Annotated in this window: 60 protein-coding genes and 1 pseudogene; 29 read left to right on the top strand and 32 right to left on the bottom strand. The window is 62.8% G+C overall.

Annotated elements, in window-relative coordinates; all coding sequences use genetic code 11:
• Positions 1-227 precede the first annotated feature (227 nt).
• Entirely contained in the window at positions 228-1,016 is a 789-nt protein-coding gene (locus FZZ85_RS10265) for a response regulator transcription factor (RefSeq protein WP_226414850.1), read from the top strand.
• Positions 1,017-1,024: 8 nt separating this feature from the next.
• Here the strand turns inward: FZZ85_RS10265 and FZZ85_RS10260 are convergent, their stop codons facing one another.
• The 3 genes from FZZ85_RS10260 to FZZ85_RS10250 are packed head-to-tail and all read right to left on the bottom strand — an operon-like array spanning position 1,025 to position 4,925.
• A complete protein-coding gene (locus FZZ85_RS10260; RefSeq protein WP_226414848.1) occupies positions 1,025-1,978 on the bottom strand; it encodes a DNA polymerase III subunit delta' in 954 nt (317 codons plus the stop codon).
• Positions 1,975-2,604: a dTMP kinase gene (gene tmk / locus FZZ85_RS10255; protein ID WP_226414846.1), complete on the bottom strand. Its 630-nt coding sequence runs from the start codon at positions 2,602-2,604 to the stop codon at positions 1,975-1,977. Before tmk ends, FZZ85_RS10260 begins: the two co-directional genes overlap by 4 nt.
• Positions 2,601-4,925 (bottom strand): cation-translocating P-type ATPase, encoded by a 2,325-nt coding sequence (locus tag FZZ85_RS10250; RefSeq protein ID WP_226414844.1) that lies wholly within the window; start codon positions 4,923-4,925, stop codon positions 2,601-2,603. Before FZZ85_RS10250 ends, tmk begins: the two co-directional genes overlap by 4 nt.
• An 85-nt stretch (positions 4,926-5,010) precedes the next feature.
• On the opposite strand from FZZ85_RS10250, the gene FZZ85_RS10245 reads away from it, so the two are divergent.
• On the top strand, positions 5,011-5,532 hold the full coding sequence (locus tag FZZ85_RS10245; RefSeq protein ID WP_226414842.1) for a photosystem I assembly protein Ycf3: 522 nt from the start codon (positions 5,011-5,013) through the stop codon (positions 5,530-5,532).
• 1 nt (position 5,533) lies between these two features.
• On the opposite strand, the gene radA is transcribed toward FZZ85_RS10245, so the two are convergent.
• Complete coding sequence (gene radA, locus FZZ85_RS10240; RefSeq protein ID WP_226414839.1) at positions 5,534-6,931, bottom strand: DNA repair protein RadA; 1,398 nt, start codon at positions 6,929-6,931, stop codon at positions 5,534-5,536.
• 90 nt (positions 6,932-7,021) lie between these two features.
• Here radA and rpaB point away from each other — a divergent pair, with 90 nt between their 5' ends.
• From rpaB to FZZ85_RS10215, 5 genes are read left to right on the top strand one after another with little or no spacing between them, the layout of a single operon-like run.
• A complete protein-coding gene (gene rpaB, locus FZZ85_RS10235; RefSeq protein WP_226401136.1) occupies positions 7,022-7,768 on the top strand; it encodes a response regulator transcription factor RpaB in 747 nt (248 codons plus the stop codon).
• Positions 7,749-9,068 (top strand): phosphate acyltransferase PlsX, encoded by a 1,320-nt coding sequence (gene plsX / locus FZZ85_RS10230; RefSeq protein ID WP_226414836.1) that lies wholly within the window; start codon positions 7,749-7,751, stop codon positions 9,066-9,068. Before rpaB ends, plsX begins: the two co-directional genes overlap by 20 nt.
• 27 nt (positions 9,069-9,095) lie before the next feature.
• The gene (locus FZZ85_RS10225; protein ID WP_226414834.1) at positions 9,096-10,115 is read left to right on the top strand and encodes a beta-ketoacyl-ACP synthase III; all 1,020 of its coding nucleotides are present in this window, start codon (positions 9,096-9,098) and stop codon (positions 10,113-10,115) included.
• Positions 10,116-10,143: 28 nt separating this feature from the next.
• Complete coding sequence (gene fabD / locus FZZ85_RS10220; protein ID WP_226414832.1) at positions 10,144-11,040, top strand: ACP S-malonyltransferase; 897 nt, start codon at positions 10,144-10,146, stop codon at positions 11,038-11,040.
• Positions 11,037-11,690 (top strand): lysophospholipid acyltransferase family protein, encoded by a 654-nt coding sequence (locus FZZ85_RS10215; RefSeq protein ID WP_226414830.1) that lies wholly within the window; start codon positions 11,037-11,039, stop codon positions 11,688-11,690. Before fabD ends, FZZ85_RS10215 begins: the two co-directional genes overlap by 4 nt.
• On the opposite strand, the gene FZZ85_RS10210 is transcribed toward FZZ85_RS10215, so the two are convergent.
• From FZZ85_RS10210 to FZZ85_RS10200, 3 genes are read right to left on the bottom strand one after another with little or no spacing between them, the layout of a single operon-like run.
• Positions 11,653-12,228, bottom strand: coding sequence for a YdcF family protein (locus FZZ85_RS10210; RefSeq protein ID WP_226414828.1), 576 nt, complete (start codon positions 12,226-12,228; stop codon positions 11,653-11,655). The two genes, FZZ85_RS10215 and FZZ85_RS10210, sit on opposite strands and share 38 nt — an antisense overlap.
• Complete coding sequence (tsaB, locus tag FZZ85_RS10205) at positions 12,228-12,851, bottom strand: tRNA (adenosine(37)-N6)-threonylcarbamoyltransferase complex dimerization subunit type 1 TsaB (RefSeq protein WP_226414826.1); 624 nt, start codon at positions 12,849-12,851, stop codon at positions 12,228-12,230. The genes FZZ85_RS10210 and tsaB overlap by 1 nt, the downstream gene beginning before the upstream one ends.
• Positions 12,848-13,099 carry a Ycf34 family protein gene (locus tag FZZ85_RS10200; protein WP_226414824.1) on the bottom strand — a complete coding sequence of 84 codons (252 nt, stop codon included), beginning with the start codon at positions 13,097-13,099 and terminating at the stop codon, positions 12,848-12,850. The genes tsaB and FZZ85_RS10200 overlap by 4 nt, the downstream gene beginning before the upstream one ends.
• Before the next feature lie 32 nt (positions 13,100-13,131).
• Here FZZ85_RS10200 and FZZ85_RS10195 point away from each other — a divergent pair, with 32 nt between their 5' ends.
• Both FZZ85_RS10195 and FZZ85_RS10190 read left to right on the top strand, forming a co-directional pair.
• Positions 13,132-14,325, top strand: a complete 1,194-nt coding sequence (locus FZZ85_RS10195; RefSeq protein WP_226414822.1) for a CCA tRNA nucleotidyltransferase — start codon at positions 13,132-13,134, stop codon at positions 14,323-14,325.
• A gap of 61 nt (positions 14,326-14,386) precedes the next feature.
• Positions 14,387-14,818 (top strand): RNA-binding protein, encoded by a 432-nt coding sequence (locus FZZ85_RS10190; RefSeq protein WP_226401045.1) that lies wholly within the window; start codon positions 14,387-14,389, stop codon positions 14,816-14,818.
• 66 nt (positions 14,819-14,884) lie between these two features.
• Here FZZ85_RS10190 and FZZ85_RS10185 read toward each other — a convergent pair whose 3' ends face one another.
• Both FZZ85_RS10185 and pds read right to left on the bottom strand, forming a co-directional pair.
• Positions 14,885-15,793 (bottom strand): phytoene synthase, encoded by a 909-nt coding sequence (locus tag FZZ85_RS10185; protein WP_226414820.1) that lies wholly within the window; start codon positions 15,791-15,793, stop codon positions 14,885-14,887.
• A gap of 3 nt (positions 15,794-15,796) precedes the next feature.
• Positions 15,797-17,215 carry a 15-cis-phytoene desaturase gene (gene pds / locus FZZ85_RS10180; RefSeq protein ID WP_226414818.1) on the bottom strand — a complete coding sequence of 473 codons (1,419 nt, stop codon included), beginning with the start codon at positions 17,213-17,215 and terminating at the stop codon, positions 15,797-15,799.
• Between the two features lie 88 nt (positions 17,216-17,303).
• Here pds and FZZ85_RS10175 point away from each other — a divergent pair, with 88 nt between their 5' ends.
• A complete protein-coding gene (locus tag FZZ85_RS10175) occupies positions 17,304-17,651 on the top strand; it encodes an NAD(P)H-quinone oxidoreductase subunit M (protein ID WP_226414816.1) in 348 nt (115 codons plus the stop codon).
• Positions 17,648-18,283: a DUF3172 domain-containing protein gene (locus FZZ85_RS10170; protein ID WP_226414814.1), complete on the top strand. Its 636-nt coding sequence runs from the start codon at positions 17,648-17,650 to the stop codon at positions 18,281-18,283. Before FZZ85_RS10175 ends, FZZ85_RS10170 begins: the two co-directional genes overlap by 4 nt.
• Here FZZ85_RS10170 and FZZ85_RS10165 read toward each other — a convergent pair.
• On the bottom strand, positions 18,274-19,263 hold the full coding sequence (locus FZZ85_RS10165; RefSeq protein WP_226414812.1) for a LysR family transcriptional regulator: 990 nt from the start codon (positions 19,261-19,263) through the stop codon (positions 18,274-18,276). The two genes, FZZ85_RS10170 and FZZ85_RS10165, sit on opposite strands and share 10 nt — an antisense overlap.
• A gap of 81 nt (positions 19,264-19,344) precedes the next feature.
• Here FZZ85_RS10165 and FZZ85_RS10160 point away from each other — a divergent pair, with 81 nt between their 5' ends.
• The 6 genes from FZZ85_RS10160 to FZZ85_RS10135 all read left to right on the top strand — a co-directional run bounded on the left by FZZ85_RS10160 (position 19,345) and on the right by FZZ85_RS10135 (position 26,503).
• Complete coding sequence (locus tag FZZ85_RS10160) at positions 19,345-20,076, top strand: NnrU family protein (RefSeq protein WP_226414810.1); 732 nt, start codon at positions 19,345-19,347, stop codon at positions 20,074-20,076.
• 34 nt (positions 20,077-20,110) lie between these two features.
• Complete coding sequence (locus FZZ85_RS10155; RefSeq protein WP_226414806.1) at positions 20,111-22,120, top strand: NAD(P)H-quinone oxidoreductase subunit 5; 2,010 nt, start codon at positions 20,111-20,113, stop codon at positions 22,118-22,120.
• 90 nt (positions 22,121-22,210) lie between these two features.
• Entirely contained in the window at positions 22,211-23,848 is a 1,638-nt protein-coding gene (locus tag FZZ85_RS10150; RefSeq protein ID WP_226414803.1) for an NAD(P)H-quinone oxidoreductase subunit 4, read from the top strand.
• 67 nt (positions 23,849-23,915) lie between these two features.
• Positions 23,916-24,317: a lipopolysaccharide assembly protein LapA domain-containing protein gene (locus tag FZZ85_RS10145; protein WP_226414800.1), complete on the top strand. Its 402-nt coding sequence runs from the start codon at positions 23,916-23,918 to the stop codon at positions 24,315-24,317.
• A gap of 58 nt (positions 24,318-24,375) precedes the next feature.
• On the top strand, positions 24,376-25,278 hold the full coding sequence (locus FZZ85_RS10140; protein WP_226414797.1) for a segregation/condensation protein A: 903 nt from the start codon (positions 24,376-24,378) through the stop codon (positions 25,276-25,278).
• Positions 25,279-25,324: 46 nt separating this feature from the next.
• On the top strand, positions 25,325-26,503 hold the full coding sequence (locus FZZ85_RS10135) for an NDP-sugar synthase (RefSeq protein ID WP_226414794.1): 1,179 nt from the start codon (positions 25,325-25,327) through the stop codon (positions 26,501-26,503).
• Here the strand turns inward: FZZ85_RS10135 and FZZ85_RS10130 are convergent.
• Positions 26,484-27,389, bottom strand: a complete 906-nt coding sequence (locus FZZ85_RS10130) for a methylenetetrahydrofolate reductase (protein ID WP_226414792.1) — start codon at positions 27,387-27,389, stop codon at positions 26,484-26,486. The two genes, FZZ85_RS10135 and FZZ85_RS10130, sit on opposite strands and share 20 nt — an antisense overlap.
• Before the next feature lie 67 nt (positions 27,390-27,456).
• Here FZZ85_RS10130 and FZZ85_RS10125 point away from each other — a divergent pair, with 67 nt between their 5' ends.
• The gene (locus FZZ85_RS10125; RefSeq protein WP_226401023.1) at positions 27,457-27,735 is read left to right on the top strand and encodes a helix-turn-helix transcriptional regulator; all 279 of its coding nucleotides are present in this window, start codon (positions 27,457-27,459) and stop codon (positions 27,733-27,735) included.
• 207 nt (positions 27,736-27,942) lie between these two features.
• Here the strand turns inward: FZZ85_RS10125 and FZZ85_RS10120 are convergent, their stop codons facing one another.
• The 9 genes from FZZ85_RS10120 to FZZ85_RS10080 are packed head-to-tail and all read right to left on the bottom strand — an operon-like array spanning position 27,943 to position 35,450.
• Entirely contained in the window at positions 27,943-28,449 is a 507-nt protein-coding gene (locus tag FZZ85_RS10120; RefSeq protein WP_226414789.1) for a CYTH domain-containing protein, read from the bottom strand.
• Between the two features lie 3 nt (positions 28,450-28,452).
• A complete protein-coding gene (locus FZZ85_RS10115) occupies positions 28,453-29,403 on the bottom strand; it encodes an NAD(+) kinase (protein WP_226414786.1) in 951 nt (316 codons plus the stop codon).
• An 18-nt stretch (positions 29,404-29,421) separates the two neighbouring features.
• Positions 29,422-29,751, bottom strand: coding sequence for an NADH-quinone oxidoreductase subunit NuoK (gene nuoK, locus FZZ85_RS10110; RefSeq protein WP_038552705.1), 330 nt, complete (start codon positions 29,749-29,751; stop codon positions 29,422-29,424).
• Positions 29,751-30,350: an NADH-quinone oxidoreductase subunit J gene (locus tag FZZ85_RS10105; RefSeq protein WP_226414783.1), complete on the bottom strand. Its 600-nt coding sequence runs from the start codon at positions 30,348-30,350 to the stop codon at positions 29,751-29,753. The genes nuoK and FZZ85_RS10105 overlap by 1 nt, the downstream gene beginning before the upstream one ends.
• Positions 30,347-30,994 (bottom strand): NAD(P)H-quinone oxidoreductase subunit I, encoded by a 648-nt coding sequence (gene ndhI / locus FZZ85_RS10100; RefSeq protein WP_226414780.1) that lies wholly within the window; start codon positions 30,992-30,994, stop codon positions 30,347-30,349. Before ndhI ends, FZZ85_RS10105 begins: the two co-directional genes overlap by 4 nt.
• A 59-nt stretch (positions 30,995-31,053) precedes the next feature.
• Positions 31,054-32,172 carry an NADH-quinone oxidoreductase subunit NuoH gene (gene nuoH, locus FZZ85_RS10095; protein ID WP_226414856.1) on the bottom strand — a complete coding sequence of 373 codons (1,119 nt, stop codon included), beginning with the start codon at positions 32,170-32,172 and terminating at the stop codon, positions 31,054-31,056.
• Between the two features lie 27 nt (positions 32,173-32,199).
• Positions 32,200-33,390 (bottom strand): citrate synthase, encoded by a 1,191-nt coding sequence (locus FZZ85_RS10090; protein WP_226414777.1) that lies wholly within the window; start codon positions 33,388-33,390, stop codon positions 32,200-32,202.
• Positions 33,391-33,403: 13 nt separating this feature from the next.
• Entirely contained in the window at positions 33,404-33,877 is a 474-nt protein-coding gene (gene sixA, locus FZZ85_RS10085) for a phosphohistidine phosphatase SixA (RefSeq protein ID WP_226414774.1), read from the bottom strand.
• Positions 33,870-35,450 carry a DUF3352 domain-containing protein gene (locus FZZ85_RS10080; RefSeq protein ID WP_226414771.1) on the bottom strand — a complete coding sequence of 527 codons (1,581 nt, stop codon included), beginning with the start codon at positions 35,448-35,450 and terminating at the stop codon, positions 33,870-33,872. The genes sixA and FZZ85_RS10080 overlap by 8 nt, the downstream gene beginning before the upstream one ends.
• A 53-nt stretch (positions 35,451-35,503) precedes the next feature.
• Here FZZ85_RS10080 and FZZ85_RS10075 point away from each other — a divergent pair, with 53 nt between their 5' ends.
• Together FZZ85_RS10075 and hrcA are read left to right on the top strand one after the other, a co-directional pair.
• Positions 35,504-35,860, top strand: a complete 357-nt coding sequence (locus FZZ85_RS10075; protein WP_226414768.1) for a rhodanese-like domain-containing protein — start codon at positions 35,504-35,506, stop codon at positions 35,858-35,860.
• Positions 35,860-36,834 (top strand): heat-inducible transcriptional repressor HrcA, encoded by a 975-nt coding sequence (gene hrcA / locus FZZ85_RS10070; RefSeq protein ID WP_226414765.1) that lies wholly within the window; start codon positions 35,860-35,862, stop codon positions 36,832-36,834. Before FZZ85_RS10075 ends, hrcA begins: the two co-directional genes overlap by 1 nt.
• Positions 36,835-36,844: 10 nt before the next feature.
• On the opposite strand, the gene trpB is transcribed toward hrcA, so the two are convergent.
• Positions 36,845-38,101, bottom strand: coding sequence for a tryptophan synthase subunit beta (gene trpB, locus FZZ85_RS10065; protein WP_226414762.1), 1,257 nt, complete (start codon positions 38,099-38,101; stop codon positions 36,845-36,847).
• Positions 38,102-38,201: 100 nt separating this feature from the next.
• Here trpB and FZZ85_RS10060 point away from each other — a divergent pair, with 100 nt between their 5' ends.
• Positions 38,202-38,528: a translation initiation factor gene (locus FZZ85_RS10060; RefSeq protein WP_226414759.1), complete on the top strand. Its 327-nt coding sequence runs from the start codon at positions 38,202-38,204 to the stop codon at positions 38,526-38,528.
• A 31-nt stretch (positions 38,529-38,559) separates the two neighbouring features.
• Positions 38,560-39,204, top strand: coding sequence for an adenylyl-sulfate kinase (gene cysC, locus FZZ85_RS10055; protein ID WP_226414756.1), 645 nt, complete (start codon positions 38,560-38,562; stop codon positions 39,202-39,204).
• Here the strand turns inward: cysC and FZZ85_RS10050 are convergent.
• The 3 genes from FZZ85_RS10050 to purE are packed head-to-tail and all read right to left on the bottom strand — an operon-like array spanning position 39,164 to position 41,451.
• Positions 39,164-40,249, bottom strand: a complete 1,086-nt coding sequence (locus FZZ85_RS10050) for an AI-2E family transporter (RefSeq protein WP_226414753.1) — start codon at positions 40,247-40,249, stop codon at positions 39,164-39,166. The genes cysC and FZZ85_RS10050 overlap by 41 nt on opposite strands.
• A gap of 21 nt (positions 40,250-40,270) precedes the next feature.
• Complete coding sequence (locus FZZ85_RS10045; protein WP_226414750.1) at positions 40,271-40,900, bottom strand: oxidoreductase; 630 nt, start codon at positions 40,898-40,900, stop codon at positions 40,271-40,273.
• Positions 40,897-41,451: a 5-(carboxyamino)imidazole ribonucleotide mutase gene (gene purE, locus FZZ85_RS10040; protein WP_226414747.1), complete on the bottom strand. Its 555-nt coding sequence runs from the start codon at positions 41,449-41,451 to the stop codon at positions 40,897-40,899. The genes FZZ85_RS10045 and purE overlap by 4 nt, the downstream gene beginning before the upstream one ends.
• Positions 41,452-41,462: 11 nt before the next feature.
• Here purE and FZZ85_RS10035 point away from each other — a divergent pair, with 11 nt between their 5' ends.
• Both FZZ85_RS10035 and bchM read left to right on the top strand, forming a co-directional pair.
• A complete protein-coding gene (locus FZZ85_RS10035; protein WP_226414745.1) occupies positions 41,463-42,638 on the top strand; it encodes an N-acetylglucosamine-6-phosphate deacetylase in 1,176 nt (391 codons plus the stop codon).
• A 25-nt stretch (positions 42,639-42,663) separates the two neighbouring features.
• Entirely contained in the window at positions 42,664-43,377 is a 714-nt protein-coding gene (gene bchM, locus FZZ85_RS10030; protein ID WP_226414743.1) for a magnesium protoporphyrin IX methyltransferase, read from the top strand.
• Here the strand turns inward: bchM and FZZ85_RS10025 are convergent.
• Genes FZZ85_RS10025 through FZZ85_RS10015 form a run of 3 tightly spaced genes read right to left on the bottom strand, consistent with a single transcriptional unit; the run spans position 43,341 to position 45,574 of the window.
• Positions 43,341-44,288 carry an RNA pseudouridine synthase gene (locus tag FZZ85_RS10025; RefSeq protein WP_226414741.1) on the bottom strand — a complete coding sequence of 316 codons (948 nt, stop codon included), beginning with the start codon at positions 44,286-44,288 and terminating at the stop codon, positions 43,341-43,343. The two genes, bchM and FZZ85_RS10025, sit on opposite strands and share 37 nt — an antisense overlap.
• A complete protein-coding gene (locus tag FZZ85_RS10020) occupies positions 44,285-45,022 on the bottom strand; it encodes a response regulator transcription factor (RefSeq protein ID WP_226414739.1) in 738 nt (245 codons plus the stop codon). Before FZZ85_RS10020 ends, FZZ85_RS10025 begins: the two co-directional genes overlap by 4 nt.
• Positions 45,023-45,061: 39 nt before the next feature.
• Positions 45,062-45,574 (bottom strand): hypothetical protein, encoded by a 513-nt coding sequence (locus FZZ85_RS10015; protein WP_226414737.1) that lies wholly within the window; start codon positions 45,572-45,574, stop codon positions 45,062-45,064.
• 122 nt (positions 45,575-45,696) lie between these two features.
• On the opposite strand from FZZ85_RS10015, the gene FZZ85_RS10010 reads away from it, so the two are divergent.
• On the top strand, positions 45,697-46,773 hold the full coding sequence (locus FZZ85_RS10010; RefSeq protein ID WP_370631182.1) for a cysteine desulfurase family protein: 1,077 nt from the start codon (positions 45,697-45,699) through the stop codon (positions 46,771-46,773).
• On the opposite strand, the gene rsmH is transcribed toward FZZ85_RS10010, so the two are convergent.
• Positions 46,770-47,654, bottom strand: a complete 885-nt coding sequence (gene rsmH, locus FZZ85_RS10005; protein WP_370631181.1) for a 16S rRNA (cytosine(1402)-N(4))-methyltransferase RsmH — start codon at positions 47,652-47,654, stop codon at positions 46,770-46,772. The two genes, FZZ85_RS10010 and rsmH, sit on opposite strands and share 4 nt — an antisense overlap.
• Before the next feature lie 54 nt (positions 47,655-47,708).
• On the opposite strand from rsmH, the gene FZZ85_RS10000 reads away from it, so the two are divergent.
• Entirely contained in the window at positions 47,709-48,893 is a 1,185-nt protein-coding gene (locus FZZ85_RS10000; protein ID WP_226400976.1) for an NAD(P)H-quinone oxidoreductase subunit H, read from the top strand.
• Positions 48,894-48,917: 24 nt separating this feature from the next.
• Complete coding sequence (locus FZZ85_RS09995; RefSeq protein WP_226414735.1) at positions 48,918-49,280, top strand: DUF2752 domain-containing protein; 363 nt, start codon at positions 48,918-48,920, stop codon at positions 49,278-49,280.
• A gap of 6 nt (positions 49,281-49,286) precedes the next feature.
• On the opposite strand, the gene FZZ85_RS09990 is transcribed toward FZZ85_RS09995, so the two are convergent.
• A complete protein-coding gene (locus tag FZZ85_RS09990; protein ID WP_226414733.1) occupies positions 49,287-49,964 on the bottom strand; it encodes a hypothetical protein in 678 nt (225 codons plus the stop codon).
• A 59-nt stretch (positions 49,965-50,023) separates the two neighbouring features.
• Between FZZ85_RS09990 and FZZ85_RS09985 the strand changes: the two genes are divergently transcribed.
• Positions 50,024-50,473 carry a thioesterase family protein gene (locus tag FZZ85_RS09985; protein WP_226414731.1) on the top strand — a complete coding sequence of 150 codons (450 nt, stop codon included), beginning with the start codon at positions 50,024-50,026 and terminating at the stop codon, positions 50,471-50,473.
• Here FZZ85_RS09985 and FZZ85_RS09980 read toward each other — a convergent pair.
• From FZZ85_RS09980 to menA, 3 genes are read right to left on the bottom strand one after another with little or no spacing between them, the layout of a single operon-like run.
• On the bottom strand, positions 50,444-51,610 hold the full coding sequence (locus tag FZZ85_RS09980) for an AMP-binding protein (RefSeq protein WP_226414729.1): 1,167 nt from the start codon (positions 51,608-51,610) through the stop codon (positions 50,444-50,446). The two genes, FZZ85_RS09985 and FZZ85_RS09980, sit on opposite strands and share 30 nt — an antisense overlap.
• Positions 51,607-52,575, bottom strand: a complete 969-nt coding sequence (gene menC, locus FZZ85_RS09975) for an o-succinylbenzoate synthase (protein ID WP_226414727.1) — start codon at positions 52,573-52,575, stop codon at positions 51,607-51,609. The genes FZZ85_RS09980 and menC overlap by 4 nt, the downstream gene beginning before the upstream one ends.
• Positions 52,572-53,516: a 2-carboxy-1,4-naphthoquinone phytyltransferase gene (gene menA, locus FZZ85_RS09970; protein ID WP_226414724.1), complete on the bottom strand. Its 945-nt coding sequence runs from the start codon at positions 53,514-53,516 to the stop codon at positions 52,572-52,574. The genes menC and menA overlap by 4 nt, the downstream gene beginning before the upstream one ends.
• A 70-nt stretch (positions 53,517-53,586) precedes the next feature.
• Between menA and FZZ85_RS09965 the strand changes: the two are divergent.
• Positions 53,587-54,302, top strand: a pseudogene (locus tag FZZ85_RS09965) (isochorismate synthase); the annotation flags it as partial.

The following is a 54,302-nucleotide window of genomic DNA, read 5'->3' as shown; positions in this document are numbered from 1 at the left end:
GACGGGGGATTGCCCGAAGCGGAAGACTTCCTAAACAGGCACCGGCGAAAGATAACTGGAAAAAAGCTTCAGATCGCTTATCCTGCAAGCGATCTGAGACAACCAAGCCCACAATGGGCTCTTCACTGGAAATCTGCAAACACTTGAAAAGCTTGAGAGAATCCGTTCAGCGTTAATCCCTACAGACAAGCGCTCTTTATCTCTCCAGCCGAATTGCCGCCGAACCGATGAAGCCCTGCATCCTGCTAATCGAAGATGACCAGGACATGCGCGACCTGGTCAGCGGCCATTTGGAGCACAGTGGTTTCGATGTGCAGCGGGCCGACGATGGCATCAAAGGTCAGGCCCTTGCGCTCCAATACACCCCGGATCTGATCCTGCTCGATCTGATGCTGCCCAAAGTGGACGGCCTCACCCTGTGTCAGCGCCTGCGACGGGACGACCGCACAGCAGGGATTCCGATCCTGATGCTCACGGCTCTCGGCGGCACCAAAGACAAGGTAAGCGGTTTCAATTCAGGAGCCGACGACTACCTGACCAAACCCTTCGACCTGGAGGAGCTTCAGGTGAGGATCAAAGCACTGCTACGTCGTAGTGACAGAGCGCCCGTTGGATCCACTAACCACAACGAAATCCTCAGCTACGGGCCGCTCACCCTTGTGCCCGAGCGCTTTGAAGCTATTTGGTTCGATCAACCCGTGCGGCTCACGCACCTGGAGTTCGAACTGCTCCATTGCTTGCTGCAGCGTCACGGTCAGACCGTGGCTCCCTCACTGATCCTCAAAGAGGTGTGGGGCTACGAGCCCGACGACGACATCGAGACCATTCGCGTGCACGTAAGACACCTGCGCACCAAGCTGGAACCCGATCCGCGCAAGCCACGGTTCATCAAAACGGTGTATGGAGCGGGCTATTGCCTCGAGCTGCCCACCAGTGCGCAAATGGATGGTCTTGAGGACGTAGTGGCCATGGCCCGCGAGGAACGCAAGCAACAAAATGACCGGGCATCAGCCTGATCACCATTTCAGTTGGCCTTTGAGAAGGATGGCGTGAAGTCCAGCAGCGCCACCTCCCATGCCAATCGAGGCTGAACGAACGAAATCAGCTGGCCGCGAAGAGTATCCAAGCGCTTAAGCATGGCGGCGGAACTACCGGAGCGCCAGAGTCGGTGCTGCCACCAGTTGATTAACCACAGCTGCTGCTCACCGTCAAGGGCTTCGCAGAGATCGCGTGCCAACGCCAGCGCCTCCATCGGAGTGGCGGGAAGAGAATCAAAGCGCTGAACCAACCCTTCAGGCAGATCAGCCAGACTGCGGCGATGGTCGATCAGAGCGCCTGGAGACCCGGCGGCCAGGGCCAGAAGTTCGGGAGCATCCTGAGCTGTGGAACCGGTGCGCTCGAGCACCTGAGCCATGGTCTCGGGGTTGAGCCGGAGGAAACGGATCAACTGACAGCGAGAGCGAATCGTGCTGAGGAGCCGCTCGGGGGCTGACGTCAACAAAATCAGCACCCCATGGCCGGGCTCCTCAAGCGTTTTCAGTAGGGCATTGGCCGCCGCTTCCGGCATCGCCTCGGCGGCCTCAATCACGACCATGCCGCGCTTCGCCTCCACCGGCTGCCGGGCCAGACAGCGTCCAATGTCGCGGACCTGCTCCAACCGCAACTGGGGTGGGGTGCGGCGGCTGAGACCCGCTTCCTCGGCTTCGGCGCGGGTCAGCAAACGGCCCTGATGCTGATAGGTGGGTTCGACCCAAAGCAGGTCGGGGTGATTGCGCTCCAGCAGGCGTCGGCGATTCCGAGCCGAGGGCTGACCATCAGCCAGCAGTCCCTCCAGAAAGCGCACCGCCGCCAACTGTCGTCCCACCCCTTCAGGGCCGGCAAAGAGGTAGGCCGGGGCCACGCGTTCCTGGGCCAGGGCTGCCGCGAGCAGATCAACGGCGAGGGGCTGGCCGATCAGATCCTCAAACAGCGCGCTCAAGCCAGATGCTCCTGAAGCTGACGTTCCAGAGCAGCACGAACAGCACTGGCTGACTGATCTGCAGCGACGGCGCACCAAGAACGTTGCTGAGCCAACTGGGCAAAACCCTGCGCAACCCGCTCCAAGAATGCGGCTCCCTCAGCTTCGATTCGGTCTTCCTTATCGCCGAGACGGCGCTGCAGGCTCTCTTGAACAGAAAGGCGCAGCCAGAGGGTGAGATCCGGCTGCAGCCCCGAGGTGGCGATCTGTTCGAGCCGCTGAATCAAGTCCCGATCCAACCCACGGCCATAGCCTTGATACGCGAGGGTCGATCCCGCGAAACGATCGCTGATCACCCAATCACCACGTTCCAGAGCAGGACGGATCAACGTTTCAACATGCTGCGCCCGATCGGCGGCATACAGCAGCAGTTCAGCGGTGGGAGCTGGTGCCTCCTGGTCTCCTGTGTGAAGCAGGAGTTCACGGATCGAGCGCCCCAGGGGAGTGCCTCCCGGCTCACGGGTGCAGACCAGGGCAGCGCCGTTCGGCATCAGACCGCTGTTGGGCAACCACTCGACCAGATGTTGGATCTGCGTGGTCTTGCCACAGCCGTCGATGCCCTCCAGAACAATGAAGCGACCTTTCATGGCAAGCGAAGAGCCAGGGCATTGAGCACCACAGTGATCGAACTCATGGCCATCAGCAGCGCCGCCAGCGGGGGGGACAGCAGCAGCCCATGACTAGGAAGCAGGGCACCTGCGGCCACCGGGAGAACGATGAGGTTGTAACCGAAAGCCCAGAACAGGTTCTGCCGCACCTTCACCAGGGTGCGGCGCGCAAGGCTGAGGGCTTCAGGCAGATTGTCGAGCCGATCGCCGAGCAACACCAGACCAGCGGAGTCCTGAGCGATCTGGGTTCCGGTGCCAATGGCAATCCCAAGATCAGCCGCGGCCAGGGCCGGCGCATCGTTGATACCGTCGCCCACCATCGCCACCCGCTCCTCCTGCCGCAGCTGCTCGAGGCGCTGCAGCTTCTGCTCCGGCAGCATCTGCCAGCCCAGATTCTGTGCAGCAAAGCCCAACTGCTGACCAAGACGCTGCACGGCAGCCTGCCGATCACCGCTGAACACCGAAAGCGCCAGACCGTGAGAGCGCAGGCGTTGCAGCGCTGGAGCAACGTCCGGGCGCATCTGATCCTCGATCTGAACCAGCCCCACCAGGACATCTCCCACAGCCACCGCCACCACCGAGCCTTCAGCGGCGGCCAGCCAGTCCTGGGCTGCGGGGGCAATGGCAACACCCTGCTCCACCAACCAGTCGGGCTTGCCCACACGCACCCGAGCCGATGCACCGTCCACATGGCCCTCGAGACCCTGACCAGACAGGGTGCGAACGTCCTCGCACTCCAACAGAGCGAGCTCCTGGCCCTGGGCCTCCTGCAGCAGGGCATAGGCCAACGGATGCCGGCTGCTTTGCTCGAGGCTGGCCGCCAGCTGCAACAAGTGACCCGGGTCATCCCCGTACACATCAGTCACAAGTGGGCGACCCAAGGTGAGGGTGCCGGTCTTGTCGAAGACCACATGCTCCAAACCGGCGGCGGTTTCGATCACATCACCACCGCGAAACAGCCAGCCGCGTCGTGCTGCGAGGCCAGTGGCCACCGTGATCACGGTGGGGGTCGCCAGACCGAGGGCACAGGGGCAGGCGACCACCAGCACCGCGATCGACAGTTGCAGAGCCAGACCCATCGGGGTGCTGGCTCCACTGCCCAAGCCACCGTGATTCATGCCATGGCCATGGTCCATCCCATGGGACATCTCATGGGGCATGGGCATCCCAGGCGCTGAAGCCTGCAGGACCTCAGGCCAGTGAGCAGCACCGAACAACCACCAAAACAAAAATGTGGCGAGGGCCAAACCGATAACGCCATAGCAAAAGCGGCCTGCCACACGATCGGCCAGGCCTTGGATGGGGGCCCGACGGGCCTGGGCCTGCTCCACCAGACGAATGATCCGGGCCAGGGCGGTTTCAGCACCAACTCGGGTGACCTTCAGCACCAGGGTTGACTCCAAATTGAGGCTGCCGGAGGACAACTCCGTGCCGGGCTCCGCCTGCAGCGGCAAAGGTTCACCGGTGAGGCTGGACACATCAACGGCCGAGGCCCCGTCAAGCACCACCCCATCCACCGGAATGCGGTCACCGGCCAGCAACTGCACAGTTTCGCCGGGCCTGAGAGCGCCAACACGCACCTCACGAATCGCCCCGTCGGTCAACAGCAGACGCGCAGTTTCCGGCTGGAGCTCGGCCAATTGCTGTAGGGCCTGACCAGTCCGAAAACGAGCCCGTTCCTCCAGGAAACGTCCGAGCAGGACGAACCCCAGCAACATCACCGGTTCATTGAAAAAGCAGGGCCAACCCACCTGGGGCCAAACCAAGGCCACCAAGCTGGCCACATAGGCACTGCTCACCCCCAGTCCCACAAGGGAATCCATGCTGGGAGCCCCTGCTCGAGCCGCCGCAACACCACCCATCAGAATCGGACGGCCCGGTCCCAGCAGAGCCACCGTGGCCAGCGTGGCGTGAAAAGGCAGTGTGCCAATCAGGGGGAGCGAAAGATGACCTGCCTCGCTGAGATGCCCCAGCACCGACAGCAACAGCAGCACCAAGGCCACCATCAGCTGTCGCCATTGCTGCCACAAACCCGGCAGCGCTTGCCCAGCAGCAGCACCGATGGGGTCATCCAAGGCGCGCTCCTTGGCTGGAAAGCCCCTGTCCGCAAGGGCTTTCAAGACACGACCTACATCACTCTCACCGGCGGTGAGATCGAGCCAGGCCGAGCGGCTGACCAGATTCACATCGGCGCGCTGGACACCGGGCTGATCCAACAGGGTGGTTTCCACGGCGCGGACGCAACCGCCGCATTTCATCCCTTCCACATCCAGGACGACGGTCTGAACCGCAGGGCTCACAGGTGTTTACGCAACAGGGATCTTTACGGACAGGCTAGGTCGGGCTCCGGTCCCGTCAGGATGGGGGTCCGTCCGCCGGAGCGCCGTGCCCCGCAGCAACCGCAACGACAACTTCATTGACAAGAGCTTCACGGTGATGGCGGACCTGATCGTCAAGCTATTGCCGATCAATGCCCGATCCAAGGAGGCCTACGTCTACTACCGCGATGGCCTCTCCGCCCAGAACGATGGTGACTACGCCGAAGCGCTGGAGAACTACGAGGAGGCCCTGAAGCTTGAGGAGAACTCCACCGACCGGAGCGAAACCCTCAAGAACATGGCCATCATTTACATGTCCAACGGCGAAGAGGATCGGGCGATCGAGACCTACCGCAAGGCTCTCGAGGCAAACCCGAACCAGCCCTCATGCCTGAAGAACATGGGACTGATTTACGAGAAGCGAGGCCGCATCGCCGAGGAAGGCGGTGAACAGGACACAGCAGATCGCTGGTTTGACAAGGCCGCTGACGTCTGGACCCAGGCCGTACGCCTCAATCCCGGCGGTTATCTCGATATCGAGAACTGGCTGAAGTCCACGGGCCGCAGCAACGTCGACGTTTACTTCTGAATCAGTCCTGGTCGGGCTGCACGGCCTCACCGAGCGCCACCACCAAGGCCTCGGTGACGCTGTCGGCCTCCAGAAGAGCCAGATCCAAACCCGAGGCCAGATCGCCCAGGCCACTGCCCCGGGGAACGACAGCACGCTGGAACCCCAGCCGGGCCGCTTCCTGAAGCCGAAGCTCCAGCTGACCCACAGGGCGCAACTGCCCTCCCAAACCGAGCTCGCCGATCAACACCGTGCCCGCAGGCAGGGTGAGATCTCTGAAGCTGGCCACCACCGCTGCAGCAACTCCCAGATCAGCCGCCGGTTCCTCCACATCAAGGCCACCGGCAACGGCGAGATAGCAATCAAAGCGGGAGAGCGGCAGTCCCATGTGCTTCTCCAGCACCGCGAGAATCTGGTGCAGACGGTTGGTGCCGATCCCTGTGGCCGTGCGTCGCGGACTGGCGTAGCTGGTGACGTTCACCAAGGCCTGCAGATCCACCACTAACGAACGCGTGCCTTCACAGGCCACGATCGTGGCGACACCGGAGGCGCGAGCATCGCTGAGGAACAGCTCACTGGGGTTGCCCACCTCGGCCAGACCACCGCTTTGCATCTCAAACAAACCCAACTCATGGGTGGCACCGAAGCGGTTCTTGATGGCCCGCAACAGGCGATGACTGGCGAAGCGGTCCCCCTCAAAGGTGAGCACCGCATCCACGAGGTGTTCCAATACCTTCGGACCGGCCAACATGCCTTCCTTGGTGACGTGGCCCACCAACAACAAAGAAATGTTCTGGCGTTTGGCCAGCCGTTGCAGGGCGGCCGCACATTCACGCACCTGACCGACCGACCCCGGCGCAGTGGTGAGGTTGGCGTCATGCAACGCCTGAATGCTGTCGATGATCGCCACAGCGGGGCGCAGTGCCTCCAGCTCCTCCAGCACCAGCTCCAGATCGGTTTCGGCCAGCAACTGCAGCTCAGACGCCCCCCCGGCAAGCCGCTGCCAGCGCAGCTTCACCTGCTGAGCTGATTCCTCAGCACTCACGTAGAGCACTGATGCACCAGCTGCCATCGCTGAAGCGCTCTGCAGCAGCAATGTGCTCTTGCCAATTCCCGGATCGCCTCCCACGAGCACCAGCGAACCGGGAACCAGACCACCACCCAGGACCCGGTCAAATTCCGCCGACCCGGTCGCCAGACGCTGTAGCGGCTGATCCTCCAGCGAGGCAATGGCCATGGACCGTCGCGGGGCAGCGGCCAGCTCCGGATCCGGGGCACTGCGGCGGCGGCGTCCATCGTCGGCAGGCTGGGATTGCTCGACCAATGAATTCCAGCTGCCGCACTCCGGGCAACGACCAAAAAACTGTCGGGCACGGGCTCCACAGACCTGACAGATGAAAACAGCGGTGGATTTGGGCACTGCGAACTGTGAAGAAAGTTGCCGTTGAATGAACGAAGCAGGGGGCTGCCCTTTTATTTGTGGCGAGAAGTGACTAACGCCTCGGTGCCCATGACGGCCACGGCTCCCACCAAGGAAACGATCCTCGTGGTCGACGATGAGGCATCGATCCGAAGGATCTTGGAAACCCGTTTATCCATGATCGGGTACAACGTCGTGACTGCCTGCGACGGCACCGAAGCTCTGGAATTGTTCCCCACCTGCATGCCCGACCTGGTGGTGCTGGACGTGATGATGCCAAAGCTGGACGGATATGGCGTCTGCCAGGAGTTGCGCAAGGAATCCGACGTTCCCATCGTGATGCTTACGGCACTCGGCGACGTGGCCGACCGGATCACCGGGCTTGAGCTCGGCGCCGATGACTATGTGGTGAAGCCCTTCAGCCCGAAGGAGCTGGAAGCCCGCATCCGCTGCGTGCTGCGCCGGGTCGAGAAGGAGCAGGTGGCGGGCATTCCCAACTCCGGCGTCATCCAGGTGAGCGACCTGCGAATCGATACCAACAAACGCCAGGTATTCCGAGGCGATGAACGCATCCGCCTAACGGGGATGGAATTCAGCCTCTTGGAACTGCTAGTGAGCCGTTCCGGTGAACCGTTCAACCGCGGCGAGATCCTCAAGGAAGTGTGGGGTTACACCCCAGAGCGCCACGTGGATACCCGGGTCGTGGATGTTCATATCTCTCGCCTTCGCTCCAAATTGGAGGATGATCCTGCCAATCCCGAGTTGATCCTCACGGCTCGGGGCACCGGCTACCTGTTCCAGCGCATCGTCGATTCCGTTGCCTCCGAAGGTTCCTGACCCCACCCCGGCCCCTCAGCCGCGGCACAAGACCAACCGTCCTCGGGCGATCCGTCGCCTGGTGATTTGGTATCGGCGCAACGCCGCCGTCACAACCATCGTCGATGGCGCTGCCAGCTCCGCAACGGCAGCGGGTTCGATGGCAGGCAGCGTGGCGGGAACCGTTGTCTCCGGAGCCGGCACGGTGGCCAGCAGCGTGCTCCAACCGCTGGTGTTCGATCCACTGCGCTGGCTGCAGGGGGGAACCGATACCGATGAGATTGACGATGCAGAGCGTCTCTGGGTGGCCGTCGATGGCATGGGCGGTGACCATGCACCGGGACCCATCCTGGAAGGATGCCTGGACGCCATTGACCGGCTGCCTCTGAAGATCCGCTTTGTGGGGGAAGTCGAACAGGTCATGGCCGCCGCCAACAGCCTCGGCCTGCGCGAAGCCTTGGAAAGTGCGCGTGCAGCAGGACATCTGGACCTGGTGGCCAGTGGCCCCTCCATCGGCATGGGTGACGAGGCCACGGCGGTGCGGCGCAAACGGGACGCCAGCATCAATGTGGCCATGGACCTTGTAAGGAGGGGCCAGGCCACGGCGGTGTACTCCGCCGGCAATTCCGGTGCAGTGATGGCCTCGGCCATTTTTCGGCTGGGACGGCTGAAGGGCATCGACCGACCCGCCATCGGTGCCCTATTCCCCACCAAGGATCCAGGCCAGCCGGTGTTGGTGCTCGATGTGGGCGCCAACATGGACTGCAAACCCACCTATTTGCATCAGTTCGCCCTGCTGGGAAACATCTACAGCCGGGATGTGCTGCAGGTGAAACGCCCACGCATCGGGCTGCTCAACATTGGCGAGGAGGAGTGCAAGGGGAACGAACTATCCCTGAAGACCCACGAATTGTTGCGGGACGAATCCAGGCTCCACTTCGCCGGCAACTGCGAAGGCCGTGATGTGCTGTCGGGCGAGTTCGATGTGGTGGTCTGCGATGGATTCACCGGCAATGTGCTGCTGAAGTTCCTGGAGTCCGTCGGCAGTGTTCTGCTGGGGGTGCTGCGGGCGGAGTTGCCCCGAGGGCGCCGCGGCAAGGTGGGATCAGCGTTTCTGCGCAGCAACCTGAAACGCATCAAGAAGCGACTCGACCATGCCGAGCACGGTGGTGCTCTTTTGCTTGGAGTTAACGGCATTTCCGTGATCGGCCACGGCAGCAGCAAGGCCCTCTCGGTGGTCAGTGCCCTGCGCATTGCCCACTCCGCAGCAAGCCATGGGGTGATGGAGGATCTCGCCACGCTGCAACAGGGTTGTGATTGACTGACGCCACGTCAATCAACCTCCGCCTTGGTCGAGCCGCTCAGCACAACCAGGGGGGTGTTGTTCCGAGGGTCTGGCAGCGCGACGCCAAGCCGTTCCATCAGCAACGCTGAGCTTGGCCAGCGGGTTCAGACGAGTGACGAATGGATCCGCAGTCGCACCGGAATTGCCGCACGAAGGGTGGTCAACAGCGACGAGTCTCTTGCAGAACTGAGCGGACTGGCGGCGGAACGGGCCCTGGAGATGGCTGGTTGGTCGGCCGACAGCATCGATCTGATCCTGTTGGCCACCTCCACCCCAGACGACCTGTTCGGTTCAGCGCCACGCCTGCAGGCTCGCCTCGGCGCCACCAATGCCGCGGCCTTCGATCTCACCGCTGCGTGCAGCGGCTTCCTCTTCGCCGTTGTCACCGCCGCCCAATACCTGCGCAGTGGGGCGATGCGTCGCATACTCGTGGTGGGTGCCGATCAACTCAGCCGCTGGGTGAACTGGGACGATCGACGCTCCTGTGTTCTGTTCGGTGATGCGGCCGGTGCCGTGGTGATGGAAGCTTCGGAGAACGGCCAGGACGATCTCGATGGATTCCTGTTGCGCTCCGATGGCAGCCGCGGCGAGGTGCTCCAGCTCCCCCAGGTAAGCCAGCGCAAGCCCCTGGTGGGGGACGCCAGCCATCAGTGCGGCGGCTTCGATCCCATTCAGATGAATGGTCAGGAGGTCTACAAATTCGCTGTACGCGAGGTGCCAGCAATTCTCGAAAAGCTTCTTGCTCAGCATGGTGTCGCCGCAGATTCCCTGGATTGGCTGCTGCTGCATCAAGCCAACCAGCGCATCCTTGATGCCGTGGCGGATCGCTTCTCGGTGCCCACCAAAAAAGTCCTCAGCAACCTGGCCCACTACGGCAACACCTCGGCAGCCACCATTCCCGTAATGCTTGATGAAGCTGTGCGGAGTGGAAGCATCCAACCCGGCCACCGCATCGCCAGCAGTGGATTCGGTGCGGGATTGAGCTGGGGTGCAGCCCTCTTCCGCTGGAGCGGGCCCGCGTAATCTCCGGCAGGGTCTGCAGAACACAAAAATGGCGATCGCCTGGGTCTTTCCCGGTCAGGGCTCTCAAAAGGTGGGCATGGCAGAAGCACTGCTCAGCATCGATGGCAGCCGCGAACGTTTCGCCATGGCCTCCGAGCTGCTGGGGCGCGACCTGCTGGCGATATGCCAGGGGGAAAACGGTGGTGGTGATGGGCCCGACGATCTCAACGACACGCGCAACACCCAGCCCGCCCTGTTCGTGATCGAATCGGTGCTGGCCGACAACCTTCAGCAGCAGGGTCGCGAGCCTGCGCTGGTGGCCGGCCACAGCCTGGGCGAACTCGTTGCTTTGTACAGCGCAGGGGTGTTTGGGCTGGAGACCGGACTGCAGCTGATGAAAACCCGCTCAGAACTAATGGCGAACGCTGGTGGCGGCGCCATGACGGCTGTGATCGGCTTCGATCGCACTCAGCTGGACGACCTGGTGGCCGCCATAGACGGCGTCAGCATCGCCAACGACAACAGTGATGCCCAGGTGGTGATCTCTGGCTCTCCAGAGGCCGTGCAGAGCGTGAGTGGAGCTCTGAAATGCAAGCGCGCCATCCCTCTTGCCGTCTCCGGAGCCTTCCACTCCCCGTTCATGGCGGAAGCGGCTGAACGCTTCGCTGCGGAGCTGGACAACGTGCCCTTCCTCGATGCCCGCGTGCCGGTGCTCAGCAACAGCGCCGCGAGCGCCAGCACCAGCGCAGACGAGCTCAAACTGCGCCTGAAGCAGCAGATGACCACCGGCGTGCGCTGGCGCGAAACCATGGCGGCAATGACCGACAGCGGCGTGGACACCCTGGTGGAAATCGGACCGGGCAACGTGCTCAGCGGCCTGGCCAAACGCAGCATGAGCGGTGTCACCACAGCCCAGATCTCCGGGGCGGGGGACCTCGGACAGTGAGTCATTCCAGCCTCGTCCGCACCCCCAAGCCGAGCTTGACTTACCGGCTGGTCAGCAGCCTTCTGGTGTTCCCGGTCTTCCGCTTTCTGTTCCGCGGATCGACTGCCGGAAACAACAGAGTGCCCATGCAAGGGCCGCTCGTGGTGGTGGCCAACCATGGGTCGCACCTGGACCCGCCCTTGCTGGGCCATGCCCTGGGGCGCCCCGTGGCCTTCATGGCAAAGGCGGAACTGTTCAACATCCCGCTGCTGGGACGCGTGATCCGGGCCTGTGGTGCTTATCCCGTGCGCCGAGGTGCCAGCGATCGCGAAGCGATCCGCACCGCAACGGCACGGCTCGAGGAGGGCTGGGCCACCGGCGTGTTCCTGGACGGCACCCGACAAAGCGACGGCCGAATCAACAACCCACTCCCCGGAGCGGCCCTGCTGGCGGCTCGCACGGGTGCTCCGCTGCTGCCGGTGGCCATCTGCAACAGCCACCGCGCCTTAGGAACAGGACGCAGCTGGCCACGCCTCGTGCCGATTCAGCTGCGCATCGGCGACCCCATCCCAGCCCCGGCCAGTCGCCGCAGGCCCGAACTGGATGCCACCACCACCCTGCTGCAGGAACGCATCAACGCTCTGCTGGATCAGAGTCAGCAGCATCCCTGAGGTCGCGACCGGTCATCACCCACGCCACCGCGCGCACCCAGTCGCTCCACTGCTTGAGGCGACCCTCGCGGGTGCAGTCCTCGCGGCAGGCCACGGGCACGCCGGTGAGCTGAATTCCACGGCTGCCTGCCACCACCTGGCCCACTGCCATGGAGCGAGGTAGGTGGTCTTCGCTGGTCACCAGCAGCACGTGGCGAACGCCGTCCGCCTGCAGCTCATCCACCACAGATGTGAAATTGCTAAGGGTGTCATGGGCCCGGTAATCGAGGGTTACGCGATCGGGATTGAAGTGTTCCTCACTCAGCATCCATTTGGCGTACTCAGGGTTGCTGCCACCGCTCACCAGCAGGGGCAGATCGAACTGACGTGCCAACCGAGCGCCCATCCGTTCCCGGTCCACATCCCCCCCGAGCACCAGCACCAACTGCGGAGGGCTGCGATCCAACAAAGCACGCCGATAGGGCGATAGCGGTCCGGGCCCCAACAGCCAGGCCATCAGACCAGCACCCAGTAGCAGCCCTGTACGCACGCCTGCCATCAGACCTGTCCAACAGGTGAGGTGGGGTAGATCGGCAAAACCTCAGCCCAAGGCATCGCTGCCCCAGCAGCATGGCTGCGCTGCAACAGCTGCAGCAACCGCGCCACATCCTCTGCCACATCCAGTTGTGGCCCAACGGCGGGCTGGGGAGATGCCCCCTGCGGCAGCAAGATCGGCAGGCTGAGTTCGTGAACCTGTCCCGACGTGATCCTGTACTCACCACCCACCACACCCCGGCGGGGCAACTCATGGGTGATCCAGAACGGTTCCCCCTGCATCGATTGGGGCAGTTGCCGCACCAATCGTGGCGCCATCAGGGCATAACTGCTCACGCCCAGCAGGGGGCAATCAAGCTGTTGCGCCAGGGTGCGGGCCAATACCACCGTGAGGCGGGTGCCAGTGAAGCCTCCTGGTCCCGTCGCCACAGCAAGGCCCTGGAGCTGGGGCCAACGCTCAGGGGGCAGAAGCGCCTGAACCCGCGAAATCAAGCTGTTGGAAAGGCCCCGGCCATCTGGATGGACCTGCACCAGGGGCTCTGACCCTGGCTGCTGGGGATCCAACAGCGCCATGCCGAAGCTGTCGGAACAGCTGTGGAGGGCGAGCAGGAGCGGCAGGGCCGTCATCGGGGCAGCTCCTGTCCAGGACGGCAACGCTGCCACCGTCCTGGATCCGCCTTAAAGCTGGAGCAGGAACGCACATCCCATTCAATCCCGGCCTGGCCATTAGGGAGATCCATCACCGAGACGTGAATGCGAGGCGCTTCTGGCTCAAAATCCGGGTTCTCCGCCAAATGCGGAACACCATGCTGACGCTCAACTGCGTGATAGGCCTGACAACGGTCAACCCAGCTGCAATCCACGCAGATGCACATGCCTCCCGAGGCCGTTCATTCTCCCCATTCTGATGGCCCAAGGCTCCGGCGACGCATTGCTTAACCAGCTGCGAGAGCGACTGGCGCCAGCCCAGTGGCCTCTCCCCCTGGCTCGGCTTCCCGAAGGCACAGCGCTGGTGGGTGGCGCCGTGCGGGATGGCTTGCTGGACCGTCTCCAGGAGCAGCCAGATCTTGACCTTGTGGTCCCGTCGGATGCCATCGCTCTGACCAAGGCCCTAGCTGAGGAGCTCCACGGCACCTGTGTGGTGCTGGACGCGGAACGGAGCATTGCTCGGCTGGTGCTTGGGGGCTGGACGGTCGACATCGCCCAACAGGACGGTGACCGCATCGAAGACGACCTTTGGCGGCGCGACTACAGACTCAATGCCATCGCCGTGTCGCTCCAGCCCTGGGGAGAGCTGTGGGACCCTACAGGGGGACTGAGCGATCTCCATCAGGGGTGCCTGACGGCCGTCGCGGAAGCCAACCTCACCGATGACCCTCTGCGGCTGCTGCGGGGATTGCGGCTGATGGCGGAAATCCCGCTCACCATATCCAGCCAGACCATGGGCTGGATTGAGCGCCACGCCGCACGGCTTCCGGAAGCGGCGCCGGAGCGAATCCTGGCGGAGCTGCAGCGCCTGGCTAGGGGCGAACACGCTGACGCGGCGATCGCAGCCCTAACAAGCCTGCCGTTGCTGGACCCCTGGGCGGCCGGAGGGCAACCTCCAACTCCCGGCAACATCGAAGGCCTCAGCAAAGAAGAAGCCGCTGCGGCTGTGCCCTTGGCGCGGCTGACGGCCCTGGTCAGCGATGAAGGCCTCAGCCAACTCCGCGCCAGTCGCGCTCTGCGCCAGCGCTGCAAACGGCTGCGGGCCTGGAAGCAACGCATCTGTCAGGCACCGGAGTCGCTATCCGAGAGCGATCGGCTGCAATTGCACGAGGAACTGGAAGGTGATCTCCCTGCCCTGGCCCTGCAACTGCCCATGCCCGAGAAAAAGATCTGGCTGCGGCGATGGCGGAACACTGAGGACCCTCTGTTCCACCCCAGAACCCCGATCGACGGCAACGGCCTGCTCACGGCCCTGGAGGTCGAACCCGGGCCCCGTCTCGGACGCCTGCTGCACCATCTGAAGCTGGAACATGCCTTTGGGCGCATCCAGACCCCCAGCGAGGCACTGAAGGAGGCCAAACATTTCTTGACCCGTGAAAGCGAGGCTCTGTGATTAACTTTGCAAGTGTCAATGATGACGGTCAGACACCGACAGATCGCATTTTCTTTCCTTCATGAGCATCCGCCTGTACATCGGCAACCTGCCGCAGACCTTTGAAGAACAGGAGCTGGTGGCTCTGCTCAAGTCGGTGGGAGAAGGGATCCGGTTCAAGACAGTTCTCGACCGTGAAACCGGTGCATGCCGCGGATTTGGCTTCGCCAACGTGGACGATCCGAAGCTGGCCGATGCCGTGATCGAAGCGCTGAACGGCAAGGAGTTCGGTGGCAGCGCTCTGCGGGTCGAGCGCTCCGAACGTCGTGACAACAATGCAGGCGGCAACCGTCGGGGAGCCCCTAATGCGGCCGGCCAGCCTCAAGTGGCTCGCAAAGCCGTGAACAAGGTTGTTCACAGCGATGCGAAGAGCGAGGGCGCTCCTGACCCCCGCTGGGCCGGCGAACTTTCCAAGCTCAAGGATCTCCTGGGCAACCAGAAGACGGCGGTCTGATCCGTAGCTGATCTGATTGAAGGAAACAGCTGATCACCCCCTGCCGGTCATACCAACTGGGGGTTTTTAGCGTGACTGAGCCAACAGGAACGAACGGGGGAGATCAAGCAGCTTGTTGACCTTGGCTACGTAGGCACGGTGATTGAACACGTCGTAATCGACACGCTCAATTTCATCCAGAATGCCCCGATATAACCGCAAGGAAGTCCACACCGGCCAGCGTGCATCAGCGGACAACCAACGGACTCCGGCTTCAGAGCGAGCGAACCAATCGCGAGCTCGCTCCAGCTGGAATCGCATCAACGCACGCCAGGAGTTGTTGAGAGTTCCAGCCATCAGCTCCTCCTCGGAATAGCCAAAACGTTCGAGATCTTCCTGCGGCAAATAGATGCGACCACGGCCCCGGTCTTCCCCCACATCCCGGAGGATGTTGGTGAGCTGGTTGGCGATCCCGAGGGCGACGGCAGCATCAGAGGTGTCGGGACAGTCACTCCAGGGGGCTGAGGTGTAGGCCTGATCGACACCCATCACCCCCTGGGTCATCAGGCCAACGGTGCCTGCAACTCGATAGCAGTAGAGCTTGAGGTCTTCGAAGCTGGGATAACGGGTCCAGGTGAGGTCCATCCGCTGCCCCTCAATCATGTCGAGATAGGGCTGGATGTCCTGGGGGAAACGCTCCAGGGTGTCCACCATCACCGCATCCAAGTCGTCTTCCATCCGGCCAGCGAACAGGGCCCGGGTCTTCTCTTCCCAACGATCAAGCCGCTCTGCAAGCTCCTCCACCGGACGAGCCTGGGCCTCCGGGCTATCCATCAACTCATCAGTGCGCCGGCACCAGACATAGATCGCCCAGATGGCACGCCGCTTCTCCAGAGGCAGAAGCAACGTGCCGATATAGAACGTCTTGGCCCACTCGGCGGTCTCCCGACGGCAAGCCTCGAAGGCTGCGTCGAGATCCGGGGAGGCGAGGGGCATGGCTCAGGCCGTCACAGGCTCACTGGAAGAGGTCGATGATGCCAGCTGACCTGTCTTGCGGTCCACTGCACCAGCGCAGAGCTTGCCGCTGAGAACGGCACCCTCCATCGAGGCGAGATAGCGCTGCATCGTGTAATCGCCAGCCAGGAAGAAGTTTTTGATCGGGGTGGTTTGATCCGGGCGCAACTGCTGGCAACCGGGGGTCGTCTTGTAAACGGACATCGGCGTCTTGACGACTTTGTATTTGCGCAGGGTGGCGGGGTTGTCGCCACCGAAATGCATCGGGAACAACTTCTTGAGCTCACCAATGGTGGCCTCGATGATCTCTTCGTCAGGACGACCAATCCAGTCTTTGGCAGGAGCAAAAACCAGCTCGAGCATCGACTTATCGGGGTCTTCGTACTCCCTGCAGGTGATGCTCATGTCGGCATAAACACTCAACAGGGGGGAGCGGCTGAACAACAGATGGTCTATATCGGTGAGCTTGCGATCAAACCAGAGGTGCAGGTTGATCACGGGGACACCCCGAAGACCATCCAACTTTTGGAAGACCTCCATCTGCGTCCAGGGCTCAGGCAGAAGCAGCTTGAAGGGATCCACCGGTAACGCACTGACGTAGGCATCAGCGGTGAGGTCGAAGCTCTCCTTGCCCTTCACACCACCTATGTGGAACGCAGCCACAGAACCATCGGCATTGAGCTTGATCTCCCGCAAGGGACTATCGAGGTGCACTTCACCTCCAAGTGATTCGATGTGCTCGACCACAGGCTGGCAAAGCCGCTCCGGGGGTGCCCCATCGAGGAACGCCATCTTGGAGCCGTTCTTCTCCTGCAGGAAACGATTGAGCGCTGTGAGCACAACCGTGGCAGAAATTTCATCGGGATCGATGAAATTCAGGGCCTTGCTCATCGCCAAGAACACTTCGTCGTTGACCCGTTCAGGAATGTTGTGGACCCGCAGCCACTCGGTCCAGGAGTATTTGTCGCACTCTTCGACATACCCCTGACCCCGAAGCATCGCAGGCACAAGGCCCAGGCCAAAGCTGATTTTCTCAGGCCAGCTCAGCATGTCGTTGTTGCCCAGGATCGCGGCCACACCATTCACAGGGGCTGGCAGATCAGGAAAATCAAAGCGGCTGTAGGTGCCTGGTTCGTCCTGCTGGTTAAAGATCATCGAATGGCTCTTCCACTGCAGCCGGTCTTCGATGTTCAGCTCCTTGAACAACTGCAACATGTTCGGGTAAGCCCCGAAGAAGATGTGCAGGCCAGTTTCATACCAGTCGCCGTCCTCGTCTTTCCAGGCCGCCACCTTGCCGCCGAGAACATCCCTGGCTTCCACAACGATGGGGGTGTGACCGGCATCCGCCAGGTATTTGGCACAGGAGAGTCCTGCAAGACCAGCTCCGGCAATAGCGACGCGCATGCGGCCGTCTCGAAAGTGAAACCAACCTTAAAAGGGCTCGAGCCCCGTTTGCTTCTTAAAGTCGTGTCAGCTTTCCCGTGGGCGCGTCTTGGCTGACACCCTTCTCAAGTGCACCACCCGCCACGTGCGCCTATTCACAGCAACGCTTCAGGACGAGGATCTGGTTCCCTCAGACGACCAGCTGACCTTGGATCTTGATCCCGACAACGAATTTTTGTGGGATGCCGCCAGCCTCGCCAAGGTGCAGGGACGCTTCAAGGAACTGGTGGATGCTGCGGCCGGCGGCGAACTGAGTGACTACACCCTGCGCCGCATTGGTACGGACCTGGAAGGATTCATCCGGCAACTGCTCCAGGCCGGAGAACTCAGCTACAACCCTGATGTCCGTGTGCAGAACTTCTCCATGGGCCTGCCCCGCACCCCTGAACTGTTGTGACCGGCTCGCGCTATGACCGCGGCGGACGCAGACCGCGGGATGGCCGCTACGACCGCGGTGAGCGTGATCGCTATGACGCTCCGCCTCGCGGCGGATACGGCCGTCCACCCGCCCCCCCACCAGGTGGCGGAGGGAGCCAGGGCCCCTTTCAATTCAGCACACTCACCGTGGCCGTCTTGGCAGGGGTTCTCGTGGTGGGGATCGGCATCGGCAGCGCTGTCACCAGCACCACCCAGGGCGACCAGGGGAACATCGCCAGCTCCCAGCAACTGGACATGGCCGTGCCCGACCCGGAATTCTGCCGGCAGTGGGGTGCGAGCGCCTTTGTCATGGACATCGAGATGTACACCACGCTCAACCCTTCCAGCAGCTTTGTGACCCAGCCAACACTGCAACCAGGTTGTGTAATCCGTCGGGAAAACTGGTCAGTGCTACGCAAGGAGGGGGCCATCACCGCCGTGCAAGAGCGTGAGTGCAAACAACGGATGAATACTTTTGCCTACATCGGCTCCGTTCGGGACAAACCCGTGGTGCGATGCGTCTACCAAACCGATATCAGTGAGAACAAATTCCTGACCCGAGGCGTGGCAGACGACGCTGTGGGCGTAACGCCAGAGGCCGATCAGTTCTGAACCACTTGCTCCCCGATCGCTTCAGGCACGACTTTTGCTGCCTGGCGAATCGGGCTGTCAGCACTGGCGAAGACGGGCAGAACGTCATTGCGGAAGGCCACCGACGCACGAGAGCAGTAGCGGGCGGGATGGGTGATCAGCTTGAGCTGGCGCCGCACCTGAAGATCAGCCACCAGGGGGCGATGAATCGTGCCCGCCGACAACTCCCGCTCGATCGACACCACGGGAACAAAGGCAGCACCAAGGCCAGCTTGAACTGCATTTTTAATGGCTTCCAGCGAATTCAACTCCATGTCGATACGCAGGCGCTGCACATCCAGGCCGGAGCGAGCCAAAAGCTGATCGACCATCTTCCGGGTGGTGGATTGCGCATCGAGGCAGACAAAACCCAGGCGATACAGGTCTTCCTTAGTGAGTTCAGCCAGCCGGGCCAAGGGGTGCTTCACCGGCAGCACCAGCGCCAGCTCATCACTGGCGTAGGGCACCACCTGCAGCAGTTCATTGAGTTCCGCCGGCAATTCACCACCGATGATCGCCAGGTCGATCTGACCGTTGGCGACACTCCAGCCCGTGCGGCGGGTGCTGTGGACCTGGAGCTGCACGGAAACCTCCGGATATTTCTGGCGGAACAAGCCGATCATCCGGGGCATCAAATAAGTGCCGGTGGTCTGACTTGCCCCCACGATGAGGGATCCGCCTTTGAGGTTGTGGAGATCATCCAAGGCCCGGCAGGCCTCATGGCACTGACTCAGGATCCGGTCGCAGTAACTCAGCAGCAGATGACCAGCTTCGGTGAGCTGCGCCTTGCGCCCACCGCGATCAAACAACGACACCTCAAGCTGCTTCTCCAGGTTCTGGATCTGAAGGCTGACGGCGGGCTGGGTGACGTAAAGACTATCGGCGGCTTTCTTAAAGCTGCCTTCACTGACAATCGCGCGAAGGATCCGCAGCTGGTCGAGGGTGAACGGCAGATCGGCCACCGCGGAACACCCGGAGGAACAACGGAAATTTAAGACCGCCACGTCCGCCAGCCAGAATCACGCCCTTCCCACGCAGCCGCCATGGCCTCCACCCACCAAAGCAGCGTCGTGATGCTGGTGCTGCTGATCCTGTTTGCGGTGATTCACAGCGGTGGGGCTGCGCTGCGCAGCCGGGCTGAAACCGTGATCGGAGCACGGGCCTGGCGCCTGATCTTCGCGGCAGCCAGCATTCCCTCGGCCTTTGTGGTGATCGGATGGTTCCTGGCCCATCGCTACGACGGAGTTCGGCTGTGGAATCTCCAGGGCGTGCCTGGTGTGATTCCACTCGTCTGGGTCGTAACCGCCATCAGTTTCCTCTTCCTCTATCCAGCCACCTACAACCTGCTGGAGATCCCGGCGGTGTTGAAACCGCAGGTGCGTCTTTATGCCACTGGGATCATCCGCATCAGCCGCCATCCCCAGGCCATTGGGCAAATTCTCTGGTGCCTCACCCACGCCCTCTGGATCGGCAGCAGCTTCATGCTGGTGACCTGCATGGGCCTGATCGGGCATCACCTCTTTGCTGTCTGGCATGGCGATCGGCGTCTGAAGGCCCGCTTCGGCGAGGCCTTTGAAGAGCTCAAGGCCAGCACCTCAATCGTGCCCTTCGCTGCAGTGCTGGATGGACGCCAGCAGCTGCAGTGGCAGGAATTCGTCCGACCGGCGCAGTTGGGTATCGCCATCGCCGTCGGCGTTTTCTGGTGGGCCCATCGCTTCATTCCGACGGCTGGAGAGTTAATGCGCAATTCAGCACTCCAGAACCTGCTGGGCTGAGCTGCCTACACTCGCTTTTACCTGCTCTTTGCGGATGCCCTCGGCCGAGGAACTCGCCTGGCTCATTCCCGTTCTGCCACTGTTCGGCGCTGTGCTGACCGGGTTGGGATTGATCAGCTTTAACCGCACAATCAACCGGTTGCGCAAACCCGTTGCGCTGCTATTGATCTCCTGTGTCGGCGCAGCTGCGGCCCTCAGCTACAGCATCCTGTTCAACCAGCTCAATGGCGCCCCGCCCGTCGAGCATCTGTTCGTTTGGGCCAGTGCCGGCAGCTTCGTTTTGCCGATGGGCTACGTGGTGGATCCACTTGGGGCAGTGATGCTGGCGCTGGTCACCACCATCGCCTTGCTGGTGCTGGTCTACTCCCACGGCTACATGGCCCACGACAAGGGCTATGTGCGCTTCTTCACGTACCTGGCGCTGTTTAGCAGCTCCATGCTGGGACTGATCATCAGCCCCAATCTCCTGGAGATCTACGTCTTCTGGGAACTGGTGGGCATGTGCTCCTACCTGTTGGTGGGCTTCTGGTACGACCGCGACGGTGCCGCCCACGCCGCTCAGAAGGCCTTTGTGGTGAACCGTGTTGGTGACTTCGGCCTACTGCTGGGCATCCTTGGCCTGTTCTGGGCCACCGGAAGCTTCGATTTCCAAGGAATCGCCGATGGGCTTCAGAACGGCCTAACCGCCGGAACGGTGGCGCCATGGGCGGCGTTGCTGCTGTGTCTTCTGGTGTTCATGGGTCCGATGGCCAAGTCGGCCCAATTCCCCCTCCACGTCTGGCTGCCCGATGCCATGGAGGGCCCGACGCCGATCTCTGCACTGATTCACGCCGCCACGATGGTGGCCGCAGGGGTGTTCCTGGTAGCCCGCCTCGATCCCCTCTACGCCCAGTTCCCAGTCGTACAAACCGTGATCGCCGTCGTTGGCACGATCACCTGCTTTCTGGGGGCCTCCATTGCCCTCACCCAGATGGACCTCAAGAAAGGTCTTGCATACAGCACCGTCTCCCAGCTCGGCTACATGATGTTGGCCATGGGTTGCGGTGCACCGGTCGCCGGCATTTTCCACCTGGTGACCCATGCCTTCTTCAAGGCGATGTTGTTCCTGGGATCAGGCTCCGTCATCCACGCCATGGAGGAGGTAGTTGGCCACGAGCCCGTTCTCGCCCAGGACATGCGCCTGATGGGCGGCCTGCGCAAGAAGATGCCCGTCACCTCGATCACCTTCTTCATTGGCTGCATCGCCATCAGTGGCATTCCGCCCCTGGCTGGCTTCTGGAGCAAGGACGAAATTCTTGGTCAGGCCTTCAACAGCTACCCGCTGCTCTGGGTAGTGGGCTTCCTGACGGCGGGAATGACGGCCTTTTACATGTTCCGACTCTATTTCCTCACCTTTGAAGGGGATTTCCGCGGCAATGACACCGCCATGCAGGCGCAGCTGCTGACCGCAGTCGGCAAAGATCCTTCCGAACACCACGCCCATGGCGGCAGCGTGCATGAGTCAGCCTGGCCTATGGCGGCCCCCTTGGCAGTGCTAGCGGTGCCTTCCGTGCTGATTGGCCTGCTGGGCACCCCCTGGAACAGCCGCTTCGCAGGCCTTCTCAACCCCGAGGAAGCTCTAGAAATGGCCGAACATTTCAGCTGGGGCGAGTTTCTGCCCCTGGCAGGCGCCTCCGTGGCCATCTCCGTTGCCGGCATTACACTGGCTGTTCTGGCCTATGCCCTGCGACGGATAGATCTGGGGCGCCTTGTGGCAGGCCGCTTCCCGGCGGTGAATGCCTTCCTCGCGAACAAGTGGTACCTCGATGTGGTGAACGAGAAGCTGTTTGTAAGGGGTAGTCGCAAACTGGCGCGGGAGGTTCTCGAAGTAGACGCCAAAGTGGTAGACGGCGTTGTCAACCTCACCGGACTGCTCACCCTCGGTAGCGGAGAAGGTCTCAAATATCTGGAGACGGGACGGGCCCAGTTTTATGCCCTGATTGTGTTCGCCGGCGTGATCGGCCTGGTTGTGCTGTTCGGCGTGATCGGCGGACCAATCGCCTAGCCCATCGCCCATGTGTGTCATCGCCTATCGAGGTGATGACACAGCGGCCATGATTTCTACGATCCAACCAGTAAGGATCGGATTCACAGAGTGTTCGAATTCGCAGTCGCCGGGGTGAGTGAGCCGGTGCAGGCCACCGTTCCATGGCTGAGCCTGTCGATCCTGGTTCCGATTGTGGGTGCCCTGCTGGTTCCGCTGGTTCCCGACGACGGCGATGGCAAGAAGGTGCGCTGGTACGCCCTGATCGTGACGCTGATCACCTTCCTGATCACCGTTGCGGCATACCTCACGGGCTATGACCCCAGCCTGAGCGGCCTGCAGCTTTCCGAACGAGTGAGCTGGCTGCCGGATCTTGGCCTCACTTGGGCAGTGGGAGCCGATGGGCTTTCGATGCCCTTGATCCTGCTCACCAGCTTCATCACCAGCCTGGCCTGCCTGGCAGCGTGGCCGGTGAGTTTCAAGCCTCGGCTGTTTTATTTCCTGCTGCTGGCCATGGACGGCGGCCAGATCGCCGTCTTCGCCGTTCAGGACATGCTGCTGTTCTTCCTGGCCTGGGAGCTGGAATTGATCCCGGTGTATCTGCTGCTGGCCATCTGGGGCGGCAAGAAACGCCAGTACGCCGCGACCAAATTCATCCTCTACACCGCCGGTAGCTCACTTTTCATCCTGTTGGCCGCCCTGGCCATGGGCTTCTTCGGCGGCGGCACCCCCAGTTTTGAGTACACCGCTCTTGCGGCCAAAGACTTCGGCACGGGCTTTCAACTGCTCTGCTACGCAGGGCTGCTGATCGCCTTCGGCGTGAAGCTGCCGATCGTGCCCTTGCACACGTGGCTGCCGGACGCCCATGGCGAAGCCACAGCACCGGTGCACATGCTGTTGGCGGGCATCCTTCTGAAGATGGGTGGCTATGCCCTGCTGCGCTTCAACTGTGAACTGCTGCCAGCAGCCCACTCCCAGTTCGCCCCACTGCTGATCGTGCTGGGAGTGGTGAACATCATCTACGCCGCCCTCACCTCCTTCGCCCAGCGGAACCTCAAGCGCAAGATCGCCTATAGCTCGATCAGCCACATGGGCTTTGTACTGATAGGCGTGGGCAGCTTCAGTGCCCTTGGCACCAGTGGCGCCATGCTGCAGATGATCAGCCACGGCTTGATCGGGGCCAGCCTGTTCTTCCTTGTGGGTGCCACCTACGACCGCACCCACACACTTCAGCTGGATGAGATGGGAGGCATTGGCCAGAAGATGCGAATCATGTTCGCGCTCTGGACGGTATGTGCCCTCGCCTCCCTGGCACTGCCAGGCATGAGCGGATTCGTCAGTGAATTGATGGTGTTCGCTGGTTTCGCGACCGATGAGGCCTACACCCTGCCCTTCCGAGTGGTGATCTGCGGGCTGGCCGCTGTGGGCGTGATCCTCACACCGATCTACCTGCTCTCGATGCTGCGGGAAATCTTCTTCGGCAAAGAAAAGGAGGAGCTGGTGTCACACACCAACCTCGTGGATGCAGAGCCGCGCGAGGTGTACATCATCGGCTGCCTGCTGGTGCCGATCATCGGAATCGGGCTGTACCCCAAGCTGATGACCGACAGCTACCGCAGCTCGATTGAAGCCCTGGTGAACCGCAACCTGGGTGCGATGGAACAGGTGATCTCACCGACGGCCCCCTTGATTCGAGGCCAAGCACCGGTTCCTGCGGTAATCCAAGCCCCTGCCGTGGGCGCGTCATAAATCACGTATCGATTCCGATTCATTCCCACCCAACCGTCCGTAGGTTCCAGGGGAACGCTCCCTTGCCATGCGTCAGATCAACTTCGGCCTGATCTTTAGCTTCGGCCTCATCACGGTGTTCTTCACCCTGGCGAACACCAATCCCACAACGGTTCATGTGTTGCCCGGGATCGAGTACACCCTGCCTTTGGCGGGTCTTCTGCTGCTGGCAGCGGGATTAGGAGCAGTCTCAGCCTGGTTCTTCGCCGCCTGGACCGGCATGCTCAACAACGTTGAACAGTTCAGCAAGGCGAACGAATACGAAGCCCAGCAGGTGCGGATCCAGGAACTAGAGACCGACCTCAACCGCTACCGCTCCACCGTTGAAACCCAGCTGGGTCTCCTCCCCGCAACCACCGTGAGCGCGAGCAGCGCTGAGAGCGACGACAGCGATGAAGCTGAGATCACCGATGCCAGCAGTGCGGCTTAAGGCAGCACTGGCGACGATGGTTTGGGGCCGATACCTTGCCGGAAAAGGGTGAATCGACTTGCTCCAGGTGGCCCCCAACGACGGCGCTGATGCTGGAGCTCGCCTTGCGATTCGGCTGCTGCAGCACGCAGCGGAGCGGGGCGATCTCGATCCCTGGGATGTGGATGTAATCGCCGTCATCGACGGCTTTCTGGATCAACTCCGGCAACGCATCGAAGTTCCCGGGCAGGTGGCAGCCGCCCTGGCCCGACGGGGAGGTAGCTACGAGCGGGACCTGGCCGAAAGCAGCGAGGCCTTCCTGGCTGCCTCCGTGCTGGTGGGCCTCAAAGCGGAGATGCTCGAAACCAGCATGCTGCCGCCACCTCCCGAAGTCGAAGATCAATTCGACGCCGACTTCGATGAGCAAGGTTGGCTGGATCCGGCCTTTGATCTACCCCGACGGCCGGAACGCCATCTGCAGCGGCGTCCCGTGGCGCCACCGCCCTTACGTCGCCCCGTCACCCTTGGGGAGCTGATCGAACAGCTGGAATCGATTGCCGAGCAGCTGGAATCAGACGAACTCGAGGCGCGCCGCCGCAAACGGCAGAAGCGCTACAGCAACCGTGAAGCCATCGCCCAGGTGGCCGGGCTGGCCCATCGTGAAAAACTTCCGGAAACGACAGCTGCACTAGGAGTATTTCTCAACGGTTGGGAGACCGCCCTGGACTGGGTGGACTTCGATCAACTGGTGGAGCAATGGGAGGTGGCCGCCGCCGCGGACCTGGACCGTGACCGTGTCGGGGTGTTCTGGGCCCTGCTGTTTCTCTCCTCCCAGGGCCGGGTTGAGCTGGAGCAAGAGGGTTGGCTCCACGGTCCGCTGCGACTGAAATTCATCCCCGCAAGTGGCACTGCAACGCAACTGCCGATCCGCAGCCTTCAAGTGCCAGATCCGTCGCCGACCCGGACGGTCGTGGCGGCCTAATACCCGGTCTATGGTCACTACCTTGTATTGACCGGACCAAACGCCAATGAAGGCGATGATTCTGGCGGCTGGTAAGGGGACGCGGGTCCAACCGATCACCCATGTGATCCCCAAGCCGATGATTCCGATCCTGCAAAAGCCGGTGATGGAATTTTTGCTGGAACTGCTTAAGGAGCACGGTTTCACCGAAGTGATGGTGAACGTCTCCCACCTGGCCGAAGAGATTGAAAATTACTTCCGGGATGGCCAGCGTTTCGGGGTTGAAATTGCCTACAGCTTTGAAGGACGGATTGAAGACGGTGAACTGATCGGTAGTGCCCTTGGGTCCGCTGGCGGGCTCAAAAAAATCCAGGATTTCCAGCATTTCTTTGACGACACCTTCGTGGTGCTCTGCGGCGATGCGCTGATCGACCTTGATCTCAGCGAAGCGGTACGCAAGCACCGAGAAAAGGGCGCGATCGCCAGCCTCGTTACCAAACGGGTCCCCAAGGATCAGGTGAGCAGCTACGGCGTTGTGGTCACCGATGAGCAGAACAGAATTTCAAGCTTCCAGGAAAAGCCCAGCGTCGACAAAGCCCTCAGCGACACGATCAACACCGGCATCTACATCTTCGAGCCGGAGATCTTTGAGCACATCCCTTCGGGGCAGTCCTTCGACATCGGCTCGGATCTGTTCCCCAAACTGGCCGAGCTCGGTGCACCCTTCTATGCCATCCCGATGGATTTCGAATGGGTGGATATCGGCAAGGTTCCCGACTACTGGCAAGCCATCCGCAGCGTGTTGATGGGTGACGTTCGTCAGGTGGGCATCCCCGGCAAGGAGGTACGTCCCGGGGTTTACACCGGTCTGAATGTGGCCGCCAACTGGGACAAGATCAACGTCAGCGGCCCCGTCTACGTTGGCGGCATGACCAAGATCGAAGACGGCGCAACGATCATTGGTCCCACCATGATCGGCCCGAGCTGCCACATCTGTGAGGGCGCAACGATCGACAACTCGATCATTTTCGACTATTCGCGCATCGGCCCCGGCGTGCAGCTACTGGAGAAACTGGTGTTCGGGCGCTATTGCGTGGGCAAGGACGGCGATCACTTCGACCTGCAGGAAGCCTCCCTGGACTGGCTGATCACCGACGCCCGTCGTCAGGACCTGGTGGAGCCTTCGCCCCAGCAGAAAGCCATGGCGGAGCTGCTCGGAACAGACCTCACCCAGGCAGCGAGCTGAGTCCGGCACGCTCCAGAATCATCGGGATGCGCTCCTCAGCCTTGATCGCCATCAGGTGCACACCTCGCACGATGCCGAGATAGCGCTTCACCTGTTCAGCGGCGATGGCCACGCCCTCCATGGCGGGATTTTCGGCGCACTCAAGCCGATGGATCAACGCATCGGGGATGCAGGCTCCTGGCACAACGCGGTTGATGAACCGGGCATTCTTGGCTGACTTCAGCAGGAACACTCCAGCGAGCACGGGCAGACCCAGGGGGCCGGCCAGCTCGCGCTGGAAACGCTCGAGCGCTTCAGGGTCCATCACCATCTGGGTTTGAACGAAGCGGGCTCCCGCCGCCTGCTTGCGCTGCAACCGACGCTGGAGACCGCTCCAGCTCCTGGATTGTGGGTCAGCGGCACACCCGGCAAAGAGGGTGGTCGCCCCATCCGGCAGGGTGCCCTGCACGGGATCCACGCCCCGATTGAGGGCTTCCACCTGCTGCAACAGCTTCACCGACTCGAACTCATTGACCGGCCGTGCATCCGCCTGATCGCCCGCCCGCACCGGATCTCCAGTGAGACACAACAGGTTGCGGATCCCCAGCGCATGGGCCCCGAGCAGGTCGGATTGAAGGGCGATGCGATTGCGATCCCGGCAGGCCATCTGCAACACCGGCTCCAGACCCGCCTCAAGCAACAACTTGCAGGAGGCCAAGCTGCTCATCCGCATCACGGCCCGACTGCCATCGGTCACATTCACCGCATGGATACGGCCTTGCAGCGATGCGGCCATGGCCAACATGTGCGTCGGATCGGCTCCGCGCGGAGGCATCACCTCGGCCGTGAGCACCTGATCGCCGGCCTCAATCGCGCGCTGCAGCGCCGTCTTCAAGTCCTGTTCCATTTCACCGGCCCACTATGCAGGATCAGACCGATCGTCCGGACTACCATGTTCCCAACGGTGGCCAGCCATGTCCTCCCATGACGGTACGGATCCTCTGGAGATCTCCCTCTCGGCCAGGGAGGTCGAGATCATCGAGCTCGTGGCAGAAGGACTGACCAATCAGGAAATCGCTGACCGTCTCACCATCAGCAAACGAACGGTGGACAACCATGTGAGCAACGTGTTCACCAAGACCGGTTCTAAAAACCGGGTGGCACTGCTCAACTGGGCTATGGACAACGGCAAAATCTGCCGGGACGGCTTCAACTGCTGCGTCCTTCCAGAAAACGATCCCCCTTCACCCTGATTGAGGAGCTGACGGGCTCCGGCAGGCTTTGCAGGGACGTGGGACCCACAGGAATTCGAAAAAGGGTGGCGTATTCCAAGCAAGCCTCCACACTGGATCCCGCAAAGCGAAGCATTCCAGTTGTGTCGTACAGACCCACCACTGGGAAAAACCACCAATCAGACACCTCAAATCTAAAGGAAACCTGTAGACAAATCCAGTCCGGCCTTAGGACCAGCCACAGCGGCGACGCTGCTCCTCGGGCCAGGACTGAAACGGATGCTGGGCCAGCACCGCATTGCTCCAGCGAGACTCTCCGGTAATCTCCTCTCCACACCAGGACGGAATCAGCAGATCCTCCTGGGCCGATGCCAGCTCCACCTCGGCCAGCACCAAGGGAGCGTTCTGAGCCTGGAAACAATCCACCACCCAGTCACCACCTGGGCAATCCAAGGCGTAGCGGACTTTGTCAAGGCGGTGGGGCGCCAGTTCCCAGAGGGCTTCGGCATCCGCCACAGGGATCGGATATTCGAACTCATGGCGTACCAGGCCAACGGCATCAGCAGCAGCCTTCAGGGTGAGCCAGGCCTGATCCGAACCACGCAGGCGCACCCGCACTGTCACACCTTCGGCACTGGCAGCCAGATAGCTCTGACGCAGCGGCTGTGCGGGGCCAGCACTGCTGCGCCAGGCATCTGAGCGCACCAGAAAGCGGCGTTCAATCTCGAAGGCCATGGATCAATTCTGCGATGGCTGCGCCGCATGCAGGCTTCCCGCCCAGTGCAGCTTGTGGGACAGGGTGCGGTAATACGACGGGCTTTGATTAAGCAACACCATCAAGGCATGGTGGCGCGCCTGCTGAACGACACAGCACTCTCCTGGTTCAAGCACCGTGCAGCCCACACCGTCCTTCCACAGCTTGATGCGGTGATCCCCAGCCCCCAGCGGCCAGATCGCCAACCTGGCCCGGGGCGGCACCACCAGCGTTCGGCTGGAGAGGCTCATGGGACAGATCGGGGAAACGATGATGGCATCGATGCCGGGATGAAGAATGGGCCCCCCTGCTGCAAGGGCGTACCCGGTGGACCCCGTGGGGGTGGAGAGAATCAGACCGTCACCACGCACCTGGTCGATCACTTCCCCATCGATCTCGAGCTCCAGGGTGCAGGTGGGCGAAATCTCATCGCGGTAGGCCCGGAGATAGAAGTCGTTGAAGGCCAAGTGGTGCTCTTCATCGTCTTCCAGATCCGGCTGTTGCAGCAGACCGGGGGAGGCGGCACGGTCCTCTGCAGAGCGGCGATCCACCATCGCCTGAAGCATCATGCGCCGTTCGATCGCGAACTGATCGTCCTGAAGGCGTTGCCAGATCTGATCGCCACGCAACACACGGCGGTCGTGGGTAAGAAAGCCCAGATGGCCTCCCACATTGATGCTGAGGATCGGGATGTCATGCACCGCCAGGTGGCGAGCAGCTCCCAGCACCGTGCCATCCCCCCCTAGCACCAGCGCCAGGTCGGGCAACGACTCTTCAACAGCCAGTAAGCCTGGAAAAGGATTCACCCGTGGTCCCGACATCGCGGAGACCACATGGGTTCCGAGAGCTTTCAGCTCTTTGGCACATTGCCGAGCTTCACGCTGGGCAGGCTGGCTGTCGGCCCGATAGATCACCCAGACCCGATCGAGACGCATGACCCAGGTGTGCGAGGGTTACCAGCGCAGCAGGTTGAACTGCTCCATGTCGACGGTAACGCGATTGCGATAAAGCGACAGCAGGATCGCCAGACCGACGGCTGCCTCAGCGGCAGCCACCGTGATCACGAAGACAGCGAACACCTGGCCGCGAATCAAATCACCATCCACGAAGGAGGAGAAGGCCATCAGGTTGATGTTCACGGCATTAAGCATCAGCTCAATGCTCATCAACACCCGCACCGCATTGCGACTGTTGATGAGGCCCCAAACACCGATGCAAAAGAGCATGGCGGCCACCAAGAGGTAGGCCTGAAGGGATGGAAGCGTGGCAAGAAAATCGCTCATCATTCCGCTCGGTTCATCAGCAGTGGAGTACGGGCCTTCTCAATCAGGCCTTGATCGGCCACCTCACCGGTGACCACATCGGTGGCCAACACATCACGACGGGCCAGCACGATGGCTCCGATCATGGCCATCAACAGCAGTACCGATGCCACCTCAAACGGCAACAGGTAATCGGTGAACAGATGTTCACCAATGCGGGCCGTGGCTTCTTCACCCACAGCGGGAGGACCGGGCAGCGACCAGGGGGTGGTGACCACAACACGAACCAACAACGCCAGCAGACCGGCGCAGACGCCAGCGGAGACCGCACGGCGTGTGGTGAGATTGGCGATGGCCTTGAGGTCTTCCCGCTTGTTCACGAGCATGATCGCGAACAGGATCAACACATTGATCGCGCCCACGTACACGAGAATCTGGGCCATGGCCACAAAACTGGCGTTCAGCAGCAGGTAGAGCCCTGCAACGGCTGTGAACACCCCGCCCAACAGGAAGGCGGAATAAACGATGTTGCTGAGCAGCACCACACCCAGGGCGCCGATCACCACAACGGCGGACAGCACCAGAAAACAGATCAGCTCGGTGGTTGTCGCGATGGTCATGCGTCGCCCTCCTTTGCCTCACTGGAGGATTGTCCCTCATTCTTGGGAGCGGGCTTGGCGGGAGGGGTGAGCGTCTCCAACACCTGAGACGGCAGCTGGCCCGCACGGGGGCGATCGGCAGCAACACCGTGGGGATCCATCTCGCCCGCCGGCAGATAGGCGAGTTCCCGCAGGGGAACGACCGAGGGATCGGTGGTGACGCTGGTGGGAAGACGTCCGAGGGCAACGTTGTCGTAGTTGAGGCTGTGGCGGTCAAAAGCCGCCAACTCGTACTCCTCCGTCATCGAGAGGCAATTGGTGGGGCAGTACTCGACACAGTTGCCGCAGAAAATGCAGACGCCGAAGTCGATGGAGTAGTTGCGCAGCTCCTTCTTCTTCGTGGCTTTGTTCATCACCCAATCGACCACCGGAAGGTTGATCGGGCACACCCTGACGCACACCTCACAGGCGATGCACTTGTCGAATTCGTAGTGAATCCGGCCCCTATAACGTTCGGAAGGAATGAGCTTCTCGTAGGGGTACTGCACCGTGACCGGACGGCGCTGCATGTGGTCAAACGTGACCGAAAAGCCTTGGGCCAGATTCCGAGCTGCATCGACTGCATCCCGGGTGTAATCACCGACCTGTTTGAGGAAGCCGAACATGGTCTGAAGGGGAGAGAACGAAGCGGAGACGGAAACGCAGAAATCCTAGGTAGGAAAACCTAGCCGCCGAATGCAACGGGGAAAGCGAGCTTGAGGGCTGCTGTCACCAGAAGATTCACCAGGGACAGGGGCAGCAGGAACTTCCAGCCCAGGTCGAGCAGCTGGTCAATGCGGACGCGGGGGGTGGTCCAGCGGAGCAGGATCGCCACGAAAACCAGCAGATAAGCCTTGAGCACCGTCATCACGATGCCAACGGTGCCCGTGATCACCTGCACCACAGGTGCATCGATGGGCTGGTTCAACCAGCCGGCCAGCCACTCCACAGGGATCGGGAAGCCCCAGCCACCGAGATACAGAACGCTGACCAGGACGGCCGAGAGGACCAGGTTGATGTAACCCGCCAGGTAGAAGAGGGCGAACTTCATGCCCGCGTACTCGGTCTGGTAGCCAGCGACCAGTTCTTCCTCAGCTTCGGGAAGGTCGAAGGGCAGCCGCTCACACTCGGCCAAGGCACAGATCCAGAAAATCAGGAAGCCCACCGGCTGACGCCAGATGTTCCAACTCAAAATGCCGGCACCGGTCTGCTGGCCCACGATGTCGACCGTACTCAGCGAGTTGCTCATCATCACGATGGCAAGAACCGCCAGAGCCAGGGGAATTTCGTAGCTGATCGATTGAGCAGCGGCCCGAAGTCCCCCCAGCAACGAGTACTTGTTGTTAGAGGCATAGCCGCTCATCAACAAGCCGATCGGCTGAATGCTGCTGAAGGAGATCCAAAGAAAGATCCCAACGCCGACATTGCTGATCAGCAGGTTCTGACCAAAGGGAATGATCAGCCAGGAAATGATCACCGGCACCACCACCAGCACCGGGCCGAGGGTGAAGAGCAGGCTGTCGGCCCGCGCAGGAATGATGTCTTCCTTGACCAGCAGCTTGAGGCCGTCGGCCAAGGGCTGAAGCACACCAAGAGCGCCGGCATATTCCGGACCGATTCGCTGCTGAACGGCGGCGGAGATCTTGCGTTCCAGCCAGACCGAAACCAGCACACCCACCACTGCAGCCACCAGGACCAGCAGCATCGGCAGCGGCAACCAAAGCAGCCTTGCCACCTCTGGGGAGAAGCCAAACCCTTGCAGGGCCTGGCTAAAGCTCAATTCCAGGTCCAGTCCCGGACTCACCATGTTGTCGACGGAAGTGGGTGCAACTTAGGCGGCCGGAGCCGAGACGCGCTCCTCAATGGGCATCCAGGAGCGTGGCTGGGATCCGGAGTAGATCTGCGAAGGCCGGAAAATCCGGTTCGCCCCGAGCTGCTCCCGCCAATGGGCCAGCCAGCCGGCGACCCTGGCGATGGCGAAGACCGGCGTGAACAGATCCCTGGGGATGCCGAGCTTGCGATACACCAGGCCCGAATAGAAATCCACGTTGGGATAGATCCCCTTGGGGCCAAGGCGGGACGCTGCTTCCTCTTCGATCGCCCGGGCCACGTCATAGAGGTCGTCATGGCCGAAGCTGGCGAACATCTCCTCCACCAGGGCCTGCAGGATCACGGCACGGGGGTCTTTCACCTTGTATTCCCGGTGGCCAAAGCCCATGATTTTGCGCTTGGCCGCGATGGCCTCATCTAAAAAGGCACCAGCATTCTCGGGACTCCCCACTTGCTCGAGCATGGCAAGGACGTCTTCATTGGCGCCGCCGTGGAGTGGGCCCGCCAGGGTGCCAACGGCTGAAGCCACCACGGCGTAGGGGTCGGTAAGAGTGCTGGCGGTGACCCGGGCACTGAAGGTGCTGGCGTTAAGGCTGTGCTCGGCATGGAGCATCAGGCATCGATCAAAGATCCGCGCCGCCAGGGGATCCGGCTCACGTTCAGTGAGCATGTAAAGGAAATTGGCGGAGTAGGCCAGATCATCCCTGGGCTGGATTGGGTCCTGGCCTTTGCGGATCAGCTGAAAGGCAGCCACCATCGTGGGGATCTTGGCAATCAGCCGCACCACCGCGTCATAGATGTACTGCGGGTCATCGATCGCCCGGCGCGAATAGAAAAGCCCCAGGGAAGCGGCACTGGACTGCAGCGCGTCCATCGGATGGCCACTGGCCGGGAAGCACTTCATCATGTCCCTCACCCGGAAGCTGACCCGTCGGTGCATCTGCACCGCGTGCTCAAACTCCGCCAACTGGTCATGGCTGGGCAGCTCTCCCCAGATCAGCAGGTAGGCCGTTTCCAGGAAGCTGCTGTTGGCCGCCAGATCCTGCATCGGGTAACCGCGATAGGTGAGCAGCCCCTTCTCTCCATCGATATCGCAGATCGCCGACTGGGTTGCCGGCACGCCATCGAGGCCTGGTCGCAGTTCGATACCGGTCCGCGCATGGCGCAGGTCGCCTGTCTGCTGCTGGGCCACCGCCTGATTGCCTCTAACAGCAACCTAAATCGTCAATCAACAGTGCTGGCCGAAGCAAGGCCTGCAACTGCCACTGACCCGCGGAACGACGCAGCTGGATCACACCAGCTTTCTTCAGCACCAGGGCACCGGGGGCACACCTCAGAAGAGCGCAGGCCAGATCGCCAAGGTCCGGCTCATGGCCCACCAGACCAAGGTGTCCATCCCACGGCGTCAGCAACGTTTTAAGGGCGCCTCCAGGTTGAAGGCGATCGTCCACCGCGAGCTCTGAAACGAGCCCCGCCTCTTTAGCCAGTTCCGCCGTTTGCAAAGCCCGACGGTACGGACTCGAGAGCAGGCGATCCAACCGCAGCCCCCGTTGCACCAGGGCCGCCATCACCAGCTGGGTTCGCTGACGGCCGGCGGCGGTCAAGGGGCGTTCCGGATGGTCCTGGCCCGCCTGGCGGGGTTTAGCGATGCCATGCCGCAACAGAACCAGGTCAGCCAAGCTCGAGCCGGGCATGCAATGGAATCTCGGTACCGCCCTGCTCCTGATGATCAACGTCGATGGCAAACGCAAGGCCACGGACCTGGTCCTGGAGGGGCCGCCCAGCCATCACCTGCAGAAGGGCCCATGGCCGCCATTGCCCCAACAATGCGCGGGCAGGCTCATCCGCCAGCAGTAGGGCCTGCGCGGGCTGGGAAGACGCTGTGAGCTCCTGCCACTGGTTCAAGCGAGGCTGGAGGGCACGCCCGTTCTGGCGCAGCGCCAGAGCCATCAAGGACTCCCCCCACCAATTCAACCCTGATGAGCGAACCTGAGCCACGGCCAATTGAGCGTCCACCCCCGGCTGGCGTCCCCGCTGACGCACCAGGCGCGTCCAAACGCTCAACACCTCGCCATCGCCCTCCAGCTCAGAACGGGTCAGACCCTGCTCCTGCAAACGGGCGTCAACCGCATCCCTGGCAGGGTTTTGCGGGCGGGTGGCCAGCAGCCACCCCTCGGGCTGGTCCTGCCAGAGAAGAGGGCCGTGATCGGCTTCAACAACAGCATCTGCCGCCGGCTGGTCCGCCAAGTGCTGCTCCAGCATCGGAGCGAACCACTGGGCCAACGGATGGTTTTCACTGGGATCCAACAAACGGGCTGGACTCTGCAGATGAGCCAGCCAGCGGGCATGGCCGCCAGCCGAAGCGGTCAGATCCGTGAGCCCAGCCCAGGGGGCGGTGCCAAGGGCTTGCTGGAACCCCAGTCGCCCATCCACCGCCAGGGTTGAACCCTCCGGCCGCAGTGATGCCACGAGTCCGCTCAGGTCGTCCCGTTGGGCCACCAGCTCCGGCAGCTGCAACCAATGCTCAAGGGCGTGGGGAGATGCCGTCAGCAGAGCCACGCCCTTGCCGAGCTCAGCCACCTGACGCTGCAGGCGTTGATCCCCCAGCTGATGCTGATCAGGGAGCTGCGAGACATCGAGGGCCTGCTCCAACACGCCCCGGCCTGAGGCCACGAGGAGCAAATCGTCGTCAATCAACGCCGTGGCCAGGGGTTGGGGGTCATGCCCCACCAACGCTCCCTGGCCGCTAATCACACCGATACCGCGATAACTGCTGATCTGCAGGTCGGTGCCCGCCAGGCTGCGTGTCTGCCAGAACCGTTGCAGAAAGCGCCGGGCGCCATCGTTATCCCGACTGGTTAAAGCCAACACCCAGCCAGCGTTGGTGTCCCCATCGATGAGGGTGAGGCTGACTTCCTCACCAAGCCAGGGCTCCAACTCAAGACCGAACTGGAGGCCCGCTAAGGCAAAGACGCCTTCGCGCCACTGCCGAGCGCCATCACGGGCATCGCGGCGTTGGGAGGCAGGGGCAACGGCCTGGGCATAGGCCGGCAACCGTCCTGGATCGGCCAGCCAATGGAGAGACAAATCAGCATCCCTGGGCACAAACCGGGCCGCCCGAGGCAGATGCAACGGCTGCTCTGCCAGCTGCAGGGGGCTCTGGCGGTTCATGGTCCAGAGCAGGCCAACGGCCAGCAAAAGCAGCGACAACAGCACAGCGCCGGCAGCGCTGAGAAAGGGGCGGGCCTTCATGGGCCGGCGGTCTCGGGTCGCCTCATCTTTGTCCATCACCGCAGAATGGCGCCATGGGCCAATCCCAACAACCACAACCAATCCAAGCCTCTGAACTGCAGCAATGGCTGCAAAGCGAGCGACCTTCCCCGCAATTGGTGGATGTGCGCGAGGAGGCTGAGCTTGCGATCGCTGCCTTCCCAGGTGCGGTGCTGCACCGCCCCCTCAGCCAATCCAATGCATGGCTGGGAACACTGCAGGCCGACCTCAAACCCGATCAACCCGTCGTGGTGGTCTGCCATGCCGGCGTGCGCAGCTACCACTTCGGCCTGTGGCTGCTGGACCAACCCTGGGGCCTTGAGGTGTGGAACCTTGAGGGAGGCATTGATGCCTGGAGCCTTCAGGTGGATCCCAGCATTCCCCGCTACTGATGAGCAAGCCCCTGTCCCTTCGGCAAGAACAGGTGCTTCAGGCGACGGTGCACCACTACGTCGACACGATGGAGCCGGTGGGCAGCCGCACCCTGGTGCAACGCTTCGGCATCCCTGCCAGCTCCGCGACCGTTCGCTCCGCCATGGGGGCGCTTGAGCGCCGCGGACTGCTGCAGCAACCGCACACGTCCGCAGGACGCGTTCCCAGTCCGATGGGATACCGGCACTACGTGGATGCGCTGCTGCCGGAACCCGGCATCGCCGTTCAACACCTGGAACGGGAGCTCACCGGACTCAGTCTTCGTTGGGCCGGTTTGGACGACCTGCTGATGCATGTGGCACGGCGGCTGACGGATTTCACCGGCCTGATGAGCCTGATCACCCAACCGCAGCAGAAGAACCGCCAACTGGAGACGATCCGTCTGGTGCCTAGCGGTGATCGACTGCTGGTGATGCTGGTGGAAGCCAGTGGCCGGGCCAGCCACCTCAACCTGCGCCTGCCCCACGGGGCTGAAACCGAACTCACCGCGATGGAACGTTGGGCTTCGGCACAGCTCGAGCAGGGAGACCTGAACTGGGAGGCTCTGCCCAGGCAGCTGCAAAGCAGCGGCGCTGTGCTGCGCAACGCCCTTGAACAGCCGACGCCCACCAACTCCACGCAGGTGGTGGTACATGGCCTCTCCAGACTGGTGAGCGAACCGGAATTTGAAAGCACATCCAGCCTTCGACCGCTACTGGAACTGATCGACGAGCAGCCTGGGACCTTGATCAGCCGCGGTGAATCCGCACGGGTGTGGATCGGGGACGAACATCCGCAACCAGCGCTGGAGGCCTGTGCCGTGGTTCAGGCCCCCTACCGCTGCAACGAGGGGCTGGGTCATGTGGCCCTGGTGGGCCCGATGCGCATGGCCTATGCCACGGCACGGGCAGCGGTACAGCGGGTGGCCCGCCACCTGGAATTGCTGCTGGCTTGAAGCCCGACCGTCAGAGCTGATCCCCAAGCTTCTCCGCCACGGTGTTGACGTCCTTATCGCCGCGACCAGAGCAGTTGATCACCACTTCCATGCCATCGGCCAGGGTGGGGCAAAGCTGCTCAAGCCAGGCAAAGGCGTGGGCGGTTTCCAGGGCTGGAATGATGCCCTCAAGCTCACTCACGAGTCGCAGGGCATCGAGGGCCTGTTGATCGGTGACTGCGGCGTACTCAGCACGCCCGATCTCCCGCAGGTAGCTGTGCTCCGGACCCACCCCGGGGTAATCAAGGCCTGCACTGATGGAGTGGGCCTCCATCACCTGGCCATCGCCGTCCTGCAGCAGCAGGCTCATGGCGCCATGCAGCACACCGGCACGGCCCTCGGTGATCGTCGCGGCATGGCGACCGGTGGCCACACCATCACCTGCGGCCTCGACACCGATCAGACGAACAGACGTGTCTTGAACAAAGGGATGGAACAAGCCCATGGCATTGGAGCCACCGCCAACGCAGGCCATCAGCACATCGGGCAGCCGACCGAAGGCCTCCTGACACTGCTGTTTGGACTCTTCGCCGATCACGGCATGGAAATCCCGCACCAACATCGGATAGGGGTGCGGACCCGCAACGGATCCCAGGATGTAGTGGGTGGACTCAACATTGGTCACCCAGTCGCGGATGGCTTCACTCGTGGCGTCCTTGAGGGTGGCGGTGCCGGCCGTCACCGGTTGCACCGTGGCGCCCAGCAGGCGCATGCGGAACACATTGAGGGCCTGACGGCGCATGTCTTCCGCGCCCATGTAGATCACGCACTCCAGACCGAAGCGGGCACAGACCGTGGCCGTGGCGACGCCGTGCTGCCCCGCACCGGTCTCGGCAATGATCCGCTTCTTGCCCATGCGCAGCGCCAGCAGGGCCTGCCCCAGAGCGTTGTTGATCTTGTGGGCACCGGTGTGGTTGAGGTCTTCCCGCTTCAGCCAGATGCGGGGGCCACCGTCGGCGCGGCGGTAATGGGCGGTGAGACGCTCGGCCTCATACAAGGGTGTAGCCCTGCCGACATAGTTTTTAAGCAGGCGATTGAGCTCAGAAGTAAAGGCGGGATCATTCCAGGCCTGGGCCGCCGCTTGCTCCAGTTCTGCCAACGCCGGCATCAGGGTCTCGGGCACATACTGGCCGCCGAATCGTCCAAAGCGACCGTGGGCTCCGGGACGCACCGCTGGCCGCAGGCTGGAGGGATCCGGAGTGCTGGTGTTGGACAGGGTGCTGGTCACGGATCCACGGCGGAGCGTCGGGTCAGCGTAAGCAGGCGGTCACGCCATGGGGCGCCGCATGGGCAGTCATCGACAATGCAAGCCGGTTGCGACGGGATGGATGCCAAAGGGAGGCTGGCAAGAATTCAGCAATGCCGAGAGCCTGCAGCGACCGAGCGGCCCTGCGGCGGAGCCCTCAGCCAAGGCGCAGCAAATGGTGCGGGTACAGCCCACCCGCGGAGGGAAAGGTGGCAAAACCGTGACGGTGATCCGTGGCCTGGAGCTGGATGCTGCGGGATTCAAGGCGCTGCTGAAGAAGCTCAAAACACGCATCGGCAGTGGCGGTACCGCCAGGGACGGCGTGATCGAACTGCAAGGGGATCAGGTGAATCTGGCGCTCGAGCTGCTCAGCAAGGAGGGATACCGGCCGAAACGAGCTGGGGGTTAAGGGAGAATGGCCGCCACTTCATGCCGTGGCCATGACAGCCAGCCCCACCTACGGAGAACTAACGAACAAGGGTGCGTCCACCAACATCGCCTGGCATGAGTCCTCGGTGGGCCGCGACGAGCGCTCGAAGCAGCGCGGTCACCGCAGCACCATTCTTTGGTTCACCGGACTGTCCGGCTCCGGCAAGAGCACCCTGGCCAATGCCGTTAACGCGGCTCTGTTTGAGCGGGGACTCGCCACCTACGTGCTGGATGGGGACAACATTCGCCACGGCCTCTGCAAAGACCTGGGCTTCTCCGATGCCGACCGTGAGGAGAACATCCGCCGCATCGGTGAAGTGGCAAAGCTGTTCCTGGATGCGGGCGTGATCGTGCTGACCGCCTTTGTTTCTCCCTTCCGTGCTGACCGGGACAAGGCTCGGGGCCTGGTGGAGGACGGTGACTTCCTCGAGGTGTTCTGCGCCGCTGATCTCGAGGTTTGCGAATCCCGCGATCCCAAAGGTCTTTACGCCAAGGCACGGGCGGGTCAGATCAAGGAATTCACCGGCATCTCCAGTCCCTACGAAGCACCGGAGACACCCGAGCTCAAAATCGACACCGGCAAGCAGGATCTGGCCGACTCTGTGGAGCTGGTGATCAAAGCGCTCCAGGAGCATGGGGTGATTCCGGCGGCCTGAGTTCGCCGTCACTGCCCCGGGCGGCATCCGCCAGGGTCTTAATGCAACTGGCCATGGGAACTGCCAACAGCAGTCCAAGCAACTCACCGAAGCCGAAGATGGCGCCCACCCGAGCGCCGATCGGCAGAGAGATCAGCAACCAGGCCGGTTGCAGGCCGACGATGCTGCCCATCAGCCGCGGTTGGATCACCTGATCGACGATCTGACCGACGACGATCGCCGCGACGAGCAGCTCAAGGCCTGTACGGGGGTCTTGAACCGCCAGCACCGCACTCACCGAAACGATCGACACGGCACTCGCATAGGGCACCAATGTGGTGAAGCCGATCAGCACGGCGAACAACACGCCGTAGGGAATTGTCAGGGCGGTGAAGACCAGAAGCTGACCACCACTGAGAATCAGTGCCAGTACAACCTGGCCGGCGAAATAGCCGCGAAAGGTGCGCTCGAGGGTCGTCTGCACCAGATCCCGCCAACGATCAGGCAGCCAACGGGCCAGGCCATCGACGATCGGATCCGCCCCCAACAGCAGAAAAACTGCCAGCACCAGCACGATCACCACATTGATCGTGGTGCCCACCGTTGCCCCCAACAGGCCCAATAGGCGCTGGCTCAGTTGCGTGGCCAGCCGACTGAACTGGGCCACCAGATCACTGCTGAGATCAGCGAAATCTGCAGGCAGGCCATGGTCGAGCACCCAGAGCTGACCTCGATCGATCCACTGCTCTGCCGCCGTGAGCAGAGACGGCGAGGCACTGATCAATTGGCTCAACTGTTCAATCAGTAGAGGCACCAAGGTCAAAGCCGCCCAGACCAGAAGCCCCAAGGTCACCAGGACCACGCTGACGATGGCCCAGGCGCGGGGAAGGCCCCGTTGCGCGAGCCAGCGGCAGGGCAGGTCCAACAAAAAGGCGATCAAAGCAGCGGTGAGGAACAGCCCAGGGAATGGGGCGAACTGCACAAGCAAACGCTTCAACACAAAGGCGTTCAAGCCCAGCAGCGGCAACAGAAGACCAAGTCGCAACCAGGCCGGCCAGGGCGTCATCGAAACGATGACGCGAATCGATCAGTGCTGCTCAAGGGAAGCCGGCTTGGAAGCGGAACTGACGTAATGGCACCAAAAACTGAGCCAGGCGGCAATCCCGAGGAACTTGAAACCCTCCTCAAAGATCTGCACCGTCTCGTAGGAATTCGGCCACAGTCCCTGGAGGGCATCGGTCAGAACCGACAGACCCAACAGCACAACGGAAACCAAAAAGGTGTCACCACCGAAGCGCCGCAGTGGCCCACGGAACCGAAATAACAACAGCCCGGTGAAGAAGGCGTAGGTGTAGTAGAGGAAGGCCTCGCCGAGGTAGCGGTCATGCACCAGGAACATGTCGTCGAGGCAGAGCCAAAGCGAGAAGCCGCCACCACAGAATGCGAATTGGCGGTTCATAACGGAGCCTTGGATCTGCTGGGTGGACGCTGCAAACAAGGCAATGGCAGCCGCCGCCATCCAAAGCAGATAGCCCACGCTGGAGAGGAAACCTTCTCCGAGAGGGACGTTGCAGGACTGGGCCAAATCCCTCAACACCATCTTGGCGCTGATGCCCTCTGAGGCGCTCCAGACCAGGGCGACCGCATAGACGATCGCCGCAGGCACCACCGCCCAAAGCAGCGTGGAACGCAGGGTGGAACGAACAGGAACATTCATGAATCCATCTGGGAGAGGTAATCCGTGCTGCCGAGATCAACCAGACGCGCATCCTTGGCAACCACAGCATCGTGGAGGCTGATGCGATAGGCCTCAAGTTTCTGGGCCAAGCCAGCATCGGCCACCGAAAGGATCTGGGCCGCCAGCAAGCCAGCGTTGAGGCCCCCACCGATGGCGACGGTGGCCACGGGAATCCCCCCCGGCATCTGCACGATCGAGTGGAGGGAATCGACGCCGGACAGCGCCCGACTTTTCACCGGCACCCCTATCACGGGCAGTGTGGTGAGGGCGGCAACCATGCCGGGGAGATGGGCCGCCCCACCGGCACCGGCGACGATCACCCCAAATCCCTGATCCCGGGCGGCTTGAGCGAAGTTCACCATCTCCAAAGGTGTCCGGTGGGCCGAGAGCACCCGAACCTCCACCTCCACTCCCAGCTCGCGCAGGATGGCGGCAGCGGGTTCCATGGTGGGCAAGTCGGAGTCACTTCCCATCACAACGGCAACTCGGGGGAGCACTGGCGGCACAACGCAGAAGGGCAAGACTGCCATCGTCTCCCCCCATGGCTGCCGCGGCCAGTGTTGCGTTGATGCACCGGATCACCAACGTTCGTCTGCCGGTTCCCTTTCCTGGGGAAGGAGACCAGCGCTACGGCGTCGACCTCGACGACCAAGGGCTGATCTGCCGCATCGACGCGATGGGCGCAGAGGCTCAACAGACGGATAAAGACTGGAACGGCGACTGGCTCAGCCCCCGGGGTGTTGACCTGCAGATCAACGGCGGGTTGGGGCTGGCCTTCCCGGAACTGAGTGCGGCGGATCTGCCACGGCTTGAGGAACTGCTCGAGCTGTTGTGGCGCGATGGGGTCGAAGCGATCGCACCAACCCTGGTGACCTGCGGCATCGCACCGCTGCGCCAGGCCCTGGCAGTGCTGCGGCAGGCCCGGCAACAGCACCGTCGAGGCCGTTGCCGGCTGCTGGGAGCCCATCTGGAGGGTCCCTTTCTGGCGGAGGCCCGCCGCGGTGCCCATCCTCGTGAGCACCTGGCGCGCCCCAGCCTGAAAGCCCTGGACGAACGGATCGGTGGGTTCGAAACGGAGATTGCCCTGGTCACCCTGGCCCCCGAACTGGAGGGGGCCGCTGCGGTAATCGAGCGGCTGCGGGATCTGAGCATCAGCGTGGCTCTCGGCCACAGCGCCGCCACTGCCGGACAAGCCAGCGCCGGTTTCGATCAAGGGCTAAAGATGCTCACCCACGCTTTCAATGCAATGCCGGGCTTGCACCACCGGGCACCGGGGCCGCTGGGAGAAGCCTGCCGGCGCGGCGGGATTGCCCTGGGGCTGATCGCCGATGGCGTGCACGTCCACCCCACGATGGCGGTGCTGTTGCAACGGCTGGCGCCGGAGCAGACAGTGCTGGTGAGTGATGCGCTGGCCCCCTACGGCCTGGCCGACGGGGAGCACCGCTGGGACGAGCGGGTGTTGCAAGTGGAAAACGGCACCTGCCGCCTCGAGGACGGCACCCTGGCGGGGGTGACCCTGCCGCAACTGGAGGGGGTGAAGCGGCTGGCCAGCTGGAGTAACAGCCCCAGTGCTGCGATCTGGAGCGCCACGGTGGCGCCGAGGCGGGTGATCGGCGATGCAACGGGGTGCATGGACGCCTTGATGGGACGGTCACTGACGCAGCTGCTGCGCTGGCGCCAGGACAACGGTGATCTGCACTGGACCTGCGCTGCTTAGGATCCCGCCGACGCAACCTTCCGCCATGGCCCCCGATCAGCTGCTGGAGCAGAAACAGGCCGAGAAGAAGGAGGTGAAGGGCTACTTCGAAACCACTGGCTTCGACCGCTGGAACCGCATCTACAGCGACAGCGACGACGTGAACAAGGTGCAGCGCAACATCCGCATCGGTCACCAGAAAACCGTTGATGAGGTGCTGGCCTGGATCAAGGAAAGCGGTGAACTCAGCCAGGTGAGCTTCTGCGATGCCGGCTGCGGTGTGGGCAGCCTGAGCCTGCTGCTGGCGGCCATGGGCGCTGGATCCATCAACGCCAGCGACATTTCCGAGGCCATGGCCCAGGAAGCGGAGCGCCGGGCCCGCGAGGCCGGCCTCGACATGGCCAAGCTGAACTTCTTCGCCAGTGACCTGGAAAGTCTGAGCGGCTCCTTCCACACGGTGTGCTGCCTGGATGTGTTCATCCACTACCCCCAGCAACCGGCTGAGGAGATGGTGAAACACCTCTGCAGCCTCACCGAAAAGCGCCTGATTGTGAGCTTTGCGCCATACACCCCGCTGCTGGCGCTGCTGAAGGGCATTGGCCAACTGTTCCCTGGCCCGAGCAAAACCACCCGGGCCTACACGCTCAAAGAAGACGGCATCGTCAAAGCGGCAGAAGCCTGCGGCTTCAAGCTGGTGCGCCGCAGCCTGAACAAGGCCCCCTTCTACTTCTCGCGCTTGATCGAGTTCCGCAAAGCCTGATCTCCCTCACTTGGGGGATCCACCTGGAGTGTTGTCTCCCCCAAGTGAGGGAGACCCGAAAGCCGCCAAGCGTGCAGCCGGTAGCCGCCATCCCCGGGGGTTGCTGTCGCTGTGATCTCGCGATTGCGGAGATACAGCGGATCCCCCAGCAGCGGACTACCCAGCTGCGCCAGATGAATCCGGATCTGATGCGGCCGGCCGGTGGTGATCGTCACCTGCAAGCGATCGCCGTCAGCCGTGCGCTCCAACAGCTCCAGCTCGGAGCGGGCTGAGAACCGTTTGCGGATCGGCTCATCGTCGAGCGGTTCCGGCCCCCAGATCCAACCCAAGAGCGGATGCGGCCGTTCCACCACATCACTGCTCACCATCAAACACTGGCCCAGCTCCAACCCCGGCACCCGATGGCTCCAGGCCTGATACACCTTGCGGCAACCGCCGGCCGGCCGGAATCGCTTCGACCAGAGGGCGCGCATTTGCGGCGTGCGGGCACACACCTGCAGGCCGGAGGTGAAGCGCCCCAGGCGGTGCACCGGCCGGGCACCGGTGGGCTCAAGCAAGGCCGTGAGCGTGTGGCGCAGGAAGCCACCACCAGGCATCACCGGCAAGCCGGAGGGCTTGTTGATCACCAACAGATCGCCGTCGTCGTGAATCGTCTCCCATTGGTCCGGGATCGCCTCCTCCAGCCAGGGCGGACGCCGCCAACAGAGGGTGTCCTCTTCCTGCAGTGCTAGATCACCGGTGAGCAATGCGCCGTTCCAATCCAGCTCACCAGCCGCAATTCGCTGCTGCCACACCAACCTATCGGAGTGACGGTAGCGGTCCGCCAGCCAATCGCTCACCAAGGTGCCGGCATCGGCCCGCGGCACCTTGTCGCGATAGGTCCAGCCGTCGTTGAGCGCGGCCGGCTTCAAGTCACCAGACGGTGCTCCAGGGCGTAACGCACCAGTTCCGTGCGGCTGGAGGTGCCAGTCTTGTTGAACAGGCGGCTCACGTACTTCTCCACGTTGCGAATCGAGGTCTCCAACTGACGGGCAATCTCCTTGTTCATCAGGCCCTCAGCCACCAGCTGGAGCACACTCGCCTCCCGCGGCGTGAAGCTGTGCACCACAGGCTCTGTGGAGGGCAGCGCTTCTGCCTGGGCGAGCAGCGAGCGGATCTCGGTGATCTGCTTGGCCATCTGGCCCATATCGGTATCGGCGAAGCGCGCCGCCTCCTGCAGCAGACGTTGCTGGCGCTGGGCCACGTTGCGCACCCGCGCCACCAGCTCATCGGGATCGAAGGGCTTGGGGATGTAGTCATCTACCCCGGCCAGATAACCCTGGGTGCGGTCCGCCGTCATGCCCTTGGCGGTGAGGAAGATCACCGGAGTGCCGCCGAGCCGTTCATCGGCGCGCAGCTTCTGCAGCAGGCCATAGCCATCCAGCCGCGGCATCATCACGTCGCTGATCACCACATCCGGCAACATCTGCTGGGCTTTGCTGAACCCCTCTTCCCCGTCCACCGCAGTGGTCACATCAAAGCCTTCGTCTTCCAGGTAGGCCTGCACCGCCGTACGCAGACCCGGCTCGTCGTCCACCAGCAACAGGCGCGGGGCGGGCGCCGCGGCCTCGACGGATTCAGCGGTGGGAGTGGGCGCGTCGCTCATGGCCGGAATCGCTCTTGCAGCAATGTATGGAGCACGCGCTCAACGGGCCAGTGCGGGTAACTGCTCCTGCTGTTCGGGAATCAGGGTGGAAAAGCCCAGATCCAGGGCCTTTTGCCGCAACGTGGCAGGGTCGGTTCCCGCCACCTCCGGCACGCAGGCCGCCCACCACACCAGGTGATCTTCCCGGTTGACATCGGTGATCGGACCACCGGGATTGAGGGTGCGCACGTAAACCGCCATCGGGGTGCGTTTCACCCGCACAGGCTTGGTGGTGGAGCAGTTGACGCTTTCGACATAGACGTTCAGATCCGACGCCGACTCCTCCCACAAGCTGTAGCTGCGGGTGTCGGGATTCGACGAAGCTGGCTTGACCCCATAAATTCCGATCGAAAGGATGCCGACAGGGGCCGGGCGTTCGATCAGCACCTTGAGATCAGCTGGCCGCGATTGCCGCATTTGCTCCAGCACCTGCTCACGATCGAAACCACTCACGGGCTGCGCCCAGACCAGCCCCCCCAAGCCCAGGAGAGCCATCGGCGTTCGCAGACCCATGCCAGTGCTGTTCGCAATGCAGCACCATGATCGCAACATCTGCCTGAATCGTCCTGAGCGGCTCGGCTCTCTCCTTTGATTTCCAGGCCACCACCCCCTGTGCGGCCGAGGTGGTGGAGGCGATGGCGCCTTTTTGGAGTACGGATTGGGGCAATCCATCCAGCCGCCAGCATCGGCTCGGCCTGAGCGCCTCTGCCGCGGTGAAAGTGGCGCGGCGCCAGCTGGCGGAGGCGGTGGGGGTGAACCCGGAACGGCTGGTGTTCACCAGCGGCGCCACCGAAGCCAACAACCTGGCCCTGTTGGGCCATGCCCGCGCCCTAGGCAAGGCTCATCTGATCAGCGTGGCCACCGAACACCACGCCGTGCTCGATCCGCTCAAGCAACTGCAACGGGAGGGGTTCAACGTCACCCTGCTGGACCCAGGCCCCGATGGACTGATCAGCCCCGAGCAGCTGGAGGCGGCGATCACCCCCGAGACGCGGCTGGTGAGCGTGATGGCGGCCAACAACGAAATCGGCGTGCTTCAGCCGCTCGAGCAGCTGGGTGCCCTCTGCCGGGCCCACGGCATCACTCTGCACAGCGACGGGGCCCAGGCCTTCGGGACGCTGCCGCTAGCACCTGATGCCCTGGGGGTTGACCTGCTCAGCCTTAGTGCTCACAAGCTCTACGGGCCAAAGGGCATCGGCGCCCTGGTGCTGCGGGAGGGCATTGCCATCGAACCGCTGCAGTGGGGGGGCGGCCAGGAAGCGGGGCTCCGGGCCGGCACCCTGCCCACCGCCTTGATCGTGGGCTTTGCCGCAGCAGCCCGCCTGGCAATGCAGGAGCAGGATCAGCGCAACGACCGGCTTGAGCATTTACGCAATCAGCTTTGGGAGGGCCTGCAGCAGCGCCTCCCCGGCGTGCTGCTCAATGGAGCGCTGCAGCCGCGCCTGCCCCACAACCTCAACATCAGCCTGCCCGGGGTGAACGGCAGCCGCCTACACAGGGCCCTGCGCCCGCAACTGGCCTGCAGCAGTGGCTCCGCCTGCAGCAACGGAGCGCCCTCCCACGTACTTCAGGCGATCGGTCGCTCGCGCGCTGAAGCCGAAGCCTCCCTGCGGCTGAGCATGGGGCGCCAGACCACAGCCGCCGAAGTGGATCAAGCCATTGCCGCGATCACCGACGCCGCTGCTGCCGCCGGGTTCCTCAGCGGTCGCTAAGCAGGAGCCAAACGCTGGGCCACCCGCCATTTGGCACTGCGGCTGCGGGGATTGGCCTCTTCCTCCTGCTCGGTGGCCACCACCGGCTTGCGGGTGATCCGTTGCAAGCGCTCATCGCGCAGGAAGGCGGTTTTGACGCGGCGGTCTTCCAGGGAATGAAAACTGATGATTCCCAGCATGCCCTCGGGCTCCAGCCAGTCGGGGGCCTGCTGCAGCAGGCGATCCAGCACCACCAGCTCATCGTTCACAGCAATCCGCAGGGCCTGGAAGGTGCGTGTGGCGGGGTGAATCCGCCCCCGCCGCGCCTTGGGGGAATAGCAACCCGCCACGGCGTAGGCCAAGGCCGCGGTGCCGTCATAGGAGCCCTTGTCTTTGAGATCGGCTTTGATCCGCCGGGCGATGCGGCGGGAGAGCCGCTCCTCCCCGTAGCCATAGATCAGATCCGCCAGCGCGTTCTCCTCCAGGCGATCAATCAACTCAGCCGCGGTCTCCCCCTCACCGCCGGCATTCATCCGCATGTCCAAGGGACCATCGAGGCGAAAACTGAAGCCCCGCTCCGCCACATCCAGCTGCGGGCTGCTCACGCCCAGATCCGCCAGCACCATCACGGCGGGCTCGGGCGGCACATAGTCGGCAAAGTTGGTGGCCACGATCGAGACGCGGTCGCCGAAGGGGGCCAGACGCTCCGCCGCCGCTGCTCGGGCCGTGGCGTCCTGGTCCAAGCCGATCAATCGAAGGCCGGGATGCTGTTCCAGCAAAAGGGCGCTGTGGCCGCCACCACCGAGGGTGGCATCGATCAACAAGCCATCCGGACGTGGGATCTGCCGGGCTGCGTCCAGCACCGCATCGGCCAGCACAGGCACATGGCTGAAGGGGGGCACAAGCCACAGGCGAAGACTCCTTAAGATCTACACATCGATCGGACCACCGCTCCCATGACGCAGCTGGAAACGCGCACGGAGCCCATGGTGGTGAACTTCGGGCCCCACCACCCCTCCATGCACGGAGTGCTGCGGCTCGTCGTCACCCTCGATGGTGAGGACGTGGTCGACTGTGAACCGGTGATCGGTTACCTCCATCGCGGCATGGAGAAGATCGCTGAGAACCGCACGAACGTGATGTTCGTGCCCTATGTGAGCCGCATGGACTACGCGGCGGGGATGTTCTACGAGGCGATCGTGGTGAACGCCCCGGAAAAACTGGCAAACATCCCTGTGCCCAAGCGGGCGAGCTACATCCGGGTGCTGATGCTGGAGCTCAACCGCATCGCCAATCACCTGCTCTGGCTTGGACCCTTCCTGGCAGATGTGGGAGCCCAGACGCCGTTCTTCTACATCTTCCGCGAGCGGGAGATGATCTACGACCTCTGGGAAGCCGCCACTGGTCAAAGGCTGATCAACAACAACTATTTCCGCATCGGCGGCGTCGCCGCTGATCTGCCCTGGGGATGGCTTGAGAAATGCCGTGATTTCTGCGACTGGTTCGGCCCCAAGATCGATGAATACGAAAAGCTGATCACCAACAACCCGATTTTCCGGCGCCGGATTGAAGGTTTGGGAACAATCGAGAAGGAAGACGCCATCAACTGGAGCCTCTCCGGCCCGATGCTGCGCGCCTCCGGTGTGCCCTGGGATTTACGCAAGGTTGATCACTACGAGTGCTACGACGACTTCGACTGGCAGGTGGCCTGTGAGAAGGAAGGCGACTGCTACGCCCGCTATCGCGTGCGCATCGAAGAAATGCGCCAATCGCTCAAGATCCTGCGCCAAGCCTGCGACATGATTCCCGGCGGCCCTACTGAAAACCTCGAAGCCAAGCGCCTAAACGAAGGCAAGGGCAGCGACGCTGCTGGTTTCGATTTCCAGTACGTGGCCAAGAAGGTGGCTCCCACCTTCAAGATCCCCAACGGCGAGCTCTACACGCGGTTGGAGTCTGGCAAGGGTGAGATCGGCGTGTTCATCCAGGGCAATAACGACGTCACCCCCTGGCGCTTCAAGATCCGCGCTGCCGACAGCAACAACCTGCAGATCCTTCCCCACATCCTCAAGGGACACAAGGTGGCCGACATCATGGCCATCCTCGGTTCTATCGACGTGATCATGGGATCGGTGGATCGCTGATCTCTGAACCGTTTTCTACGGCGTTTGCAACGCACGGGATACCTGCTGCCCGCGACTCTCACTGGTGCGTTGTGGCTCAAGGGACTGCATCCAAGCCTTCCCGGCCTGGGCTGTCCGTTGCGTGCCCTCACCGGCGTTCCTTGCCCCACCTGCTTTCTGACCCGCGCGATGGGGGCAGCACTCACCGGTGATCTGAGCGGATCGCTGCAATGGCATCTATTTGGCCCCATTGCCGCCCTGGGGCTTGTGCTCTGGAGTGTGCTGGCGCTCCAGCAACGGCGGCTCATCCCAAAGGGCCTGCCCCTCTGGGCCCTTCCCGTTGTAGGTGGAGGGTTGATCAGCTACTGGCTGCTTCGCCTGAGCACCAACAGCTGGCCAAGCGGCTGAGGCCTATCAGCGCAACAAGCCGCGCTGATAGGCGACGTTCTGGAGAAAAAAGCTGGCCATGGGGATCACCACAAATCCCCCCAAACCGCAGGTCGCCAGGGCCAGCAGCCCCACAACGATGCCCGTCAATACCTCAAGGCCCACAAAGCTCAAGCCGTTCTCCGAGCGATACACCACCTGAAACGACTGGGAGAACGCTTCGCCGATGCCCATGTCGGTGACGAAGATGCGATTGATGAACACCGGCGTCACCAACGCCACGGCAATGCCGGGAAGGATGCAGAGCAGAAAGCCAATGGTGGTGACCAGCGAGAAGAACAGCCCCGCCAGGACGTAACGCCACCAACGGCCTGTGAGCAATTGAGCGGCAGCTGAAATCGTCACCACCTCGCCACGCTCGTAGTAGAGGGCAGGAACGGCCACCAACAGCACCGACAAGAGGCTGGCGAGGATGGAGAACGGCAACTGAATCAATTGGGCTAGCACCGCTCCGAGCCCCAACGCCGCATCGCTGCTGCCGATGATCGCCGACACCACAACGATGATCAGGCCATACACCAGAACAGCCAGCAGCGACATCACGATCGAGCCCACCCAGCTCATCAGCACCACGGGAATGTGCTGCAAGAAGGCCTGCCAGGCCTTCTGGATGGACGGAGGCTCGAAGGCGATCGGCGCGGCCATGCTTGGTGCGGGATTTCTGTCAGGGTGACAGTCGGCACCGGCTTGAACAACACATCGCCATGACCTCTGCCCCCTGGCTGGAGTTGAGCAGAACCGTGCGTTTTAGCGACACGGATGCCGCTGGCGTGATGCACTTTCAGCAGCTACTGGGCTGGTGCCACCAGGCCTGGGAGGAAAGCCTAGAGCGGTTTGGTTTACCAGCGGCTTCAGTCTTCCCTGGCGGCCGCGGAGAGCAACCGAGCGTGGCCTTGCCGATCGTGCACTGCCATGCCGATTTCCGCGCCCCGGTGCAGGTGGGCGACAAGCTGCTGATCCGCCTGGAACCGGAACGGGTTGATCCCAGCAGCTTTGCGGTGAAAAGTCAGGTGCTGCTAGAGGACAAGCTTGTCGCCACAGGCTGCCTGCGCCATGTGGCCATCGACGTCAACACCCGGCGCCGCTGTGCTCTGCCCGATGGCGTGGACCGTTGGCTGGAGGCGTCAAGCCTCGGCCGCATCCAACCGCTCTAACCACTCCCGCCAGCGCTGGCGCTGCCATTTCCCCAGCGCCGAGGGGGCCAAGTCGGGGCATACGACCCAACGCCGAGGCGTCTCCGCCGGTGACCAGGACAGTGTGAGGGCTTCAAGCCGCGGCAACACCGCAGCGTCCGTGCTGCCGACGAGGGCCACCAACCGCTGTCCCCACTCCGGATCATCCACACCGAGCAACAGCACGGCGCTCACCGGGAGTGATTCCGCCTGAATCGGGGTCATCAAACGCTCCTCCAGCTGCTCGGGAAACACGGTTTCTCCGCCGGAGTGGATGGCGCCATCGATCCGGCCCGCAATCTGGAGGCCTGGGGTCAACATGGCCCGATCCCCGGAGCGCCACCAGCCATCGGCATCCCTGAGCGGTTCCCACCGATCGGGCTGATCCGCCCACCAACGGCCCAGGGCCAACCGATCAGTGCGCACCTGAAGCGCCCCATCAGCGGCCAGCCGCAGCTCCACATCCATCAGCGGGTCGCCACACCCCGGCTCGCCTGCCAAGAAGCGGTCTGGTGGCAATGCCGTCACCATCGCCGCCGTCTCCGTTGAGCCATAACAGGGCGCCAGCGGCAGCTGCAACGCCCGAGCCTGATCTGCCAACGGAGGCGGGAGGGCAGCGCCACCGATCCAAATCAGCTGCTGCTGCTGCAGGAAGGCCACCCCGTCGGGATGGGCCAGCAGACGCGCCAGCTGCGTGGGCACCAACGACAGCAATGCAGAGGTCGTCCGCCAGGCAGACAGGCCCTGGCAGAACGCAAGCAATTCGGTGGGGGTTTTCATCAACCCCGGCGCCAGTGGCTGATGCCCCGCGCCCCAACAGCCGGCGCGCCACCAAGGCATCAGACCACTCACATGGGTGTGAGGCAGTGGATTGAGCAGCAGGGTGGCGGCGGGGTCAAGGCCGATCCTTGTCAACCAATGGGCGGTGGCTGCAGCCGAACGGTCCAAATGCAGCGACGGCTGGGCGCAGCAACGGCTGCCGCCACTGCTGCCACCACTGCGCACCAGCACACCCGGGCCTGGCGGCAGTTGATCAATGGGTGCCGCTTCCGCCTCCGGCGACAGGGGCACCCAGTGCCCCGCCGCCAGCCCCTGCTCCAGCCGCGCGAACTCGCTCATGCTGCTGCGGCCCAGACCTGTTCTGGATCCGTGGAGAACAAGGGCCCCGATGGCGTCCAGCCGGGGGCCAGGCCCGGTGCCGTCGGCGTAGGCCCCTGGGCCTGAAGCCCGGCTAGATGCTCCAACCAACGCCGACCGATGCCGGTTTCAAACGCCGTGCTCAGCATCCGTTGGGGGATCCCCGCTTGTAGCTCCCGCAACAGCAGGCGGGGATCCCCCTCCAGCGCAGGCCGCCGCACCTGCCAGCCGCTCCAGCTGCGGCACAGCTCCGGGTGCTGGTCGAGCGATTCATCGAGGGCCACCGGCCCCAGCGCCGCCAACTGCTCCAGGCCGGCTTGATCTTTCACCGCCAGCGGCTGCTCCAACCAATCCAGGCGCGGGTCATCGCACAACCGCTGCATCCAGGCCTGGGCCGTGCTGCGGTCCCAGCCGCCGTTGGCATCCAGCCGCAACCGGGCCGTGGTGGGCAGCCGCTTAAGCAGCTGCTCGAGCAGCTGACGTTCGAGGGGATCGGGCTCCGTTGCCACCTTCCACTTGAAGGTGCGCTCCTCAAGGCCACCCGCCGATGCTGCCGCAGCCTCTAGGGCCGCAAGCATGGCCTCGCCAGCCGGCAACAACAGAGCAGGGGCAGGCGCCTTCAGCCATCCCTGGGGCGAAGCAGCACCAACCACACCTTGCAGCTCCGCCAGCGCCGCTCCCAGGCCAAAACCCAATGCCCCCGGTACCTCCTGCAGCAGGGCCACCAACTGAGCCTGAGGAAGCTCCTCTGGCAGCGAGGCGAGAGCGTGCTCACAGGCCGTGAACTGATGCTGCTGAAGCGGAGCCACTTCGCCCCAGCCCACGGATCCCTGATCAGCCTCCAGCCGCAGCAACCAGCCACAGCGCTCCTGCAGAACGCCAGCTGCCGTGCGCAGCGGCTGCAGCAGGGCAAAGCGGAAGCGGCGCCGCTGCAATCGGAGCGTCATCCGCCGGTCCAGAAGCGAGCCAGGGCAAGACCAGCACTGAAGCCCAGACCATTCCAGCCCTGGAAGCGCAAGGCCAAAAATTTGCTGCCGCTGATCAGCTCCGGCCGGTCGTGGTGGCGCTGGAGCAAACGCATTAGCTGCACACCAGCAGGAAGCCCGAGAGCGCTTAACAACACCGTCGGAGACAAGTCCCCATGCAGCACGGGCACCCACTCCAATGCCAGCGTCAGGGCCACAAACCAGGGCACCAGAGCCGCTGCCCGGGCCGTGCCCAAACGCACCACCGGCGAACATTTGCCGTGGGCGGCGTCCTCCTCCACCTGATGGAAGTGAGAGCAGAACAACACAAGGGTGGTCGCCAGGGCGGGGCCTGCCCCCAACATCCAGGCCGTGCCCCAAGCAATCGATGCTGCCCCCCTGGGCTGCAACACCACCAAGGCCGCTGCGGTAGCGAAAGGCCCAAAGGCCAGCCAACACAGGGGCTCACCCAGGCCGCGGTAACCCAGGCGGAACGGAGGGCCCTGGTACACGTAACCCAGGCCGCAGCAGACCAACACCAGGCACAACACCGCCCCGCTGCTGTTCCAGGCCAACCCCCCCATCAACAACAATCCCAGCATCAGCGCGGTGGTCGCCCCCTGGGCGACACGGTCCCGGCGGCCGGTGAGGTTCACCACGGAATGGGGCTTGCCGGTGGCATCCACACCCGTGGCGGCATCAAAAACATCGTTGCTGAGGTTTTCCCAAAGCAGCAGCAGGATGGCCGCCAGCACAAAGCCCCCCAACTGCAGCCATCGCAGAGAGCCCGCCACCCCGAACTGCCATCCAGCGGCGACCAGCACTGGCATCACGGCGACGGAATACATCGGCCACTTGATCGCTGCCTTCCACAAACGGCGGCGATCGGCGTAACGGGATGCGACAGCCTGCGGCTCAGACATGGACAGGACCCGTTCCCGCAGGGCGAAGACCCATACATTTGAGCAGTAACCCTGGCCGGAAACGCCGCGGATGTCGGCTGATTGTTGTTTCAGCACCCTCCTCTCCGCTGCCCAGCGGGGATGGTTGGCCTGTGACGGCGATGAAGCGCTGCTGAGCCTGGCCCTGCCGATCGAAGGAATCGACCCGCTTCTGGCCCTGCCGCAGCTGGCGGAACAGGAAAGTTTGCAAGTGCTGTGGGACAGCGCCCCGGGCCTCTGCCTGGCCGCTGCAGGGCCCTGCCAGGAATTAGAGCTGGCGGGCAGTCGTCGCTTTGAGCAGGCCCAGCGCTTCGCCGACCTCTGCCTGAGCCGCTTGCACGACACGGCAGCGGACAGCCCAGCCCATGCGCGACCTCGGGTGCTGCTGCGTTTTCGCTTCTTCGATCAGGTGAGTGAGCGCCGCCGCAGTGAAGCGGTGGTGCCATCAGTGCAGGCGGTGCTGCCTCGATGGCAGCTGAGCCGTCAGGGACGCCGCGGCTGGCTGCGGCTGAATGGGGTAGTGAGCAGTGCAGCGGACTGCCGCGAGCTGGCGGAACAGCTTTGGCTTAAGCACGAACAGCTAGTAAAGACGCCAGCCACGCCAACCCCGCTCAAGCCACAGGCGCTGGTGGCGGCAACGGAACCGGAAACCTGGCGGCAGCGCTACGCCGCAGCCCTCACCCACGGAATTGATCTGGTCAACGACGACGAGCTGCACAAACTGGTGCTGGCCGTGCGACACCGCATTGTTCTGGCCAACACCTTCAA

Origin of the sequence: Synechococcus sp. MU1642 (assembly GCF_020514115.1) — a bacterium.
Taxonomy (GTDB): domain Bacteria; phylum Cyanobacteriota; class Cyanobacteriia; order PCC-6307; family Cyanobiaceae; genus Parasynechococcus.
Note: the sequence above shows the minus strand (reverse complement) of the source record. Positions and strands in the feature narration are given on the sequence as shown.

What these genes read in the sequence shown, in the direction of transcription:
- FZZ85_RS10265 (WP_226414850.1), top strand. Translation starts at nt 228, where the DNA reads ATGAAGCCCTGCATCCTGCTAATCGAAGATGACCAGGACATGCGCGAC.
- tmk (WP_226414846.1), bottom strand. Translation starts at nt 2,604, where the DNA reads ATGAAAGGTCGCTTCATTGTTCTGGAGGGCATCGACGGCTGTGGCAAG.
- rpaB (WP_226401136.1), top strand. Translation starts at nt 7,022, where the DNA reads ATGACGGCCACGGCTCCCACCAAGGAAACGATCCTCGTGGTCGACGAT.
- fabD (WP_226414832.1), top strand. Translation starts at nt 10,144, where the DNA reads ATGGCGATCGCCTGGGTCTTTCCCGGTCAGGGCTCTCAAAAGGTGGGC.
- FZZ85_RS10210 (WP_226414828.1), bottom strand. Translation starts at nt 12,228, where the DNA reads ATGGCAGGCGTGCGTACAGGGCTGCTACTGGGTGCTGGTCTGATGGCC.
- tsaB (WP_226414826.1), bottom strand. Translation starts at nt 12,851, where the DNA reads ATGACGGCCCTGCCGCTCCTGCTCGCCCTCCACAGCTGTTCCGACAGC.
- FZZ85_RS10200 (WP_226414824.1), bottom strand. Translation starts at nt 13,099, where the DNA reads ATGTGCATCTGCGTGGATTGCAGCTGGGTTGACCGTTGTCAGGCCTAT.
- FZZ85_RS10195 (WP_226414822.1), top strand. Translation starts at nt 13,132, where the DNA reads ATGGCCCAAGGCTCCGGCGACGCATTGCTTAACCAGCTGCGAGAGCGA.
- FZZ85_RS10190 (WP_226401045.1), top strand. Translation starts at nt 14,387, where the DNA reads ATGAGCATCCGCCTGTACATCGGCAACCTGCCGCAGACCTTTGAAGAA.
- FZZ85_RS10185 (WP_226414820.1), bottom strand. Translation starts at nt 15,793, where the DNA reads ATGCCCCTCGCCTCCCCGGATCTCGACGCAGCCTTCGAGGCTTGCCGT.
- pds (WP_226414818.1), bottom strand. Translation starts at nt 17,215, where the DNA reads ATGCGCGTCGCTATTGCCGGAGCTGGTCTTGCAGGACTCTCCTGTGCC.
- FZZ85_RS10160 (WP_226414810.1), top strand. Translation starts at nt 19,345, where the DNA reads ATGGCCTCCACCCACCAAAGCAGCGTCGTGATGCTGGTGCTGCTGATC.
- FZZ85_RS10155 (WP_226414806.1), top strand. Translation starts at nt 20,111, where the DNA reads ATGCCCTCGGCCGAGGAACTCGCCTGGCTCATTCCCGTTCTGCCACTG.
- FZZ85_RS10145 (WP_226414800.1), top strand. Translation starts at nt 23,916, where the DNA reads ATGCGTCAGATCAACTTCGGCCTGATCTTTAGCTTCGGCCTCATCACG.
- FZZ85_RS10135 (WP_226414794.1), top strand. Translation starts at nt 25,325, where the DNA reads ATGAAGGCGATGATTCTGGCGGCTGGTAAGGGGACGCGGGTCCAACCG.
- FZZ85_RS10130 (WP_226414792.1), bottom strand. Translation starts at nt 27,389, where the DNA reads ATGGAACAGGACTTGAAGACGGCGCTGCAGCGCGCGATTGAGGCCGGC.
- FZZ85_RS10125 (WP_226401023.1), top strand. Translation starts at nt 27,457, where the DNA reads ATGTCCTCCCATGACGGTACGGATCCTCTGGAGATCTCCCTCTCGGCC.
- FZZ85_RS10120 (WP_226414789.1), bottom strand. Translation starts at nt 28,449, where the DNA reads ATGGCCTTCGAGATTGAACGCCGCTTTCTGGTGCGCTCAGATGCCTGG.
- FZZ85_RS10115 (WP_226414786.1), bottom strand. Translation starts at nt 29,403, where the DNA reads ATGCGTCTCGATCGGGTCTGGGTGATCTATCGGGCCGACAGCCAGCCT.
- nuoK (WP_038552705.1), bottom strand. Translation starts at nt 29,751, where the DNA reads ATGAGCGATTTTCTTGCCACGCTTCCATCCCTTCAGGCCTACCTCTTG.
- FZZ85_RS10105 (WP_226414783.1), bottom strand. Translation starts at nt 30,350, where the DNA reads ATGACCATCGCGACAACCACCGAGCTGATCTGTTTTCTGGTGCTGTCC.
- ndhI (WP_226414780.1), bottom strand. Translation starts at nt 30,994, where the DNA reads ATGTTCGGCTTCCTCAAACAGGTCGGTGATTACACCCGGGATGCAGTC.
- FZZ85_RS10080 (WP_226414771.1), bottom strand. Translation starts at nt 35,450, where the DNA reads ATGAAGGCCCGCCCCTTTCTCAGCGCTGCCGGCGCTGTGCTGTTGTCG.
- FZZ85_RS10075 (WP_226414768.1), top strand. Translation starts at nt 35,504, where the DNA reads ATGGGCCAATCCCAACAACCACAACCAATCCAAGCCTCTGAACTGCAG.
- hrcA (WP_226414765.1), top strand. Translation starts at nt 35,860, where the DNA reads ATGAGCAAGCCCCTGTCCCTTCGGCAAGAACAGGTGCTTCAGGCGACG.
- FZZ85_RS10060 (WP_226414759.1), top strand. Translation starts at nt 38,202, where the DNA reads ATGCCAAAGGGAGGCTGGCAAGAATTCAGCAATGCCGAGAGCCTGCAG.
- cysC (WP_226414756.1), top strand. Translation starts at nt 38,560, where the DNA reads ATGACAGCCAGCCCCACCTACGGAGAACTAACGAACAAGGGTGCGTCC.
- FZZ85_RS10050 (WP_226414753.1), bottom strand. Translation starts at nt 40,249, where the DNA reads ATGACGCCCTGGCCGGCCTGGTTGCGACTTGGTCTTCTGTTGCCGCTG.
- FZZ85_RS10045 (WP_226414750.1), bottom strand. Translation starts at nt 40,900, where the DNA reads ATGAATGTTCCTGTTCGTTCCACCCTGCGTTCCACGCTGCTTTGGGCG.
- purE (WP_226414747.1), bottom strand. Translation starts at nt 41,451, where the DNA reads ATGGCAGTCTTGCCCTTCTGCGTTGTGCCGCCAGTGCTCCCCCGAGTT.
- FZZ85_RS10035 (WP_226414745.1), top strand. Translation starts at nt 41,463, where the DNA reads ATGGCTGCCGCGGCCAGTGTTGCGTTGATGCACCGGATCACCAACGTT.
- bchM (WP_226414743.1), top strand. Translation starts at nt 42,664, where the DNA reads ATGGCCCCCGATCAGCTGCTGGAGCAGAAACAGGCCGAGAAGAAGGAG.
- FZZ85_RS10020 (WP_226414739.1), bottom strand. Translation starts at nt 45,022, where the DNA reads ATGAGCGACGCGCCCACTCCCACCGCTGAATCCGTCGAGGCCGCGGCG.
- FZZ85_RS10015 (WP_226414737.1), bottom strand. Translation starts at nt 45,574, where the DNA reads ATGGGTCTGCGAACGCCGATGGCTCTCCTGGGCTTGGGGGGGCTGGTC.
- FZZ85_RS10010 (WP_370631182.1), top strand. Translation starts at nt 45,697, where the DNA reads ATGGCGCCTTTTTGGAGTACGGATTGGGGCAATCCATCCAGCCGCCAG.
- FZZ85_RS10000 (WP_226400976.1), top strand. Translation starts at nt 47,709, where the DNA reads ATGACGCAGCTGGAAACGCGCACGGAGCCCATGGTGGTGAACTTCGGG.
- FZZ85_RS09990 (WP_226414733.1), bottom strand. Translation starts at nt 49,964, where the DNA reads ATGGCCGCGCCGATCGCCTTCGAGCCTCCGTCCATCCAGAAGGCCTGG.
- FZZ85_RS09985 (WP_226414731.1), top strand. Translation starts at nt 50,024, where the DNA reads ATGACCTCTGCCCCCTGGCTGGAGTTGAGCAGAACCGTGCGTTTTAGC.
- FZZ85_RS09980 (WP_226414729.1), bottom strand. Translation starts at nt 51,610, where the DNA reads ATGAGCGAGTTCGCGCGGCTGGAGCAGGGGCTGGCGGCGGGGCACTGG.
- menC (WP_226414727.1), bottom strand. Translation starts at nt 52,575, where the DNA reads ATGACGCTCCGATTGCAGCGGCGCCGCTTCCGCTTTGCCCTGCTGCAG.
- menA (WP_226414724.1), bottom strand. Translation starts at nt 53,516, where the DNA reads ATGTCTGAGCCGCAGGCTGTCGCATCCCGTTACGCCGATCGCCGCCGT.